Consider the following 52,129-nt stretch of genomic DNA (forward strand, 5'->3'; position numbering starts at 1 on the left):
ACGCAGAAGCGCCTTGGCGCTGCTGGAGGGTGGTCGTCATGAGTACGGGAAAGAAGTGCCGTGCGCGAACGCCTGGCGGTTTATGAAGAGCTGGACATATCCAGCAATGAAACTTTAAGCGCTGCTCACGCTCGCCGTGCCCGCTTCCGATGCCGGCTGGTGATGGAAGTGATCAGCCCGGCTTATGGCCATGTGCCCCGAAACACAAAAAAGCCGGGCGCAGTCTGTTGCGCCCGGCCAAGGGGTTCAAACAAGTGGGCGATACTGGATTCGAACCAGTGACCCCTTCCGTGTGAAGGAAGTGCGCTACCGCTGTGCTAATCGCCCGCGTGCGCTCGTCGCTCGCGCAGACAGAGCTTAGATCATGGCCCGCGCGGTGGGCTTACTCAGCGCCGCCGCGGAAGAGGTGGTTGTGGCTCGCTGAATAGAGCTTGGAGCGGGGGCCCCCAGGTGCCGCGAGGGCGGGGCTCACCACGTAGAGGGTCGTGCGGATCAGCTCGCGCTCGCGGCTGACCCGATCGATGTCCTTCAGGGGGACAACGCTGATCCACTCGTCGGGCCAGCTGACGCGATAGCCAATCGCCACAGGGGTGTCCGCTGGATAGTGCAGCAGCAGTTCACGCTGCACCTCCTCGACGTGCCGAGCACTGAGGTACAGGCAGAGGGAGGCCTTGAGCGATGCCAGCCGCTCCAGGGACTCGCTCTCTGGCACGCCGGTTCGCCCCCCAGCCCGGCCAAGCACAATCGTCTGCACCAGTCCAGGAATGGTGAGCTCGCTGTTCAGGCGGGCGGCAGTGGCCTGATAAGCACTGAGTCCGGGGACGACCTCCACGGCAACATCGGCATCGAGCAAGCGGCAGAGCTGTTCGTTGAGGGCGCTGTAGAGGCAAGTGTCTCCGTCATGCAGGCGCACCACGCGCTTGCCCTGCTTGACGCGATCGAGCATCAGCAGCATCACCTCCTCCAAGGTCAGGGTGCTGGTTCGGATCCGCTCGCAGTCCTGGGGCGCCATTGCCGCCAGCTGAGGATTGACCAGCGAATCGGTCCAGATCAGGACCTCCGCTTGTTCAATCGTTCTGGCTGCCCGCAGGGTCAGCAGATCGGGAGCGCCTGGGCCCGCTCCAACAATCCAGACCTTTCCCGTGGTCGTGCTCATGGCTTCACTCCGCTGGGGTCGGGTAGGGGGCGTTTGCGGCCATAGAGCCAGTAGAGGCCCAAGCCACCCAGCGCGATCAAGACCAGGCTGATCAGCTGGGCCATGCGCAGTCCACCGGCGCAGTAGGGCGGTGTCCCCATCAGGCAGAGCGGATCAATCCGCAGTCCTTCAATCCAAAGGCGACCGCAGCTGTAACTCATCAGATAGACGCAGCTCAGGGCGCCAGCAGGCAGTGCGATCCGCCCTTCCATCCCCCGCCGAAACAGCCAGAGCAGCAGCAGCAGGACGCCCAGGTTCCAGATCGACTCGTAGAGAAAGGTCGGGTGAAAGGTCGATTGATCGAGAAATTCAACCGGTCGGTTCGAAAACGGGATGGTCAGCTTCCAGGGAAGGTCCGTGGGAAGACCGAAGGCCTCGGAATTAAAAAAGTTCCCCCAGCGCCCGATGGCCTGGCCCAGTGCCACCGAGGGAAGCAGGACATCCAGCAGATTCCAGAAGGCGATCTTGCGCCAGCGGCTGTAGAGGATCACCGCCAAGGTCCCACCAATCAGGGCCCCATGGATGGCAATGCCGCCGCGCCAGATGGCCAGTGCATCCAGCCAGTTGAAGCGGTACTGACGCCACTCAAAGGTGACGTAGTAGATCCGGGCACCAACGACGGCCGCCAGGACCAGCAGCGGCAGCAGATCGGCGATCAGCGTCGAATCGATGCCCCGCTCTTTGCCCAGGCGGGTGGCCAGGGCGAGTCCGCAGAGCACCGCAATCGCGATGAGCAGCCCGTACCAACGCAAAGAAAATGGCCCCAGCTGAAACAGCAAGGGGCCAGGGGAGGTGAACACAGCGAAGGGCATCAAAGGCCTTCGGCGGCCTGCACCTTCTCGAACTGCTTCTTCTTCAGAACAAGCATGATCTGGGCAAGAGCCACGGCGGCGAAGAAGGCCAGCAAGCCGTAGATGCGCACGGGGTTCTGCAGAACGACCTCAGCATCCAGTTGACCGAAGCCACCCACGTTGGGGTCATTGGTCAGGGCTGCACCAGCGGCGACCACATCGCCCACTTGGGCAGTGACGGTGGGGCCAGCGGGGATGGTGTCGCTCACGCTGTTGCCGTCGGCGGTCTTGATGACGACAACGGAGGCACCGGCGTCACCGGCGTTGATCGCTTCAACGGTGCCAGCAGCAGAAGCGTTGAAGACGCCGTTGTTGCTCTTCTCACCGGTGGGGTACACCTGACCGCGGCCGCGGTTACCGCCGACGTGCAGCTGGAACTTGCCGAAGTGGATGTTGCTATCGGCAGCGGGGTCAGGCGAGAGGATCGGGAAGACGATCTTCTGGTGGTCATCGCCGGGCAGGGGACCGACCAACAGGATGTTGGGGTTCTCTTCGTCCCAGGTGGTGACGTAAACGCCTTCGGTCTCTTCCTTGAGTTCGTCGGTCAGACGATCAGCGGGAGCGAGTTTGAAACCGTCGGGAAGCATCACGACAGCACCCACGTTCAGGCCGGTGGGAGAGCCATCGCCAGACACCTGCTGAACGCTGGTGTCGTAAGGGATCTCGACTTCAACCTTGAAGACCTCATCGGGGAAGACCGCTTGGGGCAGTTCCACGTGGGTGGGCTTCTTCGCCAGGTGGCAGTTGGCGCAGGCCAGCTTGCCGGTGGCTTCCCGGGGGTAGTCGTATTGCTGCTGTGCCCAGAAGGGATAAGCCCAGCTGGCCTGAGGAGCAAAGAAGAGTGCGCCGAGAACCAGAACCGAACTCAGCAGCAGGGAGAAGGAGCGACGCATGGGGCGTGGGGGCGAGAGGGAAACGGTTGGGGAGGAGATCAGACCCACCAGGGCTTCTCGCCGGTGCGGAAATCAGTTTCGGTCCACTGGCTCAGGAACACGTTGTCGTTCTCGACCGAGACGTGTGCAAGGGCCAGGGAGAGGGGGGCAGGGCCGCGCACCACCTTGCCGGTGTTGTCGTACTGCGAGCCGTGGCAGGGGCACATGAACTTGTTGGCCGCTGCGTTCCAGGGCACAACGCAACCCAGGTGGGTGCAGATGGCATTAATGCCGTAGCTGCCGATGGCATCACTGCCTTCGACGATCAGGTAGGTGGGGTCGCCCTTGAGGCCCTGCACCAGGTTGCGATCACCCTCGCGGTGGTCGCTCAGCCAGCCACTGGCGGTGACGGAGTTACCCAGCTCGTCCTTGGCGGCCGTACCACCGCCGGAGCCAGCGGCCTTCGGGGGGATGAAGTAGTTGGCCACCGGGTAGAGGGCGCCAAGGGCAACTCCGGTCACCGAACCGAAGGTCAGCAGGTTCATGAACTGCCGGCGACCCATTCCGGGGACATCACCGCTCGAGGCGCTCGCTGGGATTTGGGTCATACGGGGCGGCCTGCAGCCACATCGACGTGGGGGCCATTATGGACCTTGTCGTTCCCGCAACGGGCCCGAACTGCAGGCAGGTGGCCGAAGCCTGCAACATGCTGTTGCGAGGGCGTCTTGCTTTGCCTTGCTGTGACTGAGTCACCTGCCGCTCCCCTGGCCACTGCGGAGATCCTTGAGACCCTGCGGGGCCGTTGGCAGGCCTCCTACGACCTACAGCTGACGTCCCGGCGCGGTCGCCTTTATTTGCAGGTGATGTGGGCGTACCTCGAGCAGCAATCCTTTCCCCTGGATGCCGAGCAGTACACCGCCAAGCTCGACGAGCTTGTGGCCACCCTCAATGGGCTTGGTGTGGCCGGACAGGTGCGCCAATGGCTCACCACCACCAATGACAAACCCCGCCTGGGTAAGGCGATGAACCTGGCCCTGGAGCTTCCTGAGGGGCGGGCGAGTGAGTTCCTGCTCTGATCTAGGCCGGCCGTTGGACCACCCGAGCCAAGCCAACACCGACGAGATAGAGCGCCGTGATGGCGCCACTGAGCAGCAGCATCGTGATCGGGTCCGTCGAGGGGGTCAGCACAGCCCCGGCCAGGGCGGAGGCCATCACCACAAAACGCCAGGCCGAGAGCATGGACTCTGAGCGCACGAGTCCCAGGGCCGCCAGCAGCATCTGCAGCACGGGTAGTTGGAAGGCCAAAGCGGTGGCCACCATCAACAGCAGCACGAAGTCCAGATAGCGCTCGATGGACCACAGCGGCTCCACGACATCCGCGCCGTAACTCACGAGGAAGTTCAGGGCGGCTGGAACCAGGGCCCACCAGGCAAAGGCCAGGCCCGCCAGAAAGAGCACGGCGGACCCCGCGACCGCTGGAGCCACGAGCTTTTGTTCCCTGCGGGTCAGGCCGGGTAGGACGAAGGCCAGGCCTTCGTAGAGGACGTAGGGCAGGGCCAGGGTGAGACCGGCGTAGCCCGCCACCTTCAAAGAGACCAGTAGGAATTCCCCCGGTGCCAGCTGCAGGAAGTGAATGCCGTGGGCGGGTACCTCAAGCAGGCGCACCAGCGGCCGGACAAACAGCAGACACGCGGCCGCGCCAACGACCACCGCAAGCAGGCTGCGCAGGACTCGGCTGCGCAACTCCTCGAGGTGCCCAACGAGGGTCATCTCCACCTCGGAGGGGAAGTCCTCTTGGACTTCAGCGGCCGGAATCTTGATGGGAGGCGGCGGCGCGACTCCAGCGGGGCGACCGTCAGGGCCCTGGGGTTGATCGCTCATGACTGTTGCTCCCCACTGAGGCTAAGGGGTTTGCCGCGCAGTAGTGCCTCAGCGGCGTCGGGGTCGGCCCAGAGGACTTCACCACCGCGGTGTCTGACGGTTCCTGGACCCGCCCCCGGGATCCGCTGCAACTGCTCACAGGGGGTCATGACCACCGCCACCTGGCGATTGCCGCGGGCACGGCTGAAGTGGGCCGCCAGGCTGGCCGCCGCTTGCAGATCGCTGTCCTCCGCAGGGGCGACTGAACTCTTCAGCACCACATGGCTACCGGGGCACTCCTGGGCGTGGAACCAGAGATCCCCCTTGCGGGCCTGTTGGAGGCTGATCCATTCGTTCTGGCGGTGATTGCGGCCAACTTGGATCGTCAGACCCCTTGGGCTGGTGACGGATAGGGGGCTGGGATCCCCCTGCGCTCGCCTGCGTTCCTTGCGGTTGCTGGGTTGGCGTTGCCAGAGCCTCTCGCTGTCCTCTTCGAGGGCCTGCAGTTGCAGGAGCCCGTTGGCGGGGTCCCATTGGCACTCGAGCTGGATGAGCTCCAGGAAGGTCAGGCTTGCCTCCAGTTGCTCAAGTTGCTGCTGGTGCTGGGCCAGTCGGGGGGTGATGGCGGCCACGGAGCGCCGCAGACGCCGCGCTTTTTTGTAGAGCTTCTGGGCCTCGTTCACCGTGTCTCGGCTGGGGTTGGCTTGGCAGAGCAGGGCGTCGGCCTGCTCCTGCAGTCCAGTGCTGTTGCCGACTTGATCCAGGAGCGCTTGCTGTTGCTGCTGTTGCTGCCGTTCGCGCTCCAAGGCCCGCTCGAGCCGCTGCTTGAGGGCCTGCTGCCGCTGTTGAAAGGTCCTGGCTTGCAAGCGATCGCGGTGATAGCTCGCCAGCTGGGCGTTGAGGCTGTCTGGCTGCTCTGGTGCGCGCTCGCTGCTCCAACAGCAATACCCCCCGCCCTCGTCCAGGCGGAATACGAAACGTTCCTCCTCCAGGGCCTCGAGCCAGAGCTGCCAGCGCTGCCAGAGCTGGTCCCAGGTCACCGGGCTGAGGCCCTGTGCGGGTTGATCGAGTAGGTCATCGCCGAGTCCCGCGACCAATTGGCGCGCGAGCGCTGGGCTGATGCCTTGATAGGCGCTGGGCAGGGCGCGTTTTAGCGGCAGCGGCAGCAGTTGCAGTTCGCTTTTCCAGTGCTCAAAGCTCTCGCTGCGGCTGGGGCAGCGACCGCCCATGGGCGGTGGGGCGCTGTAGAGATCGCCGGTGCTGATCGGCCTTAGGCGGGACTGGTTATCGCGGACCTGCCGGGCCACGGCCACGACCCTGCGGTCTTGATCCAGCAGGAAGACATTGCTGTGGCGGCCCATTAACTCCAGGACCAGGCTCCGCTGGGCCGGCTCCCCCGGCCTGGTGGCGAAGTCCAGTTCCACCACCCGCTCCCAACCGTCTTGTTGGAGGCCGGTGAGCGCCAGCCCGCTCAGTCCGTGCTGGAGCTGTTGCGCCAGGGTGCTGCCATCCCCCTGCTTGGGGGGAGGCGGGATCTCCAGCAGGCGCGGTGCTTCGGCCAGCCAGCTGAGCTCGAGCCAGAGCCGCCGCTCCAGCGTGCGGAACCCCAGGTGAAGGGTCTGCCCGTCGGCCTGTTGGGCTTTCTCAAAGCGGCTGGGCACCAGTTGCGGCCGTAGTTCCGCCAACACCGCACGAAGGCTGGTGAGGTCCATGGCCTGGAGGGACTGGGCGGCCATGGTCTGCGCCGATTCGCTGCGGAGGCACTCTTACTCTGCAGGGCCATGGTTGAGTCCCAATGGCGGAAGAGCCCTCCTCCAGCGGCCGGTTGTTTCTGATCACGGGCCCCAGTGGAGTCGGCAAGGGGACCTTGGTGACTGCCCTGCTGGAGCGTCATCCCGAGATCTGGCTTTCGATTTCAGCGACCACCCGCTCCCCCCGCAGCGGTGAGGTGGAGGGCACGAGCTATTTCTTTTTGAACCGGGCTGATTTCGACGCCAAGGTCTCCCAAGGGGGCTTGCTCGAGTGGGCCGAGTTCGCCGGTAACTGCTACGGCACCCCCCGTGAGCCCGTGGAGGCTCAGCTTCAAGCGGGCCGGCCGGTCCTGCTGGAGATCGAGTTGGAAGGGGCGCGTCAGGTGCGCCGCAGCTTCCCCAGCGGTTTCCAGATCTTCATCAAGCCCCCCTCCTTTGAGGAGCTTGAGCGCCGCATTCGCGGACGGGGCACCGATAGCGAGGAGGCCATTGTTCGGCGGCTTGAGCGAGCCCGGGTGGAGCTGCAGGCCGAGTCCGAATTCGACGCGGTGATCGTCAATGGCGATCTGACGGTGGCCTTGCAGCAGCTGGAGCAGTTGATGGGGCTTGGCTAGGGGCGCTGGGCAATAAAAAAGGCCCCGATTGGGGCCTTTTTCAATGGCAACTGCCGATCACATCGGGTGGAAGAGGAGATCGGGGAAGAAGCGGTTGAATTCGATCAGGATGCCAGCGGTGACGGTGAACCAGATCGCGGCGAAGACCGGGGCGGTGGTCAGGAACTTTTTCATCGGAATGACGTTGAAAGAGTGGAGATAACCCGCCGCGATCAGCGGGGGGAGACGGTGATCTTGTCGTCGGATTCGGTCAGCTTGCCGCCGCTGAGTTCAGCGAAGGCAGCGATGGGCCAAGTGGCTGCGGCCAGGGTGCTCTTGAAGGCCAGAGACAGGTCGATCTGGATTTCCTTCATGGCGGCGTCCTTGCTGCCACGGATGGCCATCAGGTAGTTGCGACCGGCCCAGCCGATGCAACCAGCGATGTAGAGGAAGGCGATGCCGGGGATGATGAAGTCACCAGCGTGGCTGAGGCGACCATCCACGATCAGGTGGGGCAGGCCATCAGCGCCGCAGGAGGCCTGGCTGTACATCTCGAAGCGCGCCTTGGCCTGGGGGGTGGAGGCGGCGGCGGCCCGGGATTGGAAGCGTGCGCTTTCAGCGCAGGGGGTCAGGCCTGCAACATCAGCTTTCGCCACGGGGGCGAAGCCGAAGATCAGCAGGGCAGAAATGAGAACTGCAAAAAGGCGGCGCATCGTCAGGTCCAGCTGCTGCACGGCAGGATGTCACTTACGGACAGTAAGAGAGCTCTCCAGACCTAATGCCCACGCTGCTGGCCCTCGAAACAAGTTGTGACGAGTCAGCCGCAGCCGTTGTGTGTAATCAAACGGTGCTCGCGAGCGCGGTTGCAACGCAAATGGAGGAGCACGCCCGTTGGGGTGGCGTCGTTCCGGAAATCGCCTCCAGACGCCATGTGGAGGCGCTGCCCCATCTGATTGAACAGGTGATGGCGCAGAGCGGCGTCAGTTACCAGGAGCTCGATGCCATCGCGGCGACCGCGGCCCCGGGGTTGGTCGGTGCGCTGTTGATCGGATCGGTGACCGGGCGGAGCCTGGCTCGCCTTCACGGAAAACCGTTTCTGGGGGTCCATCACCTGGAGGGGCACCTCTGCTCGGTCCAGCTGGGAGATCCCCTGCCGCCGGGACCCTATTTGGTGCTGCTGGTCAGCGGTGGGCACACCGAGATGATCCGTGTGGATGGTCCCGGTGACTACACGCGTCTTGCTCGCAGTCGCGATGACGCCGCCGGTGAGGCCTTTGACAAGGTCGCCCGTCTATTGGGCCTGGGCTATCCGGGAGGCCCGGCCGTTCAGGCCGCCGCCGCCAGTGGCGATTCCACGCGTTTCAGCCTTCCTAAGGGCCGGGTGTCACGGCCCGAAGGGGGCTTCCATCCCTACGACTTCAGCTTCAGCGGTCTCAAGACGGCGGTTCTGCGGCTGGTCAATCAACTGCGGGCCGAGGAAGCCGCCGGCGGCGAGCCGTTTCCCTTGGCGGATGTGGCGGCGAGCTTTGAGCAGGTGGTCGCCGACGTCCTGGTCGAGCGCACGACCCGCTGCGCCCGCGATCAGGGACTGAAGACCATCGTCATGGTGGGCGGAGTGGCGGCAAACCATCGTTTGCGCGCGCGGCTGGAGGAGCGTTGCCAGGCGCTTGCGCTCGAGTGGCGGGTAGCGCCCCTGGCCTACTGCACCGATAACGCCGCAATGATCGGTGTGGCGGCCGAACAGCGCTTCCGTGCTGGCGCACAAAGCTCGATTGAGCTGGCTGTGACGCCCAGGCTGCCCCTGGAGCAGGCTCCGGTTCTTTATGAACCCCAGGCGCCCTTCTGATTTCCGTAGGCTGCTTGGAGTTTGAAGGCAGAGGCGATGGCCACTGCAGACTCCGCCCCTACCCCAGACCAGGTTGTTGAAGCGGCTCCTGAGGAGCTGAACCAGTGGAAGCGCGGCTTTACGCCTCAGGCTGAAATCTGGAACGGCCGCATGGCGATGGTGGGCCTCTCCGTTGGCTTGAGTGTCTTGCTGATTGCCCGCCTCGCCGGCAAGGTCTAGTCCTTGCCCCGCAGGGCCTGGCCAAGTTCGTTGGGCTTGAGGCTTTGGGCGAGGGCCGCCTCGGCTGAAGTCCTTCCCCCTTCCACCAAGGCGATCAGGGCCTGATTGGCGGTTTGCATGCCATCAAAGCCGCTGCGGGCCATGATCGATTCGATCTCTTCAAGCTCACCGCGCTCGAGGTAGTCCTTGCAGGCGTCGGTGTTGATCAAGATGTCGTGAAAGGCGGCCCGTTTGCCGTCGCTCGTTTTGATCAGCCCTTGGGCGACCACCCCGAGCAGACTTTCCGCCAGGGAGCGCCGCAGGCTGCCTTGGTCCTGGGGCGGAACCATCCCCAGAACCCGCTCGACGGTTTTGACGGCCGAATTGGTGTGCAGGGTGCCGAAGACCAGGTGACCGGTCTGGGATGCCTCAAGGGCAGTGGTCAGGGTCTCTCCGTCGCGAATTTCCCCAATCAGGATCACGTCGGGGTCTTCCCTGAGGGCAGCCCTGAGGGCACTGGGAAAGTGCTTGGTGTGCTGCCCGACTTCGCGGTGGCGAATCAAGGACTGCTGGCTGCGGTGCACAAATTCCACCGGGTCCTCAATCGTGAGGATGTGACAGGCCCGGTTGCGATTGATCCAATCGATCATCGCGGCGAGGGTTGTGCTCTTGCCTGACCCGGTGGGACCTGTGATCAGCACCAGGCCCTTGGGTTTGGAGGCCAGCTCCTGCAGCACTGGGGGGAGCTGGAGCTCCTCAAGGCTGGCGATGGTTTGCGGAATCAGCCGCAGCACCATCGCGGGTCCCCGCAGGGAGTCCAGGAGGTTGATGCGGACCCTGACAAAGGGGAAGGCGTGGGAGCCATCAAATTCCTTGTCCCGCTGGAAGGTATCGATCTGAGCGGGGCTCAGCATTTCCCTGAGCCAGTGCTGGAAGCCCGCGGCATCGGTGACGGGCCAGCCCGTGCGCAGCATCTCGCCGCGGTCGCGGTAGCGGGGTTCCTCGCCCACCCCAAGGTGGACATCGGAGAAGCCCTGCTCCGCAGCAAGTTTGACGATGCCTTCGAGTGAGCTGGGTTGCTGCCCTTGGAGGGCTCCATCCAGTGGCTTAGTCGGGCTTTCTGCTGCTGCCGTTGCCTGCTCTGGGAACAGCCCGATGGGGAAGGGCGAACTGTTGCTCACTGGCCCGCAGGCGCGCTGCCGTCACTGTTGCTGCAAATCCGATCAGGGGCAGCTTTTTTGCCCGCCATCTTTAGGATCCAGAGGTCTGCCAACGGCACCTGAGTGAGCGCTCCCCACAACGTCTGCATCGTGTTGGGAACCCGTCCGGAGGCGATCAAGCTCGCTCCGGTGATCCAGGCCTTCCAGCAGTCCGATGACTTCAACACCCGGGTGGTGCTGACCGGTCAGCACCGGGAGATGGTGACCCAGGTGATGGACCTGTTTGACCTGCAGGCCGACCACGACCTGGCCTTGATGGCCCCCAAGCAAACCCTGACCCACATCACCTGCGCGGCGCTGCAGGGCTTGAAGGCTGAGTTTGAGCAGTTCCCCCCTGACTTGGTCTTGGTGCAGGGGGACACCACGACGGCCTTTGCTTCCGCTTTGGCGGCGTTCTACGAGCAAATCCCTGTGGGCCACGTGGAAGCGGGCCTGCGCACCGACAACATTTTTGATCCCTACCCCGAGGAGGCCAACCGCCGTCTGATCTCCCAGGTGGCCTTGCTGCACTTTGCTCCGACCCACGTCTCGGCCCGCAACCTTGCGGCCTCTGGGGTGGTGGGCCAAACCATCACCACCGGAAACACGGTGATTGATGCGCTGTTGTTGATGGCGAAAAAAGCTCCCCCGTTTGAGCTGCCGGGGTTGGACTTTGAGAAGCAGCGGGTGATCCTGGCGACGGTCCACCGCAGGGAGAACTGGGGCGAGCGGCTCCAGGAGATCGGCAAGGGCTTTTTGGCGGTGCTGGAGCGCTACCCCGATACGGCGCTGCTGCTGCCGCTGCATCGCAACCCAACGGTGCGGGAGCCCCTGCAGGCACTCCTGGGCGATCACCCCCGGGCGTTCTTGACCGAACCCCTGGACTACGACCGTCTGGTGGCGGCGATGCGCGGCGCGACGCTTCTGTTGACGGACTCCGGTGGACTGCAGGAGGAGGCTCCGGCCCTGGGTAAGCCGGTCCTGGTGCTGCGGCGCACCACCGAGCGGCCCGAGGCCGTGGATGCCGGCACCGCCAAGCTGATCGGCACGGATTCCGCTGACATTCTCCGGGAGGCTTCGCTGCTGCTGGATGACGCCGAGGCCTACGAAGAGATGTCCAGGGCGCACAACCCCTTCGGGGATGGCCAGGCCAGCACGCGCATCCTGGAGGCCTGCCGCAGCTTCCTCAACGAGCGCCGCCATGCGGCGGCTGAGGCGCAGGTTTAGTTCGAATCGCCTTTGCGCTTTGCCCAGGGGGGCAGGTCGATAAAGACCCGTGTCCCGGGCTTGATGCCGTCAAGGATTTGGGTGTTGCGGCCGCTGCTGGCTCCGAGGGTCACGGCTTGGAACTTGGGCTGGTTGCCCGGGCCCACCAGCAGCACCCCAGGCTTACCCCGCTCGGTCACGACCGCCACCGTCGGCACCAGCGTCCGCGGGGGGAGGTTCCCGGTATTGAAGTCGATGTCGGCGGTCATGCCGATGCGCAGTTCAGGCGCCGGCTCGACGAACTTCAGGGTGACCTCAAAGGAGGTGACGTTGTTGAGCTTGGCCGCGCGCGGAGCGATCTGACGGACCTGGGCCTTGAAGCGACGGTCCGGGAAGGCATCGACGCGCACCGAGCCGGTTTGTCCGAGCTTGATCCGGCCGATGTCGCTTTCTGGCACCTTGGCCACGGCCTCGAGGCCCTGGGCTAACTCGACGATGGAGGAGCTGCTGGCACCGGCGGAGGCGGAGGCCGAGGTGGTGGGCGTCACGTAGGCCCCAGGGTCGGCAAACCGCGCGGTGATGGTTCCTGCAAAGGGAGCGCGGACGACCAATTCACTGCGCTCCATCTCGCGCTGCTCCAGCCGCTGTTGGGCAGCCTCGACGGCGGCGCGGTCGACGAGGTAGGCCGCCTTGGCGCTGTTGTAGTTGTCCTGGCTAATGGCGCCGTTGCGCACCAGGTTTTCCCGGCGTTGCAGTTCGCTCTGGCTACGCGCCTGTTGGGCTTTGGCCGATTGCAGTTGGGCGGAGAGCTCCTCGAGCCGGTCCTGAAGGTCACCCCCATCCATCAGGGCCAGGGCCTGGCCGGCTTTGACGCTGTCGCCCTCTTCCACATAAAGGGTCTTGAGTACCCCTTGGCGTTTGGGGCTGACGTTGACCAGGCGGAAGGCCTCCAGTTCGCCACTGGCCGTGATCAGGCCCGGCAGGGAGCCTTCCTCGGCGACGGAGGTGTAAGTGTTGAGGCTGCGGGCTTGCTTGGCGCTGCGGCTGAGGTTGAGCGCCGTTGCTCCACCGGCAATCAAAACGGTCCCGGCGAGGGCGGCGGCCCAGAAGCGACGACGGGCCAGCCAGGGGCGATCAGCCGCCAGTCTCTTGAGGCTCAAGGTGTTGCCTTGCAGCCAGGTCGCAACAGGTTGTTTTCGACGACGGTCTTGGAGCATCGCGTTGACCTGCCTGGCTCCCGGTGTCACCCCAGTCTTCCTGGTGGCGGGCAGCGGGCGGGGGTTCGGTCAGGGAGGGATCACCGCCATCGAGGGCAAACCGTAGATTCCATCGATGCTTAAAGCCGGAATCGTGGGGCTGCCCAATGTGGGCAAGTCGACCCTGTTCAACGCCTTGGTGGCCAATGCTCAAGCCGAAGCCGCCAACTATCCCTTTTGCACGATTGAGCCGAACTCCGGTGTGGTGGCGGTTCCTGATCCCCGCCTGCAGCAGCTCTCGGATCTGAGCAAGAGCAAGGAACTGATCCCGACGCGGGTGGAGTTTGTCGATATCGCCGGCCTGGTGAAGGGCGCCAGCCAAGGGGAAGGACTGGGCAACAAATTTCTGGCCAACATCCGGGAGGTGGACGCCATCGTCCACGTCGTGCGTTGCTTCGAGGACGACGACGTGATCCACGTGAGTGGGTCGGTTGGACCGGCCCGCGATGCCGAGGTGATCAACCTGGAGCTGGGCCTGGCGGACCTGTCCCAAGTGGAGAAACGCCGCGAGCGTCTGAAAAAGCAAGCGCGCACCAGCAAAGAAGCCCAGGCGGAAGACGAGGCGCTTGAGCGCATCCAGGCGGTGCTGGAGCAGGGCGGTGCCGCCCGCAGCGTCAGCCTCACAGAGGAAGAGGCCGCGATGATCAAGCCCCTGGGCTTGCTGACGGCCAAGCCAATCATCTACGCCACCAACGTCAGCGAAGACGACCTCTCCAGTGGCAATGCCTACTGCGAGGAAGTCGCGGTCTTGGCGGAGAAAGAGGGCGCAGGAACCGTGCGCATCTCCGCGCAGGTGGAGGCGGAACTGATTGAGCTGCCTGAAGAGGACCGTGCTGAATTCCTGGAAGGACTGGGCGTTGAAGAGGGTGGTCTGCAGAGCCTGATCCGGGCCACCTACAGCCTGCTGGGCCTGCGCACCTATTTCACGACGGGTGAAAAGGAAACCCGTGCTTGGACGATCAAAGCCGGCATGACCGCTCCCCAGGCCGCTGGTGTGATTCACACCGACTTCGAGCGCGGCTTTATTCGGGCCCAGACCATTGGCTACAAGCAGTTGCTTGAAGCGGGTTCACTCTCTGAAGCCCGTAATAAAGGTTGGCTGCGCGCTGAAGGCAAGGAATACGTCGTTGAGGAAGGCGACGTGATGGAGTTCCTCTTCAACGTGTAAGTCGAGCCGTTAGCGAATCAGATTCATCCCAAGAAAACCGCGGCCCAGGCCTGAGCTGCGGTCCTGCAGATAGGTCAGGGCAATTTCAAAATCCATCAGCCCGGCCTCTTCGATGGTCTCCCGGCTGAGCTTGCCCTCGCTTTGCGCGGCGTAGTTGGCGTAGATCTCTTCTTTGCGCGCACCAAGGAAGCTCACCACTTCCTGAACGACAAAGTTTGCCCACTCGTTTTTGTCTTTCGCGCTGACGGCGGTGGGGCCTGGCATGGGGCGACGGAGGCGCAGTCGCACCAGTTTGGAGTCTTCAGCGCTGCCCCAGCAGCTCATCCCAACTCAGCCCATCGTTCTGGAGAGTTCGAGCGGGAATGGTGAAGGTGCTCTCCGGCCATTCCGGCCACAGCGCGCGGGTCTCGTGATCCGGGGTGATGACCACGGGGAGGGTGGCTTCCATTCAGGCCGAGATGGCTTCGCGCCCCTCAGAGTGCCTGTTCTGACTGGATTCCGTTGCGCTCTAGGCCACCGGCGGCTGTGCTCAAGCCGACAGCTTTTAGCCTGGCCTCCTGAGGATGGAGCACGTTGTCTTTCCAGCAGTTGCAGCAGTTTTTTGTGCGGGTTCAGGCTGAGCCAGCACTGCGGCAAGCGCTGGAGGAGGCGATGACGGCCGACGATGTCGCCCGCCTGGCCCAGGACCTGGGCTTTGAGGTCTCTGGCAGTGACATCCTGCGCTTCTCGGGGCAAACGGCAGCAGGTGTGAGGGTGACCCGCATTGACCATCCGGGGGAATACCCGGGGCGCTACGTCTAGCGAGATCAGTCATCCAGGCGCGGCCGATGTTGCCGGTTGCGTTTGACATCACCTCGCATTTTTTTACTGTCCAGACGCCGGCGAGTGGCTGCTTTCGAGGGCTTGGTGGCGCGGCGTGGTTTGGGGTCTGGCTTCAGGGCCTCGCGCAACACCGCGGCCATCTTTTCAAGGGCGAGGCAGCGGTTTTTGTACTGGGAACGGTGCTCGGAGGCCTGAATGCTGAGCACGCTCGAGCCTTTCAACTGCGGCAGCCGTGCCTGCAGTCGTTGTTTCTGAAATGGTCCAAGAACTGAGCAGGCTTCGATGTCAAAACTGAGCTCGACAGCCGTTTCCAGCTTGTTGACGTTTTGTCCGCCCGGGCCAGCGCTGCGGCGAAAGGACCAGGTCAAATCCGCCGCTGGAATGACCAGCCGTGGATGAATCACAAGCTCAAGGGCCACGGTTGGGAGCTAGTCCTCCTCCAGCCAGGCCCGGAAAGTCAGGGCGCGTAGGTGCTGGACCTGACGCAGGCGCCGTAGGCGATCGATCAGGTAGTACGCCAAGCCGATGGCGATGGCGGCTCGGATGAAATACCAACTCAAGCCCCAGAGCAACACTCTGGTGAGGCTCAAGAAGGCAAACACCCAGAGCAAGATCCAGAGGGCCGAGAGCAGCAGTCGAATCAATGCGCTGTTGCGTCGCGTCATCGCTTCTTTGTTTTCTGCAATTCCCTCCGTAGGGTTTTTAGCAGAGTTCATTGGGGTGAATGCCTTCCAAGCCGCGCAATCGCATTGGTGAGGTGTATGGCCAGCTCACCGTTGTACGCGCGTCAGAGAAGCGCTCCAAGGCGGGCAATGCCTACTGGTGGTGTCGCTGCAGCTGCGGTCAGGAGCGCGAGGTGCCGAGCGACAAGCTCTCCCACAACCTCGCGCGCAAGAAGCCCACAGTTCAGGCCTGTGCGGCCTGCTCCCGTGAACTTCAAGTCGAGGCGGTCTGCGAGAAGAACGACCGTGAGGAGCGGCAACGGCGTCGTGAGGCTCTGGCCAACCGCCAGGCGCTCAAGGGCCTTGTCCCAGAGAGCTGGCTCGCCTTACCCCTGACCGATGCCCATGCCCGCGAGCAGGGTCAGGTGCTGTTTTTTCGTGGCACGCGCTGCCTGCGAGATCACCTGGCTCCCTATCGCATCAACGGCGGCTGCTTGGCCTGCTCTGGCCAGCGCCCCTCAGCGACTGTTCCAGCTGCGTTCTAGGGAGGCACGGACCTGCTCGGTGCTGGGCTCGGCGAGCTGCCGGCGGAAGGGCTGGGTGAGTCGCCAGAACTTGACCCCCGCGGCCAGGGCGAAGACTCCCCAGGGAACCAGCAGCCAGAGCTGATGCATCAGGTCCATGGGTGATCGGGCACGATCAGTCTCGCGGAAATGGCTCCTGATCTGGTGGACGAGGAACTGCGCTTTGTTCTGACGTTGCTGCTGCTCGCCATCCTTCCGGTGGGATTGCTTTTCTGGGCTTGGTTGCGGCTCTTGCCTTCCAAATCCAAGTAGCTGTTCCACAATGGCGTCAGCTCCAGGTCTGCCATGACGGCTCAGCCCTCCCCTGAAACCACCGGTGACGACCGTCAGGCCCACGATTTCGATCGCCAGAAGGAGCTGCATAAGCAGATCCGCAACGATCCCGATTACGACGATTGGGAGTACGGAACCGAGCCCCTGCCCCACGAGGCCTGGGCTGCAAAGAACGCCAAAGACAAGGCCTCTTAACCCACCCGCCGCTTCGAGCGGTTCTGCACCGGTCTGACCAGCAGCAAGCTCAGCGCACAGATCGCCGCTGTCGCGAACCACAGGCCCACGCCATGGCCATGGCCATCCAGCAAAACCCCCGCCAGCAGCGGTGCGGCGAAGGCACTGAGCGCGAAGCACTGAGAGAAGAGGGCCATCGCCAGGCCGCCGTGGCCCCGGGGACTGAGCTCAATCACCGCCTCCGTGGCTGTCGGTAGGAAGGCGGCTTCGCCCAGGGCGATGATCGTGAGGGCGATGACCACCAGAACGAGGCCGGAGTGGCTCAGGGCTGAGGCGGCCAGGAGCAGGGTCCCGCTGCTGAAGCAGATCAGGCTCAGCCCCAGTCCGGTCCCCACTGGCCGCAGGGCCAGGGCTCGGCCAACGGGCCATTGGATCAACACCAGCAGACCCAGTTGCAGACCGATCAGCAGGGCGCTCAGGCTTTCTGTCTGGCCAGCTCGGTTCAGGCCGCCGCGGACCAGATCCAGCGGCAGTGCGCTCTGCATCAGCGCTGGGATGGAGGTGGCCACCACCGAGATGCCAAGCATCGGCACCAGGGCTGGCAGCCATTGCCGCAGGGGACGTTGCCCCTCCGCGTACTCGCTGGCCTTGGCGGCTTTGGGCAGGGGTTTGAGCAACAGCAGCGCCGCCAGGGCGAGGACCGCCGCGATGTCGATCCAGTAGACCCCGCGCAACAGCCCGGCGGCCGCGAGCAGCGAACCGCAGAGGGTTCCTGAGGCCACACCGAGGGCATCACTGCTGCGCACCAGGGCGTAGCCCTTCGCCGACGGCAGTGGGCTCGCGCACTGCGGCACGGCGAGTTCAACCGCTGGCCAGTAGAGGCCGCCGGCCATGCCGATGCAGACCTGGCCAGCGATGTAGCCCCCCATGCTGCTGGCCTGCAGCAGCAGAGCGTCACCGGCAAATCCACAGGCCGCCGCCATCAGCACCGGGGTCCCGCAACTGCGGCCCTGATCCAGGAGGGCTCCACTGATGAAGCGCCCAACGGTGCCAGCCAGTGCGGCGAGGGCCAAACCCAGGCCAATGGAGGCGGCATTGAAGCCCTGCTGGTGAAACACCATCGGGGTGAGATACAAAATCCCACCGGCACCAAAACTCGCGACCAATCGAACACTGGCCAGTTCCCGGAGTGCCGGGGGAAACTGGTGCCACCAGCTCCAGCCTGTTGCCTGCATCCGTGGTTGAGCCAACCCGCTTGCGTCGCCGCCGTGCACTGACCAGCAGTCTGCTGGCTGGCGTTCTGTCCTTGGGCTCCCTGCTGGCTCCGCCACTGCGGGCCGCTGAGCAACTCGACATCCACCTGGAGGGGTTGGACCTGCCCCTCAACCTGGTGGAACTGGAACGCTGGAGCAGGGATCCGTCCACGCGCGCTGGGGAGCTGGCGGTCTGGCTCAACCTGCTCGATCCCCAAAGCCAGCAGCAGTTGCATCAGCTGCTCAATGCCCCATTGGTGCGGGAGCGCAGCTTCACCCAACAGATGATGCGCAGTTGGGCGGGCCAGCGGGTCGCCGAAGAACTGGGCGTCTTGATCAGCACCGAGAACGGCAATGCCGGTCCGCTGGTTCTCAGCACCCTCAACACCTTGCTCAAAGAGCAGCGGCAGGTGACGGTGATCGAGCTGATGCGGGCACTGCCGGCCCAGCAGCTCACCATCAATCTCGATGGACTCCAGCTGCTCGCCCGCGGTTGGCAGCAGCAGTTGTTCGATCAGGAGCTGGCGCTCAAGGCCCTGCAGACCTTGCCGCTGCCGCAGGGGACCCCGCTGCTGCCGCTCTCCGATGGCGTGCTGCTGGATCAGCAATCCTCTGCGGCTGATCAGGCTCCCCAGCGCTGGCGTTTGCCGGTTCCCCATCGCCAGCAGCCCCTGGCGCTTGAGCTCTGGCCGGTCCCTGATGCCAAGACCTGGGTGTTGCTCATGCCTGGCTTGGGGGGCAGTACCGATCAGTTGCGCTGGTTGGCCCAGGCCCTGCATGAACGGGACTGGCCCGTGGTCCTGCTCGATCACCCCGGCAGCAACGAACTGGCGGTGCGGGAGTTGGTCCAGGGGCGACGTCTCCCCCCTGGAGCTGAGACCCTCCCCGGCCGGGTGCAAGACCTGCAGGCCGTGGTGGCCGCGGCGCAAACCGGGGGATTGCCGCAACTGGGGCAGCGGGTGGTCCTGATGGGTCACTCCCTGGCGGGGCTGACGAGCCTGTTGGCGGCAGGGCTGCGTCCGGAACCAGGACTGCAGCGCCGTTGCAAGCGATCCCTGGCGGATCTACCCCTGATCAACCTCTCGCGGCTGCTCCAGTGCCAGCTCCCCGAGGTGCCCCTGCCGCCGGCGCAACCGCTGGCCCAGCCGATTGCAGGGGTGGTGACCCTCAACGGTTTCGGCAGCCTGCTTTGGCCCCATCGGGGTCTGCGTGGCCTGGAGGCGCCGGTGTTGATGGTCGGCGGAAGCCTGGACTTGATTACGCCGCCGCTCAGTGAGCAGCTGCATCTGTTTTTGCCTGATCCCAATCCCCGCAGCCGTTTGGTGTTGTTGGAGGGGGCGAGTCATTTCTCCCCGGTTCGGATGCAGGCCGGAGGCGAGGCCCCCCTGTTCAAGTTCGGCGAGGAGTGGGTTGGTGTGGATCCCGCCCGGGTGCAGAACTTGATCTTGAGCTTGAGCAGTGAGTTTCTCTGGGGCCTCGATCAAGGGGGGCTGAAGCGGGACCTACCGCCCCAGCGCCGGCACGTTGGTGGTGTCAGTGCCTATGTGCTTGACCACGACCTGGCCAAGCTCTGGCAGGAACGCATCGAGGTCAGAACTTCACGCGTGGATCGAGTAGCGCCACCAGCAGGTCCACAAGAACGCTGACCGCCACCACCAGGCTGGCCACCACCACGACGATCCCCTGGACGACGGGGTAGTTCCGTTGGCTAATGGCCTCCTGCAGACGGAAGGCCACCCCAGGCCAGGAATAGGTGACCTCGATCAACAGGGCTCCACCGATCAAGGAGGCCACGGTGATCCCGGCGATGGTCAGGACCGGCAGCAGGGCGTTGGGCAGGGCATGGCGAAGCACGACCCGGCGTTCACTCAGGCCGCGGCTGCGGGCCGCTTCCACATAGTCGGAATCCAAGGCCCGGCGCAGATTCAGGCGCAGGGCATTGGCGAAGATCCCGCTGAGCAGGATCCCCAAGGTGCTGGCGGGCAGCACGAGATGCCGGATCGCTCCCCAGAACTGCTGGCCGTTCCCCTGCAGCAGGCTGTCGAGCAGATAAAAGCCACTGCCATCGGGTGGGATCAAAGTGGCGGGGAAGCGTCCGCCGACCGGCAGCCATCCCAGCCAGACCGCGAAGACCAGCTGGACCATCATCGCCGCCCAAAACGGCGGCATGGCGTAGGTCCCAATCCCATAGAGCCGGGCGGAGAGATCGAGCTTCCCCTCGGGCCTGGCAATGCCACTGAAGCCAACGGCCAGGCCAACGACCGCTGCGATCAGCAGGGCGGTCAGGCCGAGCTCCAGGCTGGCGGGAAGACTGCGGGCAATCACCGCCGTCACAGGCTCTTGGTTGGTCAAGGAGGTCCCGAGCTGGCCGTGCAGCAGGTCGCTCAGGTACTGGCCGTACTGGACCGGAAGACTTTGATCGAGGCCCAGTTGTTGCCGGAGGGCTTCTCGAGCGCTTTGCGGTGCCCGCGGGCCAAGCAGGGCATCGATGGGATCGCCAGGGGCAACCCGAAGCAGGAGAAAGACCAGGCTCGCGATCAGCCAGAGCATGACCGGCACCAGGGCCAGGCGGCTCAGCAGGTAGCCCCAGAGGTGATGGCGTCGGCTCATCGCTTCACCGGCTCCAGCTGCTGCAGGATCACCCGACCGCTTCCATCGAACTGGGGCGCGCTGAGGTTTCGCTGCCCCCAGGCGCGCGCATTGACTTGCCAGAGCGGAACAAAGGAGGCCCCATCCGCCGCCTCCCGTTGAATCGTCAACAGGGTGGATTGGCGCGCCGCACCCGTACGGCTCTCACTGGCCTGGAGCTGCTGTTGCAGGCCTGGCCTGGTCCAGAAGCTACCGGAATCGACGCTGCTGCCTGAGAGGCATTGGTCGCCCTTGCTCCTGCGGCAGCCCAGTAGGGGTGCCAGGTAGGTGTCGGGGTCGGGGTAATCGCCAATCCAGTCGTAAATGATCATCGGGAAGACCCCCTGGGACAGCTGCCGGTAGGCGCTGGTGGACTCCACCCCTGTGATCTCCAGGCGCACGCAGTCTCCGAGGTCCCGGCGCAACTGGGCTTGCCAGGTCAGGGCAAAGAGACGATCCGAGGCATGGTTCGAGCGGAAGGTCAGCGGCAGCGTCAGCCGTTGCCCTGAGCAGTAGCCCTCTTGCCGGTAGAGGGCCCGAGCGGCCTTGGGGTCGTAGGCCGGCCAGCTGGGCGGGCTCGAGCCGGCCAGCGGTGGTGGCACCAGGGAGCGCAGGGGTTCGCTCATGTCAAAGCTGACCCGTTGGCTGATCAGCCGGCGATCCAGGCTGAGGGCCACCGCCTGCCGCAGCCTGCTGCGGTTGAAGGGAGGGCGTTGGCTGTTGAGGGCCATCAGGGCGATCTCGATCGCCGGCCCTTCTCCGCTCACCAGCTCACCGCGCGCCACGCGGGCATCGAGGGCCTGCTGCTGGTCACTCTCGAGGCCACTGGAGATCAGTAGGTCCACCTCTCCGCTGATGAGGGAGCCAAAGAGGGCCGTGGAGTTGCTCAGGGTGATGAGGTGGATCCCCGCGTTCTTGGCGGGCTCGCCCCAGTAGTCCGCAAAGGGGAGCAACTGCTGTTTGCGCGGGCTGAAGCTCACCAAGCGGTAGGGGCCCGTGCCGACAAAGCGGCCCGTCAAGGAGCGCTCGCCGTAGTCCCGGTAGGCCGTCGGGGAGACCGGGGTGAAGGTGATCGAACTCAGCAGCGCCGCCAGGGCGCGATAGGGGCGCGTCAGGCGGACTTCGATCGCGTAGGGCCCAACGCTGCGGACGGATTCGATCCGATCATCCAGCAGATAACTGAGTTTCCCCAGGCGCCGAAAGCGGTTGAGGTTGAAGACCATCGCCTCGGCGTCGAAGCGGGTTCCGTCGTGGAACAGCACGCCTTGGCGCAGTGGAATCCGGGCGCTGAGTCCATCCGCACTGAATTGCGGCAGGGCCGTGGCCAGCCTGGGTTGGAGTTGCCCCTGGCGATCGGCGGCGTAGAGCGGGTCGCCGACGGCGCTCAGCAGTTGCGTTCCGGCCAGCAGATAGACGTCAACCGGGTCGACGGAGTCCAGGCTGCTCTTGTTGGCCACCACCAGCTGGCCAGCGGGATGGGGTGGTTGGCAGCCCATCAGCAGCTGCAGGGCCGGCAGCAAGGCGAGCAGGCCGGCAGCAGCGGGAAGGCGAGTGATGGGGCGCTTGGCTGAGCGCCCCTATTCAAGCCCTAAGACATCGATTTGCGGGGCTCGAGCTGTTGCAGGGAAATCTCAAACACCGGGCACCCATGGCGGGCCAGGGGCCAGCGCCGCACCCAGCAGCGGTCGTGGCTGTCATCGATTCCCACCACTTGATAGGTGTGGGAATCACTGATCAGGTTGACGCAATCGCCTTGATGGAAGGCGCGAGATGGGTTCATGGCCAACAGAGCAAAGAGGCCGAGGCTCAAACCAACTGACCCGCCAAGAATTCCGCCTTGTTTGCGCTCAAAACGTTTGAGGCGCTACAAAACTGCGCTTGGGTCAGGGGAACGGCACGAATCGATCCCCCAACTCTGGCCCAGGTGCCAGCTCCGCTGCCACTAGAGCGTGGGTAGGCAGGCGGCCACGGCTTTCACCTCTGGCAGGGCCTTGATGGCGGCGAGTGCCGCCGCGAAGTGCTGCTGCTTCACCTCATGGGTGATCACCACGATCTCGGCGTCGGCCGCATCCCCGGTGGTTTCGAACTGGACGATGGAGCGGATCGAGACCCCTTGCTCGCCAAAGCAGCTGCCAATGCGGCCGATCACTCCGGCTTCATCACCGGTTTGCAGACGCACGTAGTGACGCTGCAGGGTCTCGCCCGCATCCACCAGGGCGCAATTGCGCCAACGGCTGGCCGCCAGCAGCGGGTCGAGTCCGCCGCTGTTGCCGGTGGCCGCCCGGATCCCGGCAATGTTCAAGATGTCAGCCACCACGGCGGAGGCGGTGGGCCCGGATCCGGCTCCAGGGCCGTAGAACATCACACGACCCACCGGGTCGCCTTCCACCAGGATGGCGTTGTTCACGCCATGCACCCCGGCGAGGGGGTGATCCTTGGGCAGCAGGGTGGGGCTGACGCGTACATCCAGCTGCACGGTGCCATCGCTGGCGGTGCCCAGATTCTGGGCTTGGGCCACCAGTTTCACGACGTAGCCCAGTTGCTCGGCGTAGGTCACATCGCAGCCATCCAGGCGATCGATGCCTTCGGTTGGAATGGCCGCGCGCTCGATCGGTCCGCCGTAGGCCAGGCCCGAGAGGATGGCGATCTTGTCGGCGGCATCGCCACCACCCACATCGGCAGCGGGATCGGCCTCGGCATAGCCCAGCCGTTGGGCATCAGCGAGCACCTCGGCATAGGCCGCACCCTCATCGGCCATGCGGCTGAGGATGTAGTTGGTGGTGCCATTGATGATCCCGCTCACCCGTTGGATGCGGTTGCCCCCTAGGGATTGCTTGAGGGGTTCGATGATCGGGATCCCGCCGCCAACGGCGGCTTCGATCAGCACATAAACGCCTTGTTCGGCGGCCGCAGCAGCAATTTCTTCGCCATGGCGGGCAATGACCGCTTTGTTTGCGGTGACTACGGGTTTGCCAGCCGCAATCGCCGCCAGGATCAGGCTGCGGGCAGGCTCGAGGCCGCCCATGACCTCAACGACGATGTCGACCGCGGGGTCCTGGACCACCGCTTCAGGGTCGGTGCAGAGGATGTCGCTGGGGAGATCGATGGGCCGAGGGCGGTTCAGATCCCTTACGGCGACCCGTTTCAGCGCCAGTTCTCCCACCAGTGGATGGCGACCGTCAGGGGTCTGCAGGATTTCCGCAACGCCTGCTCCCACAGTGCCGAGCCCGAGCAAGCCGATGCCGATGGTCATCCTGACGCCGTTCCGAAACGACTGATCCTAGAAATCGACCTAGTCGGCTGAGCTGAGGGCGCTGGCTTGGGCCTGCATCATCTTGAAGATGTTGAGAAAGCCATTGGCCCGCGAGGGGGTCAGGCTGGCCTGCAGACCCGTTTCACTCAAGAAGGCCGGGTCAATGCCGGCGATGGCCGAGGGATCCAGGCCCTCGGTGCCCTCAATCAATAGAGCGAGGAGGCCTTTGGTGATGGCGGCATCGGAATCGCCCTGCCAGTGGAGTTTTCCATCCACGAGCTGACCGACCACGTACACCTGGGAGACGCAGCCCTTGACCTTGAAGACGTCGTTGCGGAACTCCTCCGGCAGGGGCTCCAACTTCTTGGCGAGCCAGAGCACGTATTCGTAGCGGCGCTTGGGGTCGGCCGTGCCTTTGAGGCGGTCAACGATTTGATCGAGCTTCTGGCTGCCGGTGGCCATTAACGGTTGCGTCTGGTGCGCTGAAGTCCCAGCAGCATGGCAGTTGCACCCAGGGCACTGAGCCAGAGCAGCGGACGTTGCCGGGGCCCTGCGCTGATCTGATCGAGCTGGACCTGACCGCCCTGGACCGGCATCTCCAGGTAGTCGCGATGGCCTGGTCCCCCATCCACCTGCAGTTCAAAGGAGCCTTGGCTGCCAGGGGGCAGGGCAAAGCTCAGTCGACCGCTCGCGTCAGTGCGGCCCAGCTCCTGGCTGCTTCCATCCGGGCCAATCAGCCGGACGAGGGCATCTTGGGTGGGTTCTCCGGTGGAGAACTGGCTCTGAAGCACCAGCTGGGCATTGAGGGCCTCGAGCCGGTTGATGCTTGTCTCAATGCCATGGGCCCTGGCTGGCGGCGTTGAGGCCCAGATCAGAACTGGGGTGGCGGCGCAGAGGACAGCAGCGGCTCGCATCTGGATTAAGCGGACCAGCGGCTGTCTGTCTTGGTTTTGCCGGCCTGAACCATGTGAACCATGGAGCTCACCATCATCGAGAGGGCGTCGCTGCTCTCATCGCGCCCTTTGAGCTCCGATGCCATGACCTGCTCGGCTGCTGTGCCGCGGTTGATGGCAATGCTTGGTCCGCGGCGCTGCTCCTCGGAGGCAGATTGACGCCCGGCAGTGATGGCGGAGAGGAATGCGTCGTTGCCAGCCAGATCCACCGGTGCCGCCCTGAACTGCTCCGATCCTGCCAAATCCAGCGCGCCGGTGCGCCCGGGCTTCACGGTTGCTCAACAGGTTGCAACCCAGGCCGCCAGTGCACCCCCTCCTCATCCAGCCAGCCTGGGAAGGGCACATCCCAGGCCTCAGCGGGGAGCTGCTCCACCAGGCATCCGCTGGCAACCACCGCCAGGGCTGGGATGTCCCTCCAGGGGGAGGACTGCCTCAATCGGTCGAACCAGCCACCGCCGTAGCCCAGGCGGATCCCGGATTGATCGAAGGCCAGGGCAGGGGCCAGCAGCAGTCCAAGTTGTTCCGCCTCCAGGACTGAAGCTGCGTCGCTGGGGGCGGGGATCCCGGTCTCATCCGCTGCGGTGGGATCACCGGGACGCCAACGCCGGTACTGCAAACGGCCCCCGGCGATGCAGGGCAGGGCGATCCGGCCGCTGAGCGACGGCAGATCAGCGAGGCACAGCAGGTCCACCTCTCCGGGCAAGGGCCAGTACAGCCCGAGCAGGCGTCCTTCCGGCAGCAGGCCCGGCAGGTGCTGGATCGCCTGGGCCTGAAGCCGGGGGGCGCAGCTGGCGTGCAGGTTCAGCCGCCGCTGTTTGAAGGTCTGGCGTAAGGGCCCTTTCTGACCCTCCATCAGCGCTGAAACCAGCCGGTGAGCGCGACCGCCAGGGCATCGGCGGCATCATCGGGCCGCGGCGGGGTCTCGAGGTTGAGCTCTCGCATCACCGCATCGAGCACATCGTCCTTGTCGGCATGGCCGTGGCCGGCCAAGGCCAACTTGATCTGCATGGGCGGGAACTCCACCACCGGGATGCTGAAGCGGGCCAGGGTCATCATCAGCACCCCCCGGGCTTGCACCACCGAGATCGTGGTGCTGGAGCGGTAGAAGAAAAACTTCTCCACCGCCGCTAGATCAGGCTTCCAGTTGCGGATCAGGACCCGTAGATCCTTCGCGATTTCCACCATCCGCTCGCCATCACTGCGGCCCGGGTCGGTGCGGATGATCCCGCAATCGAGCATGGTTTGGGCCCCGCCAGGACCCTCCTCGACATCAATCACTCCGTAGCCCACGCGAGCCAGGCCGGGATCGATGCCGAGGATTCGCAACGGCCTTAGGCGGCGAGGGCCAGTTCGAAGGCGGCCTTGTCGCTGCTTTCAGGGCGCTCAAACACCTTGCAGAAGACCTTGACCACGCGATCGCCTGAGTCGATCTGCTCGAGGGGGTCCTTGCGCAGGCGGTGGCGCAGGCAGCAAGCAGCCACGCGGGCCACGTCGTCTTCGGTGACTTCCGTGCGCCCTTCGAAGGCGGCCAGGGCCCGGGCGGCCCGGTTGGTGACGATGTCGCCGCGCAGGCCATCCACATCCAACTCACCGCAGATGGCGGAGATGCGAATGCGCAGGTCGTCGTCGATTTGAACGTGGGGGAGACGGTTCTGCGCCTCAACAACACGGGCCTGGAGGCCGTCCTGTGTTCCCTGAACGGCGTTGTTGAAGCCGTCGGGGTCGTTGTCAAAGGCGGTGCGTTGGTCCACCACCTGCACCCGCAGTTCGGGGTCGCGCACGGTGCGCACCTCGACGCTCATGCCGAAGCGGTCCAGCAGCTGGGGACGCAGTTCACCCTCTTCCGGGTTGCCGGAGCCAATCAGGACGAAGCGAGCAGGGTGGCGAACGCTCACGCCCTCGCGCTCAACGGTGTTCCAACCGGAGGCGGCGGAGTCGAGCAGCACGTCCACCAGGTGGTCGTCCAGCAGGTTGACCTCATCGACGTAGAGCAGGCCGCGGTTGGCTTTCGCCAGCAGGCCGGGCTCAAAGGCGCGAACACCCTCGCTGAGGGCCTTTTCAATGTCGATGGTGCCGCAGAGGCGGTCTTCGGTGGCCCCCAGGGGCAGGTCCACCATGGGGACCTGGCGCTTCTCGGTGGGAAGTTGCTCACCTTGTTCGGCCCGCTGGCGCACCTCGCTGCTCTGCAGGTCAGGGTCGCTGGAGGAGCTGTTGTAGGGGTCGCCGGCGACGACGTCGATCTCCGGCAGCAGATCAGCCAGGGCGCGGATGGTGGTGCTCTTACCGGTGCCGCGGTCTCCCATGATCATCACGCCGCCAATGCGGGGGTCGATCACGTTCAACAGCAGGGCCAGCTTCATCTCCTCCTGACCCACGATGGCGGTGAAGGGAAAGACCCTGCGCTTGCGGGCTTGCGTCACGGCTGGAGGCTGTCTGGCGGTGCTGGCGATTGTTTCACAGGCAGCAGGCTGAGCACCTGCGGCGGGGTGGCATCGGCGGGGTAGATCAGGCGCACGCGAAGCTCCCGCGTTTCCCCTGGAGTCAGGCTGATGCGGCCCAGTTCAGGACCTTGCTGGCCCGCCCGCTGGACCAGATGGAAGCTCTGGCGGCTGGGTTGACCGTCGAGCCCGTTGAGTTCCACCGTCCCGCGAAACATCACGGAGCGCGATGGACTGCTGTTGAACTGCAGTCCGCCGACGGCCTGATCGGTCTTGAGCGGTGACTCCAGGGCAACGGCCAGCGCTGCGGGGCTCTTGGAGCGATTGCAGAGCGGAATCCGAATGTCGTAGGCGACGCCGTAGTTGCCGTGGGCGGCCCAGGCCGTGCCCGGATAGTGCGCCTTGAGCTCGGCGGTCTGCACCTGGCCGGTTCCGAGGCGGCCACGCTCCAGCGAGGCAATCGGCCAGGAGATGGGGGCCGAGGTGGTGGAGAGGCAGCTCTTGCCCGGATCGCTGACGGTGGCGCTCCAGGTACTCCCGATTTGCACGCCGCTGACGCGGGAATAGACCATGCGCCCCCGGGCGCCCCTTGGGGTGGGTTTGTGCTCCTTGGGGCTCAGCACGCCCGAGCTCAGGATTTGCGCGAGTGCCTGCTGGTTTGGCGGCTCGTTTCCGTTCCCGAAGGCCGCCAGGGTGGCGACGCTGATCGCACCGCTGGCCTGGAGCCGCAGTTGCAGATTGCGGCCATTCAGCAGTGGATCGAGTCCCTGCACCGGAATCGGCAGCAGCAGCAGGGTGGTGGGGGACCCCGGGCGCAATGTCCAGCGTTTCGGCAGGTTGGGGTTGCGTTGGCGCAGCAGCAGTTCCGTGGCCACCCGGCTTCCAGGGCCTGCGTAGGTGGAGCCGTCCTGGCGCATCCGCTCCGGCAGGGGCAGGAAGGGCGCCTGGGGTTCGCGTCCGTCCGTGGACTGGGAGAGCGCGGTGGAGCCACTCAAGAGCGAGAGCTCAACCGCTTGCTCGCCTCTGGGTTGGGCCACCACCGCCAGCCAGATGGTCGAGTCCGGTTGCTCTGGGGTGCCCGCATAGACGTGGTGGCTGAAGAGGTCGAAGCGACCGTTCAACGGCAGATCCAGGTGGGCGTCGCGGTGCCTCGGGTCGGCGAAGGTCGAGAGCAGGATCCCTGGCCCACTGATCAACTCGGGATTGTTGTCATTGAGCATCAACACCGCATCGAGGCTCCCCGGCAGAGGAAGGACCTGTTGCGGGCGAAGGATGGGAGCCGCTTGGGGGCTTGCCGCCAGGAGGACAGGAAGCATCGAAGGAGTCCTCAGGCGGTGGGTTTCTTGGGCTTGGCAGGCGCAGGCGCTGGTTTGCGCACCAGGTTTTTGGAGATCTCCCCCGCCATGGCCCGGATCAAGTTGGTGGAGCGCGGGTCGTTGAACGGCCCCTTGACCATGAAGGCGGCCACGGCCCGTTTGCCGTCGGGCAATTCGATCAGGCCCGCATCGGCGTAGGCAATGCCGATGTCACCGGTCTTGTTGTAGACGGTCACCCCGTGGGCCATCAGCTCGCTGTCGGGGGTCGCCGAATCTCCCCCAAGGCCCATCAACATCCCAAGGGGCAAGAGGGTGTTGGTGCGGGAGCGGCCCATGACCTCACGGAAGAGATCGCGGGCCCGCGGGCTGAGTTTTTCGCCCGTATCCACCAGGGCGATGGAGCGGGCGAGGTCGTAGGCGCTGGTGGTGTTGGTGCCGTCGAGGTCCGGCAGCCAGTTGTTGACGACGGTGCTGCTGAGCCCCAGGGCCTGGAAGCGGGCGTTGATGACGGCTTTGCCGCCCACCCGTTTGATCAAGAGGTTGGTGGCCGTGTTGTCGCTGACGCGGATCATTTCGTTGGCCGCTTCCCAGAAGGGAAAGGTCGTGCCGACGGGCTTGTTCGCCATCCAGCCCGCGCCGCCACCGACCACCTCTTTGGTCATCGGTAGCCGTTCGTCCCAGCGCAGTTTCCCGGCATCGAGATCCTCAAGAGCCACCAGCAGGATTGGGGTCTTGATGGAGCTGGCGGCGGGCAGGGGCCGTTGGGGGGCGAGCTCGGCAAAGCGGCCGTCATCGAGCACCAGCAGATAGCCGCTGACGGTCAGGTCCTTGTATTGCGCGGCGAGTTGGGCCCAGCGCTTGCTCAGGGCGGTCAGCTCGAGCCTTGGCTCAAAGCGGCCGAGATCCAGGCCGCGCGGAAGCGGCCGTCCTGGGGGCGCGAGCAGCGATTGGGGTTTGGCGACTTGGGCCGCCCCTTGCCCCAGTTTTGGAGCCAGCAGTTTCAGGCCGGTTCCGGCAATCACCCCTAGCCCCAGCCCCATCACCAGGAGACGGAGGACCAAGCGCAGCGGTGCTCCCCAGCTGGAGCGGTTTGAACGTTGTGACCGACCTGCGCCCACGGAAGCGATCGAAGCTTGGGCTCAGACGTTAGGGGCAGTCTCGCTGTGATGCCCAGCGCAATTGACGCACCATTCCCCGCAGCAGGGCGACTTCCTCGTCGCGGATCTCAGCGCGTTGCAGCAGGGCGCGCAGCTTGGCCATGCGCGCCTGGGCGGTATGGGGATAAAGGAAGCCCACCTCCAGCAGCAGGTCTTCCGCATCGCTGAGTGCGGCCTCCAGTTGCTCCCGCTGGCAGGGCTCCGGCTGGGGGGCGGTGGGTGCGGGGCAGCGCCGCAGTTCATGCAGGCAGACCGCAACGGCATGGGAGAGGTTCATCGAGGCGTAGGCCTCGCTGGTCTCCAGGCGCAGGATTCGCCCCGCCTGCAGCAGTTCTGCATTGCTCAGGCCGCGGTCTTCTCGGCCAAAGACCAGAGCCGCTGGGGCGGAGGAGGCATCCGTGTCGGAGGCCTGCAGCCAGGAGAGGGCTTCTGCAGGACCGTTCAGGGGCAAGGCCTCCTCCTCGATGCGGCCGCTAGTGGCCACCACGCGGCGGCAATCGGCAAGGGCGGCCTCAAGGGTGGGGAAGAGTTGGGCCTGCTCCAGCAGTGCCTCGCCATGCACGGCCATCAGACGGGCCTCATCGCCCAGGTGATCGCAGCGGGGGGCGACCAGCCGCAGTTCATCCACCGAGAAATTGGCGCAGAGGCGCGCGACGCTGCCGACATTCAGGGGGCCCGCCGGCTCCACCAGCACCACCGCCAGGCTCACGAGAGGCTGTGGAGGTAGGCCAGGAGATCCGCCATGGCTTGGGGTTCCGGTTGGAAGCGCGGCATGGGCGGCGTTCGTCCGCTGACCACCTGCTGAATCAACTGGCGATTGTTCTTGCGGTTATCGACCTTGTGGAGGTTGGGCCCCACCAAGCCCTGGGCGGCAATGCCATGGCAGCCAGCGCAGTTCAGCAAAAACAGCTGCTCGCCCTGTTCGGCGGAGCCGCTGAGCTGCAGGGTGGTTCGGGTGTAGGGATCGCTGCGGGCAGCCGGGATCACGACCACCAACATCACGATCGTCACGCAGATCGCCGTCAACAGAACCAGCGCCGAGATCAGGCCCCGCTGGGGTTGCTGCGCGGGGGTGGGGGTCTCTGCAGTCACGGTTGATGGAGATCGGTCACGAACCCAGCCATGGGCGTGGGAGAATTGTGCAACCAAAGCTGGTTGCTCCGTCCATGATCGAACCCCTGCTCTGCGGCATCGTGCTCGGTCTGATTCCCGTGACCTTGCTGGGTCTGTTCGTGGCCGCCTGGAACCAATACCGCCGCGGCAGCGCCCTGGGCGGCTGATCTCAAGAGCGAGCGAGCACCAGAAGGCCGCAGCTGCCGTAGTGCTTTTGCTTCTCGACCACCCAACCCGCCGGGATCTCCGGCGGGTTTTTTGTTGCGTGCTCCAGCAGCACAAGGGCCTGTGGATGGAGCCAATCTCCGGCGGCCAGGCGCTCAAGCAACGCGCCATAGAGGCCAGCGGCATAGGGCGGATCGGCATAGACCAGATCAAAGCTCTCCCCTTGGGCTGATCCCAGCCAACGGATCGCCTCCTGTTGGATCACCTGGACCGAAGGTCTCGGTTGCAGGCTGGAGGCCACCAGCTCCAGGTTGCTGCGGGCCGTGGCGCCGACGCGACGGTCCTGTTCCACCGCTACCACCTTGGCTGCACCGCGCAACAGCGCTTCGCAGCCCATCACTCCGCTCCCGCAGAAGAGATCAAGCCAGTGGGCTCCAGGGAGCTCGGCCGCCAGCATGTTCATGACGGCTAGGCGCACCCGAGAGGCCGTGGGGCGAGCGATGTCTCCAGGGGGACTCAGCAGTTTGCGTCCGCCACTGAGTCGCAGGCTCATGCCTGTTCCTCGACCCAGTGCAGCCAGCGGCGAAGCAGCTGCTCACCCGCTTCTGAGGATTTTTCAGGGTGGAACTGGCAGGCTGCGACGCTGCCTTGCCAGACGGCTGCGGTGACGTCCTGGCCGGCAAAGGACACCGAGGCGGTGATGCAGCTCGGATCCTTGGGCTGGGCTGCAAAGGAGTGGACGAAATAGACCCAGCTGTCTGGCGCTCCCTCGGGCAGTAGCGGGGAGGGCGTTCCGGGAATCAGGGCTTCCCAGCCCATGTGGGGGATGGGATGACCCGGAACCTTTGGCAGCGCTGCGATGTGACCTGCGAGCAGTCCAAGGCCGGAGGCTGAACCCTCATCACTGCTCTCAAAGAGCAGTTGCAAGCCCAGGCAGATCCCCAGGAGGGGGCGCCCTGCATTGCACCAGGCCTTGATCGCGGGCACGAGCCCGGAGGCATGGAGACGCTCCATGGCCGGGTCGAAGGCCCCCACCCCGGGCAGGACCAGGGCCTGGCAGTCCTCCAGGGCTTCGGCCTGCTGCAGGATCCGCACTTCACAGCCCAGGCGCTCTAGAGCCCGCTGCACGGAATGCAGGTTGCCCATCCCGTAGTCGATCAGGCCGATGCGCGTCATGGGGTGGGCGGGAGCGAGCAGAGACGTTGTCCAGGTTGCTCGATCGAGGGGGGGAGCTCGAGCGGCAGGCCATTGAGCACATCGATCAGTTGGTAGAGCAGCCCGACCTTGCGGCGATCGAGCTGGAAACGCAGGCAGGGCCGAAGGATGCCGTTGGGGTCGCAGCTCTCCCCTTGGCTGATGTTCCCCTCATCCACGAGGAGATCAAAGCGTTGGTTGAGCTCGGCCACCGTGGCGGCAGGCAGAGGGCAGTGCAGCAGAAGCTCCGTCTGCTCCCCCGCGAGTTGAGCGCCGTGGAACACCCGGTAGAAGCGGCTGATCTGCTCCAGGGCCTCGGCGGCACTGCGGGCCTGTTTAAACAGGGAGGTGTCCTCGCTAGAGATCAAGGCCCTGTCCTGCAGGGTGCCGTCAATGGTCTTGAGCCAATCGCTCCAGAAGCTGTCGTCCTCTGGAGCCAGGAGGACCAGGGGGATCGGCGGGGTCCGTCCGGTCTGAATCAGGGTCAGCGATTCGAACAGCTCATCAAAGGTCCCGAAACCGCCGGGCATGACCACCAGGGCGTCGCTTTCGCGCAGGAAGAAGAGCTTGCGGGTGAAGAAGTAGCGGAAGTGGAGCAGGCGCCCGTCGCAGGCATTGACGTAGCGATTGGCGTGCTGCTCAAACGGCAGGTCCACATTCAGGCCAATGCTGCTCTCGCAGCCCGCGCCGCGGTTCGCCGCCTCCATGACGCCGCCGCCGGCTCCCGTCATCACTTCAAAGCCGCGCCGGGCCGCTTCGCGGGCGAGCTCCTCGGCCAGCGCATAGGCCGGCTCCGCCGGCTGGGTTCGGGCGGACCCAAACACGGTCACCTTGCGGGTCTGGCGATGGGGGGCAAAGACGTTGAAGCCATCGCGGATGTCCGCCAGGGCACCGGTGATCAGTCGCCACTCATCGGCATCACGGCTATTGCGTGCGATCTCCAGCAGCTGAACCACACTGCGCTCGATGGAGCGGCGTTGGGGATGGCCCTCAAGGGCATCGGCCAACGCGTCCAGGGGGCTTCGCTCGATCGCCATCGTTTGGGATCAGGACAGAAAAGCCCGGCCAAAGGCCGGGCTTGAGGGGAGGTCTTGGGCGGTGCCGCTGACGCTCAGAGGTACTTGGAGATGGTGCCGGAGAGGGTGGTCTTGGGCACAGCACCGACAACGGTGTCGACCTTTTGGCCGTCCTTGAAGATCATCAAGGTGGGGATGCTGCGGATCCCGTACTGGCTGGCGACGTTGGGGTTCTCGTCGGTGTTGAGTTTGAAGACCTTGATCTTGCCTTCGAACTCCTTCGAGATTTCGTCGACGATCGGAGCGACCATGCGGCAGGGGCCGCACCAGGGCGCCCAGAAATCCACAAGAACGGGTACATCGCTCTTGAGCACGTCTTGCTCGAAGGAAGCGTCGGTGACGGCTGCGGCGCTGGACATCCGGTCAGGATCAGTGTTTTCGGAATGTAGCAACGAGTTTTCGGCTTCGGCTGAGGCCTGGAGGAACTCGTAACTGGGTGGAGTGGAGCCGGCGGCGATGCCGCCAGTCCCGGCCAAAGAATGAAAGCTCGGACGCGCCGAGCCGGGGGGTGTGAGGAGTGTGAGGGCTTTTGGCCCCACACACTCCGGAGGCTAACGCGGTCGCTTACTTACCCATGCCCAATTGCTGGGCCTTCTGATAAACCTTGCCTTCGGTCAGCAGGGAGGGGGCGACAACCACCTCCACCTGCTGCATCTCCTTGAGGGTGCGTGCCCCCAGGGTGCCCATCGAGGTCTTGATGCAGCCCAGCAGGTTTTGGGTGCCGTCGTCGAGGGAGGCCGGGCCGCGCAGGATTTTCTCGAGGCTGCCGGTGGTTCCCACCTTGATGCGGGTGCCGCGGGGAAGGACGGGGCTGGGTGTGGCCATCCCCCAGTGGAAGCCGCGACCGGGGGCTTCGGCGGAGCGGGCAATCGGGGAGCCGATCATCACGGCATCGGCGCCGCAGGCGATGCACTTGCAAATGTCACCGCCGGTGACGATGCCGCCATCGGCAACGATCGGCACGTAACGGCCGCTCTCCTTCATGTAGTCGTCGCGGGCTGCAGCGCAGTCGGCGACGGAGGTGGCTTGGGGAATGCCGATGCCGAGGACGCCGCGGGAGGTGCAAGCGGCTCCAGGGCCGATGCCCACCATCACGCCAGCGGCGCCGGCGCGCATCAGTTTGAGGGCCACGTCATAGGTGACGCAGTTGCCGATGATCACGGGAACCCCGAAATCGCGGCAGAGGGCCTCGAGGTCCAGGCTCTCTTGGCCCTCCGGTCCGATGTGTTCCGTGCTGACCACCGTGGCCTGCACAAAGAACAGATCAGCACCGGCCTCGGCGATGGCCTTGCCGAATTTCAGGGCGGCCACGGGCGTGCCACTGACGGCGGCGATCCCGCCGCGCTCTTTGATTTCAGCGATCCGCTTGCGGATCAGGTCTTCCCGCACGGGCTGGCTGTAGAGCTCCTGCATCAGGGGCACGAACTCTTCCTTGCCCACCGAGGCGATCCGATCGAGCGCAGGGTTGGGATCGTCGTAGCGGCACTGAACCCCTTCAAGGTTCAGAACGCCCAGGGCGCCCTGCTTGGCCAGCTCGACGCACATCCCCACATCAACCACGCCGTCCATGGCGCTGGCGATGATCGGAATCTCACGGGTGATGCCCCCCAGGGTCCAGCTGCTGTCGGTGACGGCCGGATCGACCGTGCGACCGCCTGGCACCAAGGCGATTTCATCGATGCCGTAGGCGCGGCGCACAGTACGGGAACGGCCGAGCTGAATGTCCACCTGAGACCTTTTGAAGCAATCAAGCCAAGCTATCAACCGGCCTGACTGCTTCTGGCCCTCAACCGTCTGCTAGCGCTGACCCCTAAAGCTGCTCCAGCGCTGCTTCAGGCCGTCGATCACCTGATGGCGATCGTCGCTCTTGACCAGGCGCGTCAGGCTGAATCTCACGACGCTGATCACACCCACCAGCTCCAGCAATCCAGGCAGCAGGGGCACGCTTTCCACCACGCCCAGCAGGGCGCCATAGATCCGCAGAACGAGCAGAAGGCCGATCAGGCCGGCAACCAGGGTGATGGGGGTGCGAGCGGTTTGCCACTGCTGCTGCAGTTGGCCGCTGGCAATCCACTGCTTGACCTTCTCAACCAGCAACTCCCATTCGCCGCCCTCGCCTTCGTTCGCGGTGGCCACCGCCGCTGGGCTGGCCGGCACATCGGTGGTGCTGGCGACCTGGGGGGTCCAGGCATTCACCGGTTCAGCAGCAGGAACGGGCTCCGGCTCCGGCGCTGGAGTCGGTTCGGGCTCCGGTGCGACCTCGACTGTGGGTTCCGCGGCGGTCTCTGCTGCCGTCTCGATTAGCTCGCTTTCGACGGTTTCAGTCGTTGCGACGGTTTCAGTGGCTTGGACCTCGAGAGCCTCGCCTTCGGGCTGCTGCTCGGCGTCCGGCTGGGGGGCAGGAGCATCAGCCATGGCTTGGGGTTTGAGATCAATGGTCCGGGAGCTTACGGCCGTTTTTGATCGTTGTCGGTTCGGTTGGTGTTAGTTCAGCGCCCGCACAGTCCGGTCGCTGGGCAGTGGTGCGAGGGGCAGGCGCAGGGGGAAGGCACCGTTTTGCAGCATCTCTGCCAGTTGCGCTTCGGCTTCCGCCGCCAGCCGTGGGCTGTGGGCTGGTGCGGCCGTGAGCTGCCGATCACCGAGCCGAATGGCACCGCTGAACAGCTCGCTGTAGCGGGCGCTTGCGGGAGAGGGGCGCACACGCCTGGGGATGCCGTAGTCCAAGACCGGCGCTGACAGCTCTTCAGCTGTTGCCGTCAGTTGTTGCGCAGTGCTGAGGCTCAAGAGCGGGATGGGGGCGGCGATGGCCACGAGCAGGCCGCTGCTGCCGTCGGCAAGTCGGGTGGCCCGGATGGCCGATGGTCTGAGTCCATGCAGGTCCACCTCCAGGGCACAACAGGCCCCTGGCCCGAGCGCAAACCCGTCGCTGCTTCGTTTCGTCTTGGGGTTGTGGCCGCTGCCAGGCCCGCTGACCCAGCCGATGGCTCCCCCCACGAGGACGGGTGATCCCGCTCCAAGGCCCGTCAAGCCAGGCATGCTCAGACCGATGCTTCCGGGGCCGCGGCAGCTGTAGAGCGCGCTGGTCCATGGGCCGAGCACGGGCCCCCAGGGGGTTGGGGTGAGGCCTTCTCGACTGCTGACCGCCACTACGCCGTTTTCGCTGATGCCGCGGTGCAGCAGCAGGCGGCCACAGGGGATGTCCTCCAGGCCGAGTTCGGTCTCTAGCTCAACCTTGGGCTGCTGCTGACTGGGCGTCCCGCCAATGGAGAGGGGCAGACGTTGCCCCGCGAGCAGTGCGCTGAGCAGGGCCGCGCCCCCGGTCCCCATCGGAATCACGAGATCGGTGTTGCCGTGACCGCCGTGGCCTTCAGCAGGTCCAAAACGGAACTGACGAATCCGGATCGGTGGATCGCTTGGCCCCAGGTGCAGGACCAGCGTGGCCTGCTGCATCAGCTCGGCGTCGCTGGCGACGACGACGTGGGTCTCCAGGTAGGCCTGCTCCAATCCCCGCGCCTCGGCCAGCTCTCGAAATTGCGTAGCGCTGCGGACCTGGAGTTCCCCGTCCCGTTGCAGTTGCAGCAGTTCTGTCTCGCTCCGAGTGGGGGTTGACCCAGGGGAGGCAGACACAGGCGCAAGTACCGATAAAATGCGTTCTAATCAAAGCTGTCACGAATGGCGGATCCAACCGAACCCCGTGAGATGCCCGCGGGGGACGGAGAAGGACCAGGCGGATCCGACGGCCGAATTATTCAGGCTGACCTTCGCAACGAGATGTCGCGCTCCTATTTGGAGTACGCGATGAGCGTCATCGTGGGACGGGCCCTGCCCGATGCCCGCGACGGTCTCAAACCTGTGCATCGCCGCATCCTGTATGCGATGTACGAGCTGGGCCTGACGAGCGATCGGCCCTACAGAAAGTGCGCCCGTGTTGTGGGTGAGGTGCTGGGTAAGTACCACCCCCACGGCGATACGGCCGTCTATGACGCGCTGGTGCGCATGGCGCAGGACTTCTCCATGCGCATGCCGCTGATCGATGGTCACGGCAACTTCGGTTCGGTGGATAACGATCCGCCGGCCGCCATGCGATACACCGAATCGCGGCTCCGGGCTCTCACCACCGACAGCCTTCTCGAGGACATCGAGAGCGAAACCGTCGATTTCATCGACAACTTTGACGGTTCGCAGCAAGAGCCAACGGTGATGCCTGCGCGCATCCCCCAGCTCTTGCTGAACGGATCGACAGGAATTGCGGTGGGCATGGCCACCAACATTCCTCCCCACAACCTCACCGAGCTGATTGATGGCCTGCTGGCCCTCATCGCCAACCCTGAACTCACCGATCGCGAGTTAACGGGTTACGTCTCCGGACCTGATTTCCCCACCGGTGGACAAATCCTTGGCCGCCGCGGCATCCGTGAGATGTACGAAACGGGCCGGGGCTCCGTCACGATGCGCGGTGTCGCTGCGATTGAGACGGTTGAGGCCAAGGGGCGCCCCGATCGCGATGCGGTGATCATCACCGAGCTGCCTTACCAAACCAACAAAGCGGCGCTGATTGAGCGCATTGCTGAGTTGGTCAATGACAAAAAGCTCGAAGGCATCGCGGATATCCGCGATGAATCCGACCGCGACGGGATGCGGATCGTCATTGAGCTGCGTCGGGATGCCTACCCCCAGGTGGTGCTGAACAACCTGTTCAAGCTCACGCCGCTGCAGAGCAACTTCAGTGCCTACATGTTGGCGCTGGTCAATGGCGAGCCCGTGCTGCTCACCCTGCGCAAGATGTTGCAGGTCTTCCTCGACTTCCGGGTCGAGACGATTGAGCGCCGGACGCGATACCTGCTGCGCAAGGCCGAAGAGCGCGACCACATTCTGCTGGGCCTGCTGATTGCGCTCGACAATCTCGACGCCATCATTGCCCTGATTCGCGGTGCTGCAGATACCGCCAGCGCCCGATTGGAGCTGGTTGAGCAATTTGGACTGAGTGAAGTTCAGGCGGACGCGATCCTGCAGATGCAGCTTCGCCGCCTCACCGCCCTTGAGGCCGACAAGATTCGCCTCGAGCACGAGGATCTGCTCGCCAAGATCACGGACTACAAGGACATCCTGGCCCGCAAGGAGCGGGTCTATGGCCTGATCACCGACGAGCTGGGCGTCATCCGCTCCCGCTACGACTCCCCGCGCCGCACCGAGATTCTCGATGTCGAAGGCGGTCTCGAAGACATCGATTTGATCGCCAACGAGCGCTCTGTCGTGCTGCTGACCGAGAACGGCTACCTCAAGCGGATGCCGGTCAGTGAGTTCGAGGCCACCAGCCGCGGCACCCGCGGTAAGGCCGGCACCAAAACCCAAGGGGAAGAGGCGGTCCGTCTCTTCATCAGCTGCAACGACCACGACTCGCTGCTGCTGTTCTCCGACCGTGGCGTCGTCTACACCGTGCCCGCCTACCGGGTGCCGATGTGCAGTCGTGCGGCCAAGGGCACGCCCATCGTCCAGCTGTTGCCGATCCCGCGGGAGGAGCAGATCACCTCACTGCTGGCGGTGAGTGAGTTCACTGAGGACGCCGTTCTGGTGATGCTCACCAGCGGTGGCTACGTCAAGCGCACCCGTCTCTCGGCCTTCGCCAACATCCGCTCCAATGGCTTGATTGCCATCTCCTTGGAAGAGGGCGATGCCCTGACCTGGGTCCGCCTTGCCCAGCCGGGCGACAGCGTCCTGATCGGCTCGCGCAATGGCATGACCATCCACTTCCGCCTCAGCGATGAGGAGCTGAGGCCTTTGGGCCGTACCGCCCGGGGCGTGCGGGCGATGAACCTGCGGCCTGGGGACCAGCTGGTGAGCATGGACGTGCTCCCGGTGGAACTCGCGGACCGTGTCGAGGGCAGCAGTGCTGCGAGTGACGAGGACGATGCAGAGGAGGTGGCGCCCAGCGAGGGACCATGGGTTTTGGTGGCCTCAGCCAGCGGCCTGGGTAAGCGGGTCCCTGTGGATCAGTTCCGCCTCCAGAAGCGCGCCGGCATGGGCCTGCGGGCGATGAAGTTCCGCCGGGACGGCGATGTGCTCGTGGGCCTGCGGGTGCTTGGTGCTGGTGAGGAGTTGCTGCTGGTCAGCGAGCGCGGTGTGATCGTGCGGATGCAAGCCGACGCGGTGCCCCAGCAGTCCCGTGCCGCCACGGGCGTGAAGCTGCAACGCCTCGATAGTGGGGATCGCCTCTCCGAAGTGGTGCTGGTTCCGCCAGCCCTGGAGGAGGACGAGGAGTCGGGCGAGGACGCCAGCAGCGAGGCCGTTAGCGCGGATGTCTGATCACCGGGGCGATCGTTCGATCGCCCACCGGGTGAATGGCCTGATTCATGGGTGTTGACGTCCTCGTCATCGGCGCTGGCCCTGCGGCCCTCTGCATCGCCGCCGCGCTGGTGGAACGGGGCGTCAAGGTGGCGGGTGTGGCTCCTACCTCCCCCGAGGCGCCATGGCAGAACACCTATGGCATCTGGGGACCGGAGGTGGATGCCCTGGGCATGGCCCATCTGTTGGGACACCGCTGGAGCCACACCACGAGTTACTTCGGTGCAGCGCTCGGGACCGAGGCCTTTGCCCATGGCATCGACTACGGCCTCTTCGACAAGGCTGCGCTGCAGCGCCACTGGCTGACCCCCTGCCAAGCCGCTGGTGTGCCCTGGACCTGCGCTGCAGTCACCGGGATTGAGCACCACAGCCAGGGTTCGGTGGTGACGACGGATCAAGGGGAGCGCCTCGAAGCGCGCCTGGTGATTGATTGCAGCGGTCATCACAGCCCGTTCCTCAAGCGCCCGGATGAAGGTCCGGTGGCGGGGCAGGCGGCCTACGGAATTGTGGGGCGCTTCTCCAAGCCCCCGGTGGAGCCCGGCCAATTTGTCCTGATGGATTACCGCTGCGATCACCTCAGTGAGGCGGAGCGTCGCTGCGGAGCTCCAACGTTTTTGTATGCGATGGACTTCGGCGAGGGGCGCTTTTTCGTGGAGGAAACCTCCTTGGCCCTGGCCCCGGCTGTTCCCTATGCAGTTCTCAAGGAGCGTCTGCTGAAGCGGTTGGCCCATCGCGGTGTTGAGCTGCTCGCCATGGAGGAGGAGGAGTTCTGCCTCTTCCCGATGAACATGCCCCTGCCGGATTTGGAGCAGCAGTTGCTGGCCTTCGGTGGCGCCGCCACCTTGGTCCATCCCGCCTCTGGCTACATGGTGGGCTCCTTGCTGCGGCGGGCACCGCTGCTGGCAGAGGCCATCGCCGTTGGCCTCGCCGATGGCAACCGTTCTGCGCCGTCCCTCGCGCGTGAGGCCTGGCAGGCGCTGTGGCCGCTCGAGTTGCAGCGCAAGCACGCCCTCTATCGCTTTGGCCTGGAGAAGCTGATGCGTTACCCCGAAGACCAGCTCCGGCAGTTTTTTGCCACGTTCTTCGCCCTGCCCAAACAGCAGTGGTACGGCTTCTTGACCAATACCCTCACCCTTCCCGCCCTGATTGGCGCAATGCTGCGGCTGTTCGCCGTCGCCCCCTGGACTGTCCGTTGGGGCTTGATGCAGCAGCAGGGGCGTGAGTTGCCCTTGATGCTGCGTCTGCTTAAGCCGTAGCGCCTGCGCAGGAGCTCCCTTGGCCTGCGGTGCAGCCAAAGCAGTGGTTGCCCCAACGGATCGGCTGCGCCTTCCACTGCTCGAGATCGATGGAGCGAATGTCGGCTCCTCCGCTCAGCGGTAGGTCCAGCATCTGGTTGAAGTCGCAGTCGTAGATCGAGCCATCGGCGGCCACCGAAAGCGTGTCGCGGCACATCAGACCGGCGAGGGCACCGGGATTGAAGGCGCCCTGCAGCAGCTTCAAATAACAGTTGACGTGACCATCGGCCTGCAGTTGCTGCAGGAAGCGGGCGATCGGCATGTTGTTCAGGCCGATCAGACGATCGAATTGGACTCCGGCTTTCTCCTGTAACTCCCGTTTCCAGCGCAGCTCGTCGCAGGCGGTGAGCTGTTGCAGTTGGGTGCCGCAGGGATTGCTCATCAAGGTCAACTGACGCTCGCTTTGCCCCTGGCCGTAGCCGTTGGCATTGAGACGTCTCAGGGCTTCAATCGAGGCCTCCCAGGTGCCATCGCCCCGTTGCGCATCGGTGCTGGTCTCCTCCGGCTGGGGCAGGCTGGCCACGATCTCCACCTGGTGCTCCGCCAGGAAACCCACCAGATCCGAGAGGGCTGGCAGGAGCAGCACCGTGAGATTGCAGCGGTCGATCACGTGGCAGCCCCGTTGGCGTGCCGCACGAATCAAATCGCGAAAGCGCGGGTGCAGTTCCGGTGCTCCACCGGTGAGGTCAAGCACCGCAGGCCGGAGTCGCTCGATGGCGGCGATGCAGGCGTCGACCACCGCATCGCCCATCTGGGTGTGGCCTTGATGGGGGCCAGCATCCACATGGCAGTGGGAGCACTGCATGTTGCAGAGCTTGCCGAGATTCAGCTGCAGCACCCGCAGCCGGTCGTGCTCCGGCTCGGCGGCGGCCTGGGCCGCCAAGCTCCGCTCAAAGGCCAGCTCGGCGGGCAGTGCCGCCGTGAGCAGCTCACGCTGGGCCTGGGGCTCCAGCAGGGACGGACGGGGATCGCTCATGGGGCCGGCAGCCTGGCCCAGTCGGCGGCGTTGATCAGGGGAAAGAGGCCGTCTTCCCGTTGCACGGCTTCAAGCCACCCCTCCGGTGGAGGGGTGTTGGTGTTGATCGCTTCGATCAGGCACCAGAAGCGTTGGAGATGGCGCTCAATCCGCTCCTTGGCCAGTTCGGTGGTGGTGCCGGCCCGCAGGATGAAGCTCCAATCTGAGCTTTGGGCCAGCAACAATTCGCGGCCCGCCTGCTGCAGCCAGTCCCTGGCCTGCTCGCTGCCGACTCCGCGGCTGACCCGATCCACCATCGCCCGCGAGGCCCGGTTCCACTCGGGGATCACCCAGGCATTGCTCTCGTTGAGCCAATAGGTGTGGTAGCCCCCCTGCCCCCAGCTGGACGGGGACGGTTGGCAGAGCTGAAGCGCATCGCCTCGGCTCAGGGTCTCCCGCAGGGTGGCCAGACCCACCCCCTGACGCGGCGCCTGCTGGAACAGCTCCGCCAGGAACTGGGGACCTTCAAACCACCAATGGCCAAAGAGCTCCGCATCAAAGGGGGCGACCAGGAGCGGTCGACGTTCCATCGAGCCGCTGAGGTCCTGCAGTTGCTGCGCCCGGCCCGCCAGGAAGTGTTGGGCATCGCGCTGCACGGTGGCGGCGGCCTGCGCCGGGTCGTAGGCCTGCTTGGCCTCGAGGCTGCACTGCCTCCCGGTGACGCGATGGAGCTTGAGCCCAAGGGGGCGCGGGCTGGTGATGCCGTGTTGCTGGAGCTCTTGCTCGGGGAGATCCCAGCCCAGATCGCGGTGGAATTCGCGGTAGCTGGGATCGCCGGGGTAGCCCTCCCGGGCACTCCAGACGGGCAGGGTCGATTCGCTATCCCGGCCGAAAAAGGCCATCCCGCCGGGACTGCAGATCGGTGCATAGACCCCATAGCGGGGCCGCGGCTGTCCATGCAGCAGGCCGTGGGCATCGAGGATCGCGTAGCGCAGCCCGCAGCTGACCAGCAGCCGATCAAGCCCCTCGTAGTAGGCGCATTCCGGAAGCCAGATCCCCAGGGGCCGCACCCCCAGCAGGCGTTCGTGCTCCCGCACGGCCGTCAGCAGCTGCGCCCGCACGGCTTCGGGGCAATCCCGCAGCAGTGGCAGATAGCCGTGGGTGGCACCGCAGGTCAGCAGGTCGAGGACCCCTTGCTGTTGCAGCGCCTGAAAGCGCGGCAGCACATCACCCTTCGCCTGGCGCCAGGCCTGCTTGGCCCGCTGGAGTTGCAGCCCGAGGCCGGCCGCGGCTGCCGCATGGTCCTGGGGTGCCTGGCGCAAGAGCTCTTGGCGGACCTCCAGCCAGGGGATAAAGCGCTGACTGAGGACCTTGTTGCTCAGTAGGGAGAGCAGCGTGGGCGAGAGCCCCATGGTCAGCCGCGGTCGCTGGCTGGGGTCAGCGGCGGCGGCCTCGAGGGTGTCCAGCAGAGGCAGGTAGCACTCCAGAAGGGCCTGGAAATACCAGTCCTCCTCCAGGGATCCCGGTGCGCTGGAGTGCACGTACGGCAGGTGCGCGTGGAGAACAAGCGCTAGATCGCCAGCGTCAGCGGGTCCTGCGGCCAACGCCCCTGCTCAGAGTGAGGCGACTTTAGGTGCAACTTCTAGGCTCGACGGAGTGAAGGGGTGCGGATGCAGCTGGCTCTGGCGGTCGATGGCCACAGCATGTTTTACGTGCAGCAAAAACTCGGCTGGTTTTTCGATCCCCGTCGGCTGCTGGAGTACGCCACGGCGCAATCCGGCGTCGAGCTCGGCTCAGCGTTTTGGTACACGGGCCTGAAGGACGCGACCGATCAGCGTCCCTTCCGTGATGCCCTCACCAGCCTGGGCTTCACGGTTCGTACCAAGCCCCTGAGGGAAGTGGGGCATGACTCCGATCAACGGCAGTTCGCCCGCGCCAATTTGGACGTGGAGATCGCCATTGATCTGATGGCCGTGGCCCATCGCATCGATGAGGTCTGGGTGATGAGCGGGAGCCGTGATCTGGAGCGTCTGCTGGAGGTTCTGCGGATCCGGGGGCTGAAGGTGGTCTTGATGAGCACCGAAGGCATGGTTCCGCGGGAACTGCGCAATGCGGCGGATCGGTTTGTGGATCTCTCCAGCCTGAAGCCGCAGCTCGAGAAGACCGACGGTCACTGAAGCGGCTGAGCCGCATCCAGGCCCACCCGACTAGAGTGGACCTAACTCATAACCATTCCGACTTGTAGCCGCCATGGCCCGCGATCCCGGCCGGGTATTGATCTTCGACACCACCCTGCGTGATGGTGAGCAGTCCCCTGGGGCCAGCCTCAACCTGGAGGAGAAGCTGGCGATCGCTCAGCAGCTCTCCCGGCTTGGCGTCGACATCATCGAGGCGGGCTTCCCTTTCGCCAGCCCTGGTGACTTCAATGCGGTGCAACGCATCGCCCAAACGGTCGGCACCGCCGAGGGTCCGGTGATCTGTGGCTTGGCGCGGGCCGCCAAGGGCGACATCAAGGCCTGCGCGGATGCAGTCGCTCCGGCGGCCCATCGCCGCATCCATACCTTTATTGCCACCAGCGACATCCATCTGGAGCACAAGCTCCGCAAAAGTCGCGCGGAGGTCCTGAGCATCGCCGGCGAGATGGTGGCCTACGCCCGCTCCCTGGTGGATGACGTCGAGTTCTCCTGCGAGGACGCTGGCCGCTCCGATCCGGAGTTCATGTATCAGGTGATCGAAGCTGCGATTGCCGCTGGAGCCACGACGATCAACATCCCCGACACCGTTGGCTACACGACGCCTTCGGAGTTCGGTGCGCTGATCGATGGGATCAACCGCCATGTGCCCAACATCGATCAAGCGGTGATCTCGGTGCACGGCCACAACGACCTCGGTTTGGCCGTGGCCAACTTCCTCGAGGCCGTGAAAAACGGTGCCCGCCAGCTGGAGTGCACGATCAACGGCATTGGTGAGCGGGCCGGCAACGCCTCCCTGGAGGAGTTGGTGATGGCGATGCATGTGCGCCGCAGCTACTTCAACCCTTTCCTGGGCCGCGACGTCAGCAGCAGCGAACCCCTCACCGGCATCCGCACCGAGGAGATCTACAAGACCTCCCGCTTGGTGAGCAACCTCACCGGCATGGCGGTACAGCCCAACAAGGCCATCGTCGGCGCCAATGCCTTCGCCCACGAAAGCGGCATCCACCAGGACGGCGTTCTGAAGAACCGCCTGACCTACGAAATCATCGACGCCCGCACCATCGGTCTGGCCGATAACCGCATCTCCTTGGGCAAGCTCAGCGGCCGCAGTGCGTTCCGCGCCCGCCTGGAGGAGCTCGGTTACAACCTCGAGCGCGAGGACCTCGACGATGCCTTTGCCCGCTTCAAGGAGTTGGCCGACCGCAAGCGGGAGATCTCCGACCGCGATCTCGAGGCCATCGTCAGCGAACAGGTGCAGCAGCAGGACCAGGCGACCTACAGCCTGAAGTTGGTGCAGGTCAGCACGGGCACCAGCCTGCAACCGACGGCCACGGTCACCCTGCTGAATAGCGAGGGTGCAGAGCTGACCGAAGCCGCCATTGGCACCGGCCCGGTGGATGCCGTCTGCCAGGCCCTCAACCAGCTGGCCCAGGTGCCCAATGAGCTTGTGGAGTTCTCGGTGAAGTCGGTCACCGAAGGCATTGACGCCATGGGTGAAGTCACGATTCGCCTGCGGGCGGATGGGGTGCTCTACTCGGGCCATGCCGCCGACACCGACATCGTCGTGGCCTCTGCCCAGGCCTTTGTGAATGCCCTCAATCGCTTGGTGGCGGGCAGTCAACACTCACCCCTGCACCCCCAGAAAGCACCCTTGCCGGTGGGTGAGATGGCCCCTGCCGATCGCCCTCGCCTCTGATGGCTGAGCCCATCAGCGGCCGCCGGCGGTCTGTGTTGCTCCGCGGCCTCCAGTTGATTGCGCTGCTGCTGATTGCGGTGGCGATGCTCGTGCCCCTGCTCTGGCTGGTCAGCACGTCCTTAAAGGGGCCGGCCGAAGACATCTTCACCAGCCCCCCGGCGCTCTTCCCCAGCCAACCGAGCCTGGAGGCCTACCTGCGCTTGTTCGAGGACAACCCCATGTGGGGCTACATCCTCAACAGCACCATCGTCAGCGGCTGCGCGGTGTTCGCCAACCTGCTGTTCTGCTCCCTGGCCGCCTACCCCTTGGCGCGGATGCGCTTTGCCGGGCGAGGCCTGGTGCTGGCTTTGGTGGTGGCGACGATCCTGATTCCTTTTCAGGTGGTGATGATCCCGCTCTACCTACTGATGGTGCAGCTGGGTCTACGCAACACCCTCTGGGCCCTGATCATTCCCCAGGCGGCAACGGCCTTTGGCATTTTTCTGCTGCGGCAAAGCTTCGCTGGCGTGCCAGTGGAACTGGAGGAGGCGGCTCGGATTGATGGCTGCAGTCGCCTGGGTGAGTGGTGGAACGTGATGATCCCTGCGGCCAAGGCGGATTTGATCACCCTGGCGATGTTTGTCTTTATCGGCACCTGGAGTGATTTCCTCTGGCCGCTGGTGATCCTGGATGACCGGAACCTCTACACCCTGCCCCTGGGGCTGCAACAACTGGCCAGCAGTTTTTCCCTCGATTGGCGCCTGGTGGCCGCCGGTGCGGTCGTCTCGATCGTGCCGGTGCTGGTGTTGTTCATTGGGCTCCAGCGCTTCATCCTCCCCAGCGCCACCGGCGATGCGGTGAAGGGCTGATTAGCTCAAGGCCAAGAGCCCGCGCTCGAGTCGCCTTAGGGCTTCGGCGAGGTCGTCTCCGCTGAGCATCCCGTAACTCAGCCGCAGGCAGGCACCCTTCAGCCCAAAGCTGCTGCCGCTGGCCAGGGCTACTTGATGGTCAACGATGAGGCGCTTCATCACCTGGTCTGCGCTCAGGCTGCTGTCCAGTTCAAGCAGGGCGTAAAAGGCACCTTCCGGTTGGTTCAACAGACGCCAGGGGCGCTTGGAGGCCCCTGGCCCAAGGGCAGCGAGGACCTGCTCCCGCCGCTCCGCAAGGGTCTGGATCTTCTCCCGGCACCACTGGGGTCCCACGGCTAAGGCGGCCCGGGCGGCCCATTGGTTCAGCTTGGGCGGCCCGATCAAGGAGGTGTCCTGCACCTTGGTCAGGGCTGACATCAGCTCCGGCGGCACCACGGCCCAGCCGATGCGGTAGCCCGCCATGCCATGGCTTTTGGAGAGGGATCCCAGGGTGATGGTGTGCCCGCCGCTGCCGGCTGCGGCACCGGGGCTCCAGGGGCGCTCCGCTCCGTAATGGAACAGGGCGTAGGCCTCATCGCTGATGTGGATCAGGCCGCGGCGGGCGCAGAGCTGATTGATAGCCGCAAGAACCGGCCGCGGAACGATCGCGCCGCTGGGGTTGTTGGGTGAGACGGTCACGATCGCCCGAGTTCGCTCCGTGATGGCCTCCTCCAGCAGAGCGGGATCAGGGATGACCCCCGCCTCAACCGCCCTCGGATGTCCTCCGGCGATGCGGACCGCCATCTCGTGGTTGAAGTAGTAGGGGACCGGGAGGATGACCTCATCCCCTGGATCGCACAGCGCCTGCACCACCGCCTGAAAGGCCATGTTGCTGCCGGCTGTGATCAGGATCTCGCTGGCGCTGCAGTCGATCTGGTGTTGCTGCTCAAGCCAGTGCCGTAGCTCGGCGCGAAGCTCTGGATCCCCGGCCACCGGTCCATAGCGATGCAGGTCGGGATCGTTGCGCAGTGCCGCCGCCATGGCCTGGAGCACCTCCTCCGGTGGCGCCCAGGGGGCCACGCCTTGTCCGAGGGAGAGGGTTCCTGGGGTGGCCGCGATCAACTGGGCCATCACGGGGATGACCGGTGTCTGGATCTGATCGAAGCGTTGAGCGGCCGCCATTAAGGCAGCTGCGGAAGCGCAGGCAGGGGGCGCGAAGGCCCGCCTGACTCATAGGGGAAGAGTGAGGAGCGGGACCGCTGCAGATCCCGCAGGGTCTGGACTTGGCTGCTGAGGCTCTGGACTTTTTGCTCGATGCCCTCCAGGGCCTGCAGCCGCTCCACCGTCGAGCGCAGTTGCTCTTCCAGGGCGTTGGTGCGCTCCAGGTCGTTGGCGTTTTCGATGGTCTGCACCTTGTCCTGCAGTTGCTGCAGCCGTTGACCCTGTTCACGGGTCTGTTGCAGCACCACGACAAACAGCACGGCCAGCAGCCCCGTGAGCCCCGCACCGAGCAGGCGCATCCATTGGGGGAGGGGGGTGGACATGCCGATGCACGCGTCTGGGGCAAGTTTGATGCGCGATCGGTCCTTTGACGAGGGCTGGGTTCCGTTAGACCGGTGCTTTCGAAAAAGGGTCGTGTCGCTGCAGCAGTTGGATGCCTTTCTTGCGTATGCCCGCTCGCAGCCGCAGATGGCTGAACGGCTGAAGACGCCGATGGATCTGACGGAACTTCTGGGCTGGGCTGCGGAGTGTCAGTTCCAGGTCGAGGAGGCCGACGTGATTGCGGCCATGGTGCGCGAGGACGAGCAGCTCAGCGATGCCGAGCTCCAGCACCGCGCCGGAGAAGAGGCTCGGAAATTACGCAACTTCATTCCTGGTTGAGGCTGAAGCTTGATGGCACCCACTCCAGAACGGGTTTGTGATTACCCCAGGCCTCCTGCCCTGCAGGCTTCCGCACAGCACATTCAGGTGCGGGCCCTCGGAGCACTGTTGGCGGAGACCCAGCAGAGTTTTCGCGTCTTGGAAACTTTCCATCCGCCCACTTACTACCTGCCGGCGGAGGCGTTTACCGCCGGTGCCTTGGTGCCCGCTGGCGGACGCAGCTTTTGTGAGTGGAAGGGGGTCGCGAGCTACTTCGACATCGTTGTGGGCGATCGCTGCTTGCCCAAGGCGGCCTGGACCTATACCCAACCCACAGCCCCGTTTGCGCCGATCGCAGGGTGGATCGCGCTCTATCCCGCGCTGATGGATGGCTGTTGGATTGATCAGGAGCTGGTGATTCCCCAGCCGGGTGGCTTCTACGGCGGTTGGATCACCTCAGCCGTTGAGGGTCCGTTTAAGGGGGACCCCCGTCATCCGGAATTGATCTAGGCCGAGCGGGCGTGGTCGCCGAGCATGCGGCAGCCGATTTGAATCACGCCCTCATCGAGCAGGCGCCCCAGCTTGAGGGCCATCGCCTCTTCTTGACGGTCGAACTGGCTTTGCTTTGCCGTGATCCAGGCGATTTCTTCAGCTGTGATGACGCCGGTCGAGACACTCTCGAGGAAAACTTCGCCAACGAACATGGTGAACGCCTGTGTCTGGTTTGACGCTAGGGATGTCGTTTGATGTTGCTTGAGTGTGCAATGTCTCTTCATGCACACCATCCCCCTTGGTGAGTGTGGCTTGGCCCGCTATCTTTCCCGCAACCGAATTTCTATTCAATGCTGACCGGATCTGATCTTCTCGCCAAGGTCAAAGAGTTGGGTGATGTCAGCAAGTCTGATCTTGTTCGCTCCTGCGGGTATGTCAGCAACAAAAAAGATGGTTCAGAGCGTCTGAACTTCACTGCCTTCTATGAGGCTCTGCTGGAGGCCAAAGGTCTCAGCATTGGCGGCGGCGGTGGTGGCACCGGCAAGGGCGGCCGCAAGCTCAGCTATGTGGCCACGGTTCAGGGCAACGGCAACCTGCTGGTGGGTAAGGCCTACACCGCGCTGCTGGGTCTGGAGCCCGGCGATGAGTTTGAGATCAAACTCGGCCGTAAGCAGATCAAGCTGATCCCCGCCGGCGCTGAGGCGGAAGAGGACTGATCCCTCTCTACAAGGCTTCGATTCCTGGCTGGACCGCATCTGTGGTCCAGCTTTTTTTGTGCTTGGTTCTTCGTAGGCTCAGGGCAACCGAGCGCAACGGGCCGTGACCTTTTTTGAGTTGCTCTGGAAGGGGGAAAACTGCGGTGACGCGGGTGATCTGGAGGAGGCCTTGGTCCATTTCCAGGAGCTCAGACCGAAGCATCTGAGCTGGCAGGAGGTCTGCAGTGACCCTGAGATCGAGCCCACAATCTGTCGCTTCCGCTCCTTTGAGGCCTTCCTGGACAACGAGGATGCTCTGGAGACGATTCATCCCACGGCCGAAATGCTCGAGCGTTTCCGCCCCCAGGAGGAACCTGAATCCTCTGAAGAGCCGAGCGGCTGATGGATCCATTTCTTCCGCCATCGGAGCAGGACGCTCCCGGCTGGGGGCCGGAGGTGATCGTGATCCATCCGCCCAGCTTTGATGCGGTTCAAGAGGCGATTACGGCCCTGCGTGATCAGGCCACGGTTGTGGTGAACTTCAGCGCCTTGGCCGAAGACCAGCTGCAGCGGGCCGTCGATTTTCTGGCGGGTGCAGCGGTGGCCTTGGATGCCCAACAGGTGCGTCTGGGGGAGCGGGTGTTTCTCTATGCCCCGCACTACGTCCAACTGAACCGGGCTTGACCGCGGTCCAGCCGGCGGCAGACAGTGAATCGATGCAGGTGTTTGACGTCGATCTCTCTGGCTTTGAGCCGGTGAACCATCTTTGGCCTCAGCTGGTGGAGCGGCTGGGAGCCGACACCTCGGCCCGTGCCGTCCGTCAGGCCTTGGATCTCTTGGGCATGCGGGGTGGGCCTGGGTTGATGCCCGCGCTGCTGGTGGAGACCTGTGGTGTGGCCTTGGTGGATCGCCAACAACTGCGCCGGGTGACGGGGCTTCCTGTGGCGGTCGATGGTGATCAGTTGGTCTTGATCAGCCGGCGCGCCAGTGAGCTGCAGCTGCTCCAGTGGAGCGCTTGAGCCTCAGTAGCTGCAGGTGGGTTTGAGCCCGGGCACGCTGAATTCCATGAACCAGAGGTATTCGCGGCTCCGCCAGCCGAGATCAAACGGTTCGGTGCTTTGCCACTCCTCGGGCGTCAGGCCGTAGGCGGCCTCAAGGAATGGGGGCACGAGTGCTTCAACCGCCTCCTGGCCCTCTTCCCCCTCGTCGAACAGGCGATCGGTGTAGATCACGGCGAAGATCTCGTGCTCTTCATCGCAGATCACGACTTCAAAGCCGCTGCCGCCGTAGCTGGGGAGGGTGTTCAGCTCGAAGTATTCATCGCGCTCGAGGGGATCCTCGGGGGCCTGCTCGAGCAGGGCGGAGAGCGCCCGTTTGAACTGATCGAGTGCCATGGCCCGGCTACTACTAGGGCCAGTGTGGCCAGGGTCGAGCGTTCTTGCCTGCGTTGTTTGATCCGCTTTGGTTGGTCTACGAGGATCCGGCCTTGCTGGTGCTCGAGAAACCCAGCGGCCTGTTGTCCCAACCCGGCCTAGGCCCCGAGCTGTCGGATTCCTTGATCACGGCCGTCCAGTCCGAGTGGCCCGAAGCCCGTTTGGTGCATCGCCTCGACCGGGACACCTCCGGTTTGATCGTCGTCGCCCGTTCAGCGCTGGTCCACCGCGCCTTGAGCCAGGCCTTTGCCGAGCGGCGGGTTGAGAAGCGCTACGTCGCCGATGTCTCCGGCGTGCCCGATGGCGAGGAGGGCTGGATTGATCATCCGATCGCCAAGCGACAACACAGGCCTCCGCTCTATGGCGTCGACCCCGCCGGTAAACCCTGCCGAACCCACTGGCGCCTGTCGTCTCAGCACTCCAGCTGCAGTCGCTTGGCGTTGCAGCCCCTGACGGGACGCTCCCATCAGCTGCGTGTGCATCTGCAGGCGCTGGGGCATCCGATCTTGGGTGATCCCCTCTACGGCGAGCGTTCTGCGGCGCGCTTGCACTTGCATGCCTGCGGCCTGGAGTTCAGTCATCCAAGCGATGGCCGCTGGATGCACTTCGACTCTCCCGTTCCGTTTGTCTTGCCCTAGTGGTTGCGGGGGGGCAGCCCGCTGCCAAAGCGCAGCAGCTGGCGCCAGCGCCGAATGCGCCAGGCCGCTAAGGCCAGGGCAACGCCGAAGGCGAGGGCGATGCCGCCTGCCCAGCCCGGACCACTCCAGGCCGCGCCCAGTCCTGCAAGGGCCACCAGAATCCAGCAGAGCGGCTGCAGGCGCTTCAGCCGCCGATCGGCGCCGGCGCAGCTGCGGCAATGGCGGGTGTGGGCCTCAAACCGCTCCATCAAGGCCTGGCGGTTTTGCCGCTGCGGTAGCGGTTGGCCTGGGAATGGCTCGCCGCCGTAGCGATTGACCCAGTCGTGCAGTGCTCTGACGTAGAGATCCGCCTGGGTGGGGAGGTGGTACTGGCGCAGGGCGTCATGGCGGCCGCCCCGCTGTTCGATGACCCGCTCCTGCCAGTGCAGGAAGAGCTGGTCGTCTTCCAGCACCGTGTGGTTGCCGATGTGCTGGAGCCATTGGGGGCGCAGCCGCAGCAGGCGTCCCGGCCAGGGGGAGCTGAATTGAAAGGGAAAGCGGGCGATCAATCGGCATTCCCCAGGACGGGTGGGGACGGCATAGACGACCGTGAGGATGCGGGCGAACCCTTTGGCGGTGAGGTCGTGCCACATCAGCCCCGGGGCC

General features: G+C 64.8%; 68 protein-coding genes and 1 tRNA gene (1 of these 69 cut by a window edge). 24 read left to right on the top strand and 45 right to left on the bottom strand.

The window, feature by feature from the left end; all coding sequences use genetic code 11:
- Positions 1–255: 255 nt before the first annotated feature.
- The 5 genes from QZ186_RS04310 to petC all read right to left on the bottom strand — a co-directional run bounded on the left by QZ186_RS04310 (position 256) and on the right by petC (position 3,526).
- Positions 256–327 (bottom strand) — tRNA-Val (locus QZ186_RS04310).
- 55 nt (positions 328–382) lie between these two features.
- On the bottom strand, positions 383–1,156 hold the full coding sequence (cobM, locus tag QZ186_RS04315; protein WP_247479231.1) for a precorrin-4 C(11)-methyltransferase: 774 nt from the start codon (positions 1,154–1,156) through the stop codon (positions 383–385).
- Positions 1,153–1,995 (bottom strand): prolipoprotein diacylglyceryl transferase, encoded by an 843-nt coding sequence (gene lgt, locus QZ186_RS04320; protein WP_296416035.1) that lies wholly within the window; start codon positions 1,993–1,995, stop codon positions 1,153–1,155. The genes cobM and lgt overlap by 4 nt, the downstream gene beginning before the upstream one ends.
- Positions 1,996–2,006: 11 nt before the next feature.
- Complete coding sequence (petA, locus tag QZ186_RS04325) at positions 2,007–2,939, bottom strand: cytochrome f (RefSeq protein WP_247479742.1); 933 nt, start codon at positions 2,937–2,939, stop codon at positions 2,007–2,009.
- Between the two features lie 38 nt (positions 2,940–2,977).
- Positions 2,978–3,526 (bottom strand): cytochrome b6-f complex iron-sulfur subunit, encoded by a 549-nt coding sequence (gene petC / locus QZ186_RS04330; RefSeq protein WP_010317981.1) that lies wholly within the window; start codon positions 3,524–3,526, stop codon positions 2,978–2,980.
- Positions 3,527–3,658: 132 nt separating this feature from the next.
- On the opposite strand from petC, the gene QZ186_RS04335 reads away from it, so the two are divergent.
- A complete protein-coding gene (locus tag QZ186_RS04335; protein ID WP_247479229.1) occupies positions 3,659–3,994 on the top strand; it encodes a DUF3067 family protein in 336 nt (111 codons plus the stop codon).
- 1 nt (position 3,995) lies between these two features.
- On the opposite strand, the gene tatC is transcribed toward QZ186_RS04335, so the two are convergent.
- Together tatC and QZ186_RS04345 are read right to left on the bottom strand one after the other, a co-directional pair.
- Positions 3,996–4,799, bottom strand: a complete 804-nt coding sequence (gene tatC / locus QZ186_RS04340) for a twin-arginine translocase subunit TatC (protein ID WP_247479227.1) — start codon at positions 4,797–4,799, stop codon at positions 3,996–3,998.
- On the bottom strand, positions 4,796–6,514 hold the full coding sequence (locus tag QZ186_RS04345; RefSeq protein ID WP_296415971.1) for an NFACT RNA binding domain-containing protein: 1,719 nt from the start codon (positions 6,512–6,514) through the stop codon (positions 4,796–4,798). The genes tatC and QZ186_RS04345 overlap by 4 nt, the downstream gene beginning before the upstream one ends.
- A 59-nt stretch (positions 6,515–6,573) precedes the next feature.
- Here QZ186_RS04345 and gmk point away from each other — a divergent pair, with 59 nt between their 5' ends.
- Complete coding sequence (gene gmk / locus QZ186_RS04350) at positions 6,574–7,143, top strand: guanylate kinase (protein WP_296415973.1); 570 nt, start codon at positions 6,574–6,576, stop codon at positions 7,141–7,143.
- Positions 7,144–7,200: 57 nt separating this feature from the next.
- Here the strand turns inward: gmk and psaJ are convergent, their stop codons facing one another.
- Both psaJ and QZ186_RS04360 read right to left on the bottom strand, forming a co-directional pair.
- Positions 7,201–7,317: a photosystem I reaction center subunit IX gene (gene psaJ / locus QZ186_RS04355; RefSeq protein ID WP_010317976.1), complete on the bottom strand. Its 117-nt coding sequence runs from the start codon at positions 7,315–7,317 to the stop codon at positions 7,201–7,203.
- 38 nt (positions 7,318–7,355) lie between these two features.
- The gene (locus tag QZ186_RS04360) at positions 7,356–7,835 is read right to left on the bottom strand and encodes a photosystem I reaction center subunit III (protein ID WP_010317975.1); all 480 of its coding nucleotides are present in this window, start codon (positions 7,833–7,835) and stop codon (positions 7,356–7,358) included.
- Between the two features lie 65 nt (positions 7,836–7,900).
- On the opposite strand from QZ186_RS04360, the gene tsaD reads away from it, so the two are divergent.
- Both tsaD and QZ186_RS04370 read left to right on the top strand, forming a co-directional pair.
- Positions 7,901–8,968 (top strand): tRNA (adenosine(37)-N6)-threonylcarbamoyltransferase complex transferase subunit TsaD, encoded by a 1,068-nt coding sequence (gene tsaD / locus QZ186_RS04365; protein WP_296415975.1) that lies wholly within the window; start codon positions 7,901–7,903, stop codon positions 8,966–8,968.
- Positions 8,969–9,004: 36 nt separating this feature from the next.
- Positions 9,005–9,187 carry a high light inducible protein gene (locus QZ186_RS04370; RefSeq protein ID WP_010317973.1) on the top strand — a complete coding sequence of 61 codons (183 nt, stop codon included), beginning with the start codon at positions 9,005–9,007 and terminating at the stop codon, positions 9,185–9,187.
- Here the strand turns inward: QZ186_RS04370 and QZ186_RS04375 are convergent.
- The gene (locus tag QZ186_RS04375) at positions 9,184–10,269 is read right to left on the bottom strand and encodes a type IV pilus twitching motility protein PilT (RefSeq protein ID WP_296416036.1); all 1,086 of its coding nucleotides are present in this window, start codon (positions 10,267–10,269) and stop codon (positions 9,184–9,186) included. The two genes, QZ186_RS04370 and QZ186_RS04375, sit on opposite strands and share 4 nt — an antisense overlap.
- A gap of 180 nt (positions 10,270–10,449) precedes the next feature.
- On the opposite strand from QZ186_RS04375, the gene wecB reads away from it, so the two are divergent.
- Positions 10,450–11,592 carry a non-hydrolyzing UDP-N-acetylglucosamine 2-epimerase gene (wecB, locus tag QZ186_RS04380; RefSeq protein WP_296415978.1) on the top strand — a complete coding sequence of 381 codons (1,143 nt, stop codon included), beginning with the start codon at positions 10,450–10,452 and terminating at the stop codon, positions 11,590–11,592.
- Here the strand turns inward: wecB and QZ186_RS04385 are convergent.
- The gene (locus QZ186_RS04385; protein WP_296415980.1) at positions 11,589–12,788 is read right to left on the bottom strand and encodes an efflux RND transporter periplasmic adaptor subunit; all 1,200 of its coding nucleotides are present in this window, start codon (positions 12,786–12,788) and stop codon (positions 11,589–11,591) included. The genes wecB and QZ186_RS04385 overlap by 4 nt on opposite strands.
- A 115-nt stretch (positions 12,789–12,903) precedes the next feature.
- On the opposite strand from QZ186_RS04385, the gene ychF reads away from it, so the two are divergent.
- Positions 12,904–13,995, top strand: a complete 1,092-nt coding sequence (gene ychF, locus QZ186_RS04390) for a redox-regulated ATPase YchF (RefSeq protein WP_296415982.1) — start codon at positions 12,904–12,906, stop codon at positions 13,993–13,995.
- A 9-nt stretch (positions 13,996–14,004) separates the two neighbouring features.
- On the opposite strand, the gene QZ186_RS04395 is transcribed toward ychF, so the two are convergent.
- Both QZ186_RS04395 and QZ186_RS04400 read right to left on the bottom strand, forming a co-directional pair.
- Positions 14,005–14,259, bottom strand: a complete 255-nt coding sequence (locus QZ186_RS04395) for a hypothetical protein (protein WP_247479738.1) — start codon at positions 14,257–14,259, stop codon at positions 14,005–14,007.
- Between the two features lie 37 nt (positions 14,260–14,296).
- Entirely contained in the window at positions 14,297–14,443 is a 147-nt protein-coding gene (locus QZ186_RS04400) for a hypothetical protein (protein WP_010317965.1), read from the bottom strand.
- A gap of 140 nt (positions 14,444–14,583) precedes the next feature.
- On the opposite strand from QZ186_RS04400, the gene QZ186_RS04405 reads away from it, so the two are divergent.
- A complete protein-coding gene (locus QZ186_RS04405; protein ID WP_296415983.1) occupies positions 14,584–14,796 on the top strand; it encodes a Nif11-like leader peptide family natural product precursor in 213 nt (70 codons plus the stop codon).
- Between the two features lie 5 nt (positions 14,797–14,801).
- Here the strand turns inward: QZ186_RS04405 and arfB are convergent, their stop codons facing one another.
- Together arfB and QZ186_RS04415 are read right to left on the bottom strand one after the other, a co-directional pair.
- On the bottom strand, positions 14,802–15,236 hold the full coding sequence (gene arfB, locus QZ186_RS04410; RefSeq protein ID WP_296415984.1) for an alternative ribosome rescue aminoacyl-tRNA hydrolase ArfB: 435 nt from the start codon (positions 15,234–15,236) through the stop codon (positions 14,802–14,804).
- A gap of 9 nt (positions 15,237–15,245) precedes the next feature.
- A complete protein-coding gene (locus QZ186_RS04415) occupies positions 15,246–15,482 on the bottom strand; it encodes a hypothetical protein (RefSeq protein ID WP_296415985.1) in 237 nt (78 codons plus the stop codon).
- A 59-nt stretch (positions 15,483–15,541) separates the two neighbouring features.
- Between QZ186_RS04415 and QZ186_RS04420 the strand changes: the two genes are divergently transcribed.
- Entirely contained in the window at positions 15,542–16,024 is a 483-nt protein-coding gene (locus tag QZ186_RS04420) for an early protein (E6) (RefSeq protein ID WP_296415986.1), read from the top strand.
- Here the strand turns inward: QZ186_RS04420 and QZ186_RS04425 are convergent.
- Positions 15,998–16,162: a hypothetical protein gene (locus tag QZ186_RS04425; RefSeq protein ID WP_010317957.1), complete on the bottom strand. Its 165-nt coding sequence runs from the start codon at positions 16,160–16,162 to the stop codon at positions 15,998–16,000. The genes QZ186_RS04420 and QZ186_RS04425 overlap by 27 nt on opposite strands.
- 30 nt (positions 16,163–16,192) lie before the next feature.
- Between QZ186_RS04425 and QZ186_RS04430 the strand changes: the two genes are divergently transcribed.
- A complete protein-coding gene (locus QZ186_RS04430) occupies positions 16,193–16,315 on the top strand; it encodes a hypothetical protein (RefSeq protein ID WP_010317956.1) in 123 nt (40 codons plus the stop codon).
- Positions 16,316–16,348: 33 nt separating this feature from the next.
- On the top strand, positions 16,349–16,531 hold the full coding sequence (locus QZ186_RS04435; RefSeq protein WP_010317955.1) for a hypothetical protein: 183 nt from the start codon (positions 16,349–16,351) through the stop codon (positions 16,529–16,531).
- Here the strand turns inward: QZ186_RS04435 and QZ186_RS04440 are convergent.
- Positions 16,528–17,745 carry an MFS transporter gene (locus tag QZ186_RS04440; RefSeq protein WP_296415987.1) on the bottom strand — a complete coding sequence of 406 codons (1,218 nt, stop codon included), beginning with the start codon at positions 17,743–17,745 and terminating at the stop codon, positions 16,528–16,530. The genes QZ186_RS04435 and QZ186_RS04440 overlap by 4 nt on opposite strands.
- A 2-nt stretch (positions 17,746–17,747) precedes the next feature.
- Here QZ186_RS04440 and QZ186_RS04445 point away from each other — a divergent pair, with 2 nt between their 5' ends.
- Entirely contained in the window at positions 17,748–19,409 is a 1,662-nt protein-coding gene (locus QZ186_RS04445) for an alpha/beta fold hydrolase (protein ID WP_296415988.1), read from the top strand.
- Here QZ186_RS04445 and QZ186_RS04450 read toward each other — a convergent pair.
- From QZ186_RS04450 to QZ186_RS04515, 14 genes are all read right to left on the bottom strand, one after another.
- Positions 19,354–20,373: an ABC transporter permease gene (locus tag QZ186_RS04450; protein ID WP_010317952.1), complete on the bottom strand. Its 1,020-nt coding sequence runs from the start codon at positions 20,371–20,373 to the stop codon at positions 19,354–19,356. The two genes, QZ186_RS04445 and QZ186_RS04450, sit on opposite strands and share 56 nt — an antisense overlap.
- Complete coding sequence (locus tag QZ186_RS04455) at positions 20,370–21,911, bottom strand: ABC transporter substrate-binding protein (RefSeq protein WP_296415989.1); 1,542 nt, start codon at positions 21,909–21,911, stop codon at positions 20,370–20,372. Before QZ186_RS04455 ends, QZ186_RS04450 begins: the two co-directional genes overlap by 4 nt.
- 68 nt (positions 21,912–21,979) lie before the next feature.
- Complete coding sequence (locus tag QZ186_RS04460) at positions 21,980–22,171, bottom strand: hypothetical protein (RefSeq protein WP_050778503.1); 192 nt, start codon at positions 22,169–22,171, stop codon at positions 21,980–21,982.
- A gap of 162 nt (positions 22,172–22,333) precedes the next feature.
- Positions 22,334–23,644 carry a homoserine dehydrogenase gene (locus QZ186_RS04465; RefSeq protein ID WP_296415990.1) on the bottom strand — a complete coding sequence of 437 codons (1,311 nt, stop codon included), beginning with the start codon at positions 23,642–23,644 and terminating at the stop codon, positions 22,334–22,336.
- A gap of 39 nt (positions 23,645–23,683) precedes the next feature.
- A complete protein-coding gene (locus tag QZ186_RS04470; RefSeq protein WP_247479193.1) occupies positions 23,684–24,106 on the bottom strand; it encodes a SufE family protein in 423 nt (140 codons plus the stop codon).
- Positions 24,106–24,558 (bottom strand): hypothetical protein, encoded by a 453-nt coding sequence (locus QZ186_RS04475; protein WP_247479191.1) that lies wholly within the window; start codon positions 24,556–24,558, stop codon positions 24,106–24,108. The genes QZ186_RS04470 and QZ186_RS04475 overlap by 1 nt, the downstream gene beginning before the upstream one ends.
- Before the next feature lie 5 nt (positions 24,559–24,563).
- Entirely contained in the window at positions 24,564–24,869 is a 306-nt protein-coding gene (locus tag QZ186_RS04480; protein WP_296415995.1) for a hypothetical protein, read from the bottom strand.
- Positions 24,866–25,450: a 5-formyltetrahydrofolate cyclo-ligase gene (locus QZ186_RS04485; RefSeq protein WP_296415996.1), complete on the bottom strand. Its 585-nt coding sequence runs from the start codon at positions 25,448–25,450 to the stop codon at positions 24,866–24,868. The genes QZ186_RS04480 and QZ186_RS04485 overlap by 4 nt, the downstream gene beginning before the upstream one ends.
- Positions 25,450–25,923 (bottom strand): crossover junction endodeoxyribonuclease RuvC, encoded by a 474-nt coding sequence (ruvC, locus tag QZ186_RS04490; RefSeq protein WP_010317939.1) that lies wholly within the window; start codon positions 25,921–25,923, stop codon positions 25,450–25,452. Before ruvC ends, QZ186_RS04485 begins: the two co-directional genes overlap by 1 nt.
- A gap of 5 nt (positions 25,924–25,928) precedes the next feature.
- On the bottom strand, positions 25,929–27,017 hold the full coding sequence (gene bchI, locus QZ186_RS04495) for a magnesium chelatase ATPase subunit I (RefSeq protein WP_010317938.1): 1,089 nt from the start codon (positions 27,015–27,017) through the stop codon (positions 25,929–25,931).
- On the bottom strand, positions 27,014–28,351 hold the full coding sequence (locus QZ186_RS04500) for a DUF3370 domain-containing protein (protein ID WP_296415998.1): 1,338 nt from the start codon (positions 28,349–28,351) through the stop codon (positions 27,014–27,016). Before QZ186_RS04500 ends, bchI begins: the two co-directional genes overlap by 4 nt.
- Before the next feature lie 11 nt (positions 28,352–28,362).
- Positions 28,363–29,469 (bottom strand): serine hydrolase, encoded by a 1,107-nt coding sequence (locus QZ186_RS04505; protein ID WP_029626403.1) that lies wholly within the window; start codon positions 29,467–29,469, stop codon positions 28,363–28,365.
- Positions 29,470–29,497: 28 nt separating this feature from the next.
- Positions 29,498–30,217, bottom strand: coding sequence for an RNA methyltransferase (locus tag QZ186_RS04510; protein ID WP_247479178.1), 720 nt, complete (start codon positions 30,215–30,217; stop codon positions 29,498–29,500).
- On the bottom strand, positions 30,214–30,600 hold the full coding sequence (locus QZ186_RS04515; protein ID WP_247479176.1) for a cytochrome c: 387 nt from the start codon (positions 30,598–30,600) through the stop codon (positions 30,214–30,216). The genes QZ186_RS04510 and QZ186_RS04515 overlap by 4 nt, the downstream gene beginning before the upstream one ends.
- A gap of 74 nt (positions 30,601–30,674) precedes the next feature.
- On the opposite strand from QZ186_RS04515, the gene petG reads away from it, so the two are divergent.
- Entirely contained in the window at positions 30,675–30,788 is a 114-nt protein-coding gene (gene petG, locus QZ186_RS04520) for a cytochrome b6-f complex subunit V (protein WP_006041770.1), read from the top strand.
- Positions 30,789–30,790: 2 nt separating this feature from the next.
- Here the strand turns inward: petG and rsmD are convergent, their stop codons facing one another.
- From rsmD to QZ186_RS04555, 7 genes are all read right to left on the bottom strand, one after another.
- On the bottom strand, positions 30,791–31,339 hold the full coding sequence (gene rsmD, locus QZ186_RS04525) for a 16S rRNA (guanine(966)-N(2))-methyltransferase RsmD (protein ID WP_296416003.1): 549 nt from the start codon (positions 31,337–31,339) through the stop codon (positions 30,791–30,793).
- Positions 31,336–31,962 carry an imidazole glycerol phosphate synthase subunit HisH gene (hisH, locus tag QZ186_RS04530; protein ID WP_296416004.1) on the bottom strand — a complete coding sequence of 209 codons (627 nt, stop codon included), beginning with the start codon at positions 31,960–31,962 and terminating at the stop codon, positions 31,336–31,338. Before hisH ends, rsmD begins: the two co-directional genes overlap by 4 nt.
- Entirely contained in the window at positions 31,959–33,017 is a 1,059-nt protein-coding gene (locus tag QZ186_RS04535) for a TIGR00730 family Rossman fold protein (RefSeq protein WP_296416005.1), read from the bottom strand. The genes hisH and QZ186_RS04535 overlap by 4 nt, the downstream gene beginning before the upstream one ends.
- Before the next feature lie 74 nt (positions 33,018–33,091).
- Entirely contained in the window at positions 33,092–33,415 is a 324-nt protein-coding gene (gene trxA, locus QZ186_RS04540) for a thioredoxin (RefSeq protein ID WP_010317921.1), read from the bottom strand.
- A 205-nt stretch (positions 33,416–33,620) separates the two neighbouring features.
- Positions 33,621–34,784, bottom strand: coding sequence for a GuaB3 family IMP dehydrogenase-related protein (locus QZ186_RS04545; RefSeq protein ID WP_010317920.1), 1,164 nt, complete (start codon positions 34,782–34,784; stop codon positions 33,621–33,623).
- 69 nt (positions 34,785–34,853) lie between these two features.
- Complete coding sequence (locus QZ186_RS04550; RefSeq protein WP_296416006.1) at positions 34,854–35,471, bottom strand: CAAD domain-containing protein; 618 nt, start codon at positions 35,469–35,471, stop codon at positions 34,854–34,856.
- 69 nt (positions 35,472–35,540) lie between these two features.
- A complete protein-coding gene (locus QZ186_RS04555; RefSeq protein ID WP_296416007.1) occupies positions 35,541–36,683 on the bottom strand; it encodes a homocysteine biosynthesis protein in 1,143 nt (380 codons plus the stop codon).
- 45 nt (positions 36,684–36,728) lie between these two features.
- Here QZ186_RS04555 and gyrA point away from each other — a divergent pair, with 45 nt between their 5' ends.
- Complete coding sequence (gene gyrA, locus QZ186_RS04560; RefSeq protein ID WP_296416008.1) at positions 36,729–39,359, top strand: DNA gyrase subunit A; 2,631 nt, start codon at positions 36,729–36,731, stop codon at positions 39,357–39,359.
- Between the two features lie 47 nt (positions 39,360–39,406).
- Complete coding sequence (crtL, locus tag QZ186_RS04565; protein ID WP_296416009.1) at positions 39,407–40,654, top strand: lycopene beta cyclase; 1,248 nt, start codon at positions 39,407–39,409, stop codon at positions 40,652–40,654.
- On the opposite strand, the gene arsS is transcribed toward crtL, so the two are convergent.
- Both arsS and QZ186_RS04575 read right to left on the bottom strand, forming a co-directional pair.
- Positions 40,644–41,669, bottom strand: coding sequence for an arsenosugar biosynthesis radical SAM (seleno)protein ArsS (gene arsS, locus QZ186_RS04570; RefSeq protein ID WP_296416010.1), 1,026 nt, complete (start codon positions 41,667–41,669; stop codon positions 40,644–40,646). The genes crtL and arsS overlap by 11 nt on opposite strands.
- Positions 41,666–43,252 carry a 1,4-alpha-glucan branching protein domain-containing protein gene (locus QZ186_RS04575; RefSeq protein WP_296416011.1) on the bottom strand — a complete coding sequence of 529 codons (1,587 nt, stop codon included), beginning with the start codon at positions 43,250–43,252 and terminating at the stop codon, positions 41,666–41,668. The genes arsS and QZ186_RS04575 overlap by 4 nt, the downstream gene beginning before the upstream one ends.
- A 66-nt stretch (positions 43,253–43,318) precedes the next feature.
- On the opposite strand from QZ186_RS04575, the gene QZ186_RS04580 reads away from it, so the two are divergent.
- The 3 genes from QZ186_RS04580 (at position 43,319) to QZ186_RS04590 (ending at position 46,387) form a co-directional block, all read left to right on the top strand.
- A complete protein-coding gene (locus tag QZ186_RS04580; RefSeq protein WP_010317913.1) occupies positions 43,319–43,825 on the top strand; it encodes an NYN domain-containing protein in 507 nt (168 codons plus the stop codon).
- Between the two features lie 73 nt (positions 43,826–43,898).
- Positions 43,899–45,539: a 2-isopropylmalate synthase gene (locus QZ186_RS04585; protein ID WP_296416012.1), complete on the top strand. Its 1,641-nt coding sequence runs from the start codon at positions 43,899–43,901 to the stop codon at positions 45,537–45,539.
- Positions 45,539–46,387 carry a carbohydrate ABC transporter permease gene (locus tag QZ186_RS04590; protein WP_010317911.1) on the top strand — a complete coding sequence of 283 codons (849 nt, stop codon included), beginning with the start codon at positions 45,539–45,541 and terminating at the stop codon, positions 46,385–46,387. The genes QZ186_RS04585 and QZ186_RS04590 overlap by 1 nt, the downstream gene beginning before the upstream one ends.
- Here QZ186_RS04590 and QZ186_RS04595 read toward each other — a convergent pair whose 3' ends face one another.
- A complete protein-coding gene (locus QZ186_RS04595; protein ID WP_296416013.1) occupies positions 46,388–47,548 on the bottom strand; it encodes an aminotransferase class I/II-fold pyridoxal phosphate-dependent enzyme in 1,161 nt (386 codons plus the stop codon).
- Positions 47,548–47,910 carry a hypothetical protein gene (locus QZ186_RS04600; RefSeq protein WP_010317909.1) on the bottom strand — a complete coding sequence of 121 codons (363 nt, stop codon included), beginning with the start codon at positions 47,908–47,910 and terminating at the stop codon, positions 47,548–47,550. The genes QZ186_RS04595 and QZ186_RS04600 overlap by 1 nt, the downstream gene beginning before the upstream one ends.
- 28 nt (positions 47,911–47,938) lie before the next feature.
- Here QZ186_RS04600 and QZ186_RS04605 point away from each other — a divergent pair, with 28 nt between their 5' ends.
- Together QZ186_RS04605 and QZ186_RS04610 are read left to right on the top strand one after the other, a co-directional pair.
- Positions 47,939–48,247, top strand: coding sequence for a Nif11-like leader peptide family RiPP precursor (locus tag QZ186_RS04605; protein ID WP_296416015.1), 309 nt, complete (start codon positions 47,939–47,941; stop codon positions 48,245–48,247).
- A 12-nt stretch (positions 48,248–48,259) separates the two neighbouring features.
- Entirely contained in the window at positions 48,260–48,736 is a 477-nt protein-coding gene (locus QZ186_RS04610) for a DUF427 domain-containing protein (protein WP_296416016.1), read from the top strand.
- Here QZ186_RS04610 and QZ186_RS04615 read toward each other — a convergent pair.
- Complete coding sequence (locus QZ186_RS04615; RefSeq protein ID WP_296416017.1) at positions 48,733–48,930, bottom strand: hypothetical protein; 198 nt, start codon at positions 48,928–48,930, stop codon at positions 48,733–48,735. The genes QZ186_RS04610 and QZ186_RS04615 overlap by 4 nt on opposite strands.
- Before the next feature lie 138 nt (positions 48,931–49,068).
- Between QZ186_RS04615 and QZ186_RS04620 the strand changes: the two genes are divergently transcribed.
- The 4 genes from QZ186_RS04620 (at position 49,069) to QZ186_RS04635 (ending at position 50,432) form a co-directional block, all read left to right on the top strand.
- Positions 49,069–49,434 carry an AbrB family transcriptional regulator gene (locus tag QZ186_RS04620; protein ID WP_247479146.1) on the top strand — a complete coding sequence of 122 codons (366 nt, stop codon included), beginning with the start codon at positions 49,069–49,071 and terminating at the stop codon, positions 49,432–49,434.
- Positions 49,435–49,537: 103 nt separating this feature from the next.
- Positions 49,538–49,816, top strand: coding sequence for a hypothetical protein (locus QZ186_RS04625; RefSeq protein WP_296416018.1), 279 nt, complete (start codon positions 49,538–49,540; stop codon positions 49,814–49,816).
- On the top strand, positions 49,816–50,097 hold the full coding sequence (locus tag QZ186_RS04630; protein ID WP_296416019.1) for a cell division protein SepF: 282 nt from the start codon (positions 49,816–49,818) through the stop codon (positions 50,095–50,097). Before QZ186_RS04625 ends, QZ186_RS04630 begins: the two co-directional genes overlap by 1 nt.
- A 32-nt stretch (positions 50,098–50,129) precedes the next feature.
- Positions 50,130–50,432 (top strand): hypothetical protein, encoded by a 303-nt coding sequence (locus tag QZ186_RS04635; RefSeq protein ID WP_296416020.1) that lies wholly within the window; start codon positions 50,130–50,132, stop codon positions 50,430–50,432.
- A gap of 3 nt (positions 50,433–50,435) precedes the next feature.
- Here QZ186_RS04635 and QZ186_RS04640 read toward each other — a convergent pair whose 3' ends face one another.
- The gene (locus QZ186_RS04640) at positions 50,436–50,807 is read right to left on the bottom strand and encodes a hypothetical protein (RefSeq protein ID WP_010317901.1); all 372 of its coding nucleotides are present in this window, start codon (positions 50,805–50,807) and stop codon (positions 50,436–50,438) included.
- 44 nt (positions 50,808–50,851) lie between these two features.
- On the opposite strand from QZ186_RS04640, the gene QZ186_RS04645 reads away from it, so the two are divergent.
- A complete protein-coding gene (locus QZ186_RS04645; protein WP_363155303.1) occupies positions 50,852–51,484 on the top strand; it encodes an RluA family pseudouridine synthase in 633 nt (210 codons plus the stop codon).
- Here the strand turns inward: QZ186_RS04645 and QZ186_RS04650 are convergent.
- Positions 51,481–52,129, bottom strand: the end of a protein-coding gene (locus QZ186_RS04650; RefSeq protein ID WP_296416021.1) for a Rieske 2Fe-2S domain-containing protein. It continues 650 nt past the right edge of the window; the window shows 649 of its 1,299 coding nt (coding positions 651–1,299); its start codon lies off the right edge, out of view — the gene reads right to left on this strand; its stop codon occupies positions 51,481–51,483. The genes QZ186_RS04645 and QZ186_RS04650 overlap by 4 nt on opposite strands.

This window comes from Vulcanococcus sp. DEBay_Sum29NL08_54 (assembly GCF_017859255.1).
GTDB lineage: Bacteria > Cyanobacteriota > Cyanobacteriia > PCC-6307 > Cyanobiaceae > Vulcanococcus.

Coding starts and splice junctions, on each gene's coding strand:
- QZ186_RS04635 (WP_296416020.1), top strand. CDS start 50,130: ATGCAGGTGTTTGACGTCGATCTCTCTGGCTTTGAGCCGGTGAACCAT.
- QZ186_RS04465 (WP_296415990.1), bottom strand. CDS start 23,644: ATGACCATCGGCATCGGCTTGCTCGGGCTCGGCACTGTGGGAGCAGGC.
- QZ186_RS04385 (WP_296415980.1), bottom strand. CDS start 12,788: ATGCTCCAAGACCGTCGTCGAAAACAACCTGTTGCGACCTGGCTGCAA.
- crtL (WP_296416009.1), top strand. CDS start 39,407: ATGGGTGTTGACGTCCTCGTCATCGGCGCTGGCCCTGCGGCCCTCTGC.
- QZ186_RS04605 (WP_296416015.1), top strand. CDS start 47,939: ATGCGCGATCGGTCCTTTGACGAGGGCTGGGTTCCGTTAGACCGGTGC.
- QZ186_RS04440 (WP_296415987.1), bottom strand. CDS start 17,745: ATGCAGGCAACAGGCTGGAGCTGGTGGCACCAGTTTCCCCCGGCACTC.
- gyrA (WP_296416008.1), top strand. CDS start 36,729: ATGGCGGATCCAACCGAACCCCGTGAGATGCCCGCGGGGGACGGAGAA.
- QZ186_RS04470 (WP_247479193.1), bottom strand. CDS start 24,106: ATGGCCACCGGCAGCCAGAAGCTCGATCAAATCGTTGACCGCCTCAAA.
- QZ186_RS04610 (WP_296416016.1), top strand. CDS start 48,260: ATGGCACCCACTCCAGAACGGGTTTGTGATTACCCCAGGCCTCCTGCC.
- petG (WP_006041770.1), top strand. CDS start 30,675: ATGATCGAACCCCTGCTCTGCGGCATCGTGCTCGGTCTGATTCCCGTG.
- gmk (WP_296415973.1), top strand. CDS start 6,574: ATGGCGGAAGAGCCCTCCTCCAGCGGCCGGTTGTTTCTGATCACGGGC.
- QZ186_RS04400 (WP_010317965.1), bottom strand. CDS start 14,443: ATGGAAGCCACCCTCCCCGTGGTCATCACCCCGGATCACGAGACCCGC.
- tsaD (WP_296415975.1), top strand. CDS start 7,901: ATGCCCACGCTGCTGGCCCTCGAAACAAGTTGTGACGAGTCAGCCGCA.
- QZ186_RS04590 (WP_010317911.1), top strand. CDS start 45,539: ATGGCTGAGCCCATCAGCGGCCGCCGGCGGTCTGTGTTGCTCCGCGGC.
- psaJ (WP_010317976.1), bottom strand. CDS start 7,317: ATGAAAAAGTTCCTGACCACCGCCCCGGTCTTCGCCGCGATCTGGTTC.
- cobM (WP_247479231.1), bottom strand. CDS start 1,156: ATGAGCACGACCACGGGAAAGGTCTGGATTGTTGGAGCGGGCCCAGGC.
- QZ186_RS04500 (WP_296415998.1), bottom strand. CDS start 28,351: ATGCTTCCTGTCCTCCTGGCGGCAAGCCCCCAAGCGGCTCCCATCCTT.
- QZ186_RS04630 (WP_296416019.1), top strand. CDS start 49,816: ATGGATCCATTTCTTCCGCCATCGGAGCAGGACGCTCCCGGCTGGGGG.
- QZ186_RS04460 (WP_050778503.1), bottom strand. CDS start 22,171: ATGAACCCATCTCGCGCCTTCCATCAAGGCGATTGCGTCAACCTGATC.
- petC (WP_010317981.1), bottom strand. CDS start 3,526: ATGACCCAAATCCCAGCGAGCGCCTCGAGCGGTGATGTCCCCGGAATG.
- tatC (WP_247479227.1), bottom strand. CDS start 4,799: ATGAGCGATCAACCCCAGGGCCCTGACGGTCGCCCCGCTGGAGTCGCG.
- trxA (WP_010317921.1), bottom strand. CDS start 33,415: ATGTCCAGCGCCGCAGCCGTCACCGACGCTTCCTTCGAGCAAGACGTG.
- QZ186_RS04600 (WP_010317909.1), bottom strand. CDS start 47,910: ATGTCCACCCCCCTCCCCCAATGGATGCGCCTGCTCGGTGCGGGGCTC.
- QZ186_RS04345 (WP_296415971.1), bottom strand. CDS start 6,514: ATGGCCGCCCAGTCCCTCCAGGCCATGGACCTCACCAGCCTTCGTGCG.
- hisH (WP_296416004.1), bottom strand. CDS start 31,962: ATGACGCGCATCGGCCTGATCGACTACGGGATGGGCAACCTGCATTCC.
- QZ186_RS04485 (WP_296415996.1), bottom strand. CDS start 25,450: ATGGAGGGTCAGAAAGGGCCCTTACGCCAGACCTTCAAACAGCGGCGG.
- QZ186_RS04430 (WP_010317956.1), top strand. CDS start 16,193: ATGGCTCCTGATCTGGTGGACGAGGAACTGCGCTTTGTTCTGACGTTG.
- QZ186_RS04550 (WP_296416006.1), bottom strand. CDS start 35,471: ATGGCTGATGCTCCTGCCCCCCAGCCGGACGCCGAGCAGCAGCCCGAA.
- QZ186_RS04585 (WP_296416012.1), top strand. CDS start 43,899: ATGGCCCGCGATCCCGGCCGGGTATTGATCTTCGACACCACCCTGCGT.
- ychF (WP_296415982.1), top strand. CDS start 12,904: ATGCTTAAAGCCGGAATCGTGGGGCTGCCCAATGTGGGCAAGTCGACC.
- QZ186_RS04535 (WP_296416005.1), bottom strand. CDS start 33,017: ATGGCGATCGAGCGAAGCCCCCTGGACGCGTTGGCCGATGCCCTTGAG.
- arsS (WP_296416010.1), bottom strand. CDS start 41,669: ATGAGCGATCCCCGTCCGTCCCTGCTGGAGCCCCAGGCCCAGCGTGAG.
- QZ186_RS04595 (WP_296416013.1), bottom strand. CDS start 47,548: ATGGCGGCCGCTCAACGCTTCGATCAGATCCAGACACCGGTCATCCCC.
- rsmD (WP_296416003.1), bottom strand. CDS start 31,339: ATGAGCCTGCGACTCAGTGGCGGACGCAAACTGCTGAGTCCCCCTGGA.
- QZ186_RS04370 (WP_010317973.1), top strand. CDS start 9,005: ATGGCCACTGCAGACTCCGCCCCTACCCCAGACCAGGTTGTTGAAGCG.
- QZ186_RS04420 (WP_296415986.1), top strand. CDS start 15,542: ATGCCTTCCAAGCCGCGCAATCGCATTGGTGAGGTGTATGGCCAGCTC.
- QZ186_RS04580 (WP_010317913.1), top strand. CDS start 43,319: ATGCAGCTGGCTCTGGCGGTCGATGGCCACAGCATGTTTTACGTGCAG.
- QZ186_RS04425 (WP_010317957.1), bottom strand. CDS start 16,162: ATGGACCTGATGCATCAGCTCTGGCTGCTGGTTCCCTGGGGAGTCTTC.
- QZ186_RS04620 (WP_247479146.1), top strand. CDS start 49,069: ATGCTGACCGGATCTGATCTTCTCGCCAAGGTCAAAGAGTTGGGTGAT.
- petA (WP_247479742.1), bottom strand. CDS start 2,939: ATGCGTCGCTCCTTCTCCCTGCTGCTGAGTTCGGTTCTGGTTCTCGGC.
- QZ186_RS04615 (WP_296416017.1), bottom strand. CDS start 48,930: ATGTTCGTTGGCGAAGTTTTCCTCGAGAGTGTCTCGACCGGCGTCATC.
- QZ186_RS04395 (WP_247479738.1), bottom strand. CDS start 14,259: ATGCCAGGCCCCACCGCCGTCAGCGCGAAAGACAAAAACGAGTGGGCA.
- QZ186_RS04360 (WP_010317975.1), bottom strand. CDS start 7,835: ATGCGCCGCCTTTTTGCAGTTCTCATTTCTGCCCTGCTGATCTTCGGC.
- QZ186_RS04475 (WP_247479191.1), bottom strand. CDS start 24,558: ATGCGAGCCGCTGCTGTCCTCTGCGCCGCCACCCCAGTTCTGATCTGG.
- QZ186_RS04415 (WP_296415985.1), bottom strand. CDS start 15,482: ATGACGCGACGCAACAGCGCATTGATTCGACTGCTGCTCTCGGCCCTC.
- QZ186_RS04435 (WP_010317955.1), top strand. CDS start 16,349: ATGACGGCTCAGCCCTCCCCTGAAACCACCGGTGACGACCGTCAGGCC.
- QZ186_RS04450 (WP_010317952.1), bottom strand. CDS start 20,373: ATGAGCCGACGCCATCACCTCTGGGGCTACCTGCTGAGCCGCCTGGCC.
- QZ186_RS04640 (WP_010317901.1), bottom strand. CDS start 50,807: ATGGCACTCGATCAGTTCAAACGGGCGCTCTCCGCCCTGCTCGAGCAG.